At 50.3% G+C, this 57,671-nt stretch carries 39 protein-coding genes (2 of these 39 running past the window's edge); 20 read left to right on the plus strand and 19 right to left on the minus strand.

All coding sequences use genetic code 11. The features are described 5' to 3' along the window. The 3 genes from IC229_RS09405 to IC229_RS09415 form a co-directional block, all read left to right on the plus strand. Positions 1 to 551, plus strand: the 3' portion of a protein-coding gene (locus tag IC229_RS09405) for an NHL domain-containing protein (protein ID WP_190886714.1). 4,360 nt of this gene lie to the left of the window's left edge; the window shows 551 of its 4,911 coding nt (coding positions 4,361-4,911); its start codon lies off the left edge, out of view; the stop codon is at positions 549 to 551. A gap of 130 nt (positions 552 to 681) precedes the next feature. After that, on the plus strand, positions 682 to 3,006 hold the full coding sequence (locus tag IC229_RS09410; protein WP_223833931.1) for an NHL repeat-containing protein: 2,325 nt from the start codon (positions 682 to 684) through the stop codon (positions 3,004 to 3,006). A 227-nt stretch (positions 3,007 to 3,233) separates the two neighbouring features. Then, positions 3,234 to 4,274, plus strand: coding sequence for a bestrophin family protein (locus IC229_RS09415; RefSeq protein ID WP_190886715.1), 1,041 nt, complete (start codon positions 3,234 to 3,236; stop codon positions 4,272 to 4,274). A 44-nt stretch (positions 4,275 to 4,318) separates the two neighbouring features. Here the strand turns inward: IC229_RS09415 and argH are convergent, their stop codons facing one another. The 4 genes from argH to IC229_RS09435 all read right to left on the minus strand — a co-directional run bounded on the left by argH (position 4,319) and on the right by IC229_RS09435 (position 25,045). Then, the gene (gene argH / locus IC229_RS09420; RefSeq protein WP_190886863.1) at positions 4,319 to 5,653 is read right to left on the minus strand and encodes an argininosuccinate lyase; all 1,335 of its coding nucleotides are present in this window, start codon (positions 5,651 to 5,653) and stop codon (positions 4,319 to 4,321) included. Between the two features lie 86 nt (positions 5,654 to 5,739). Then, a complete protein-coding gene (locus IC229_RS09425) occupies positions 5,740 to 7,044 on the minus strand; it encodes an MFS transporter (RefSeq protein ID WP_190886716.1) in 1,305 nt (434 codons plus the stop codon). A 103-nt stretch (positions 7,045 to 7,147) separates the two neighbouring features. Next, complete coding sequence (locus tag IC229_RS09430; protein ID WP_190886717.1) at positions 7,148 to 7,774, minus strand: PD-(D/E)XK nuclease family protein; 627 nt, start codon at positions 7,772 to 7,774, stop codon at positions 7,148 to 7,150. A 351-nt stretch (positions 7,775 to 8,125) separates the two neighbouring features. Further along, positions 8,126 to 25,045 (minus strand): SdrD B-like domain-containing protein, encoded by a 16,920-nt coding sequence (locus IC229_RS09435; RefSeq protein WP_190886718.1) that lies wholly within the window; start codon positions 25,043 to 25,045, stop codon positions 8,126 to 8,128. A gap of 492 nt (positions 25,046 to 25,537) precedes the next feature. On the opposite strand from IC229_RS09435, the gene IC229_RS09440 reads away from it, so the two are divergent. After that, the gene (locus IC229_RS09440; RefSeq protein ID WP_190886719.1) at positions 25,538 to 27,583 is read left to right on the plus strand and encodes a S8 family peptidase; all 2,046 of its coding nucleotides are present in this window, start codon (positions 25,538 to 25,540) and stop codon (positions 27,581 to 27,583) included. A gap of 41 nt (positions 27,584 to 27,624) precedes the next feature. On the opposite strand, the gene IC229_RS09445 is transcribed toward IC229_RS09440, so the two are convergent. The 3 genes from IC229_RS09445 to IC229_RS09455 form a co-directional block, all read right to left on the minus strand. Continuing rightward, a complete protein-coding gene (locus IC229_RS09445; protein ID WP_190886720.1) occupies positions 27,625 to 27,972 on the minus strand; it encodes a T9SS type A sorting domain-containing protein in 348 nt (115 codons plus the stop codon). A 64-nt stretch (positions 27,973 to 28,036) separates the two neighbouring features. Next, entirely contained in the window at positions 28,037 to 28,207 is a 171-nt protein-coding gene (locus IC229_RS09450; protein ID WP_190886721.1) for a hypothetical protein, read from the minus strand. Positions 28,208 to 28,210: 3 nt separating this feature from the next. Then, positions 28,211 to 28,525 (minus strand): hypothetical protein, encoded by a 315-nt coding sequence (locus IC229_RS09455; protein ID WP_190886722.1) that lies wholly within the window; start codon positions 28,523 to 28,525, stop codon positions 28,211 to 28,213. A gap of 412 nt (positions 28,526 to 28,937) precedes the next feature. On the opposite strand from IC229_RS09455, the gene IC229_RS09460 reads away from it, so the two are divergent. Further along, positions 28,938 to 29,405 (plus strand): hypothetical protein, encoded by a 468-nt coding sequence (locus tag IC229_RS09460; protein WP_190886723.1) that lies wholly within the window; start codon positions 28,938 to 28,940, stop codon positions 29,403 to 29,405. A 60-nt stretch (positions 29,406 to 29,465) separates the two neighbouring features. Here the strand turns inward: IC229_RS09460 and IC229_RS09465 are convergent, their stop codons facing one another. The 3 genes from IC229_RS09465 to IC229_RS09475 form a co-directional block, all read right to left on the minus strand. Beyond that, a complete protein-coding gene (locus IC229_RS09465; RefSeq protein WP_190886724.1) occupies positions 29,466 to 30,299 on the minus strand; it encodes a sugar phosphate isomerase/epimerase family protein in 834 nt (277 codons plus the stop codon). Positions 30,300 to 30,384: 85 nt separating this feature from the next. Continuing rightward, positions 30,385 to 31,305 (minus strand): DUF1338 domain-containing protein, encoded by a 921-nt coding sequence (locus tag IC229_RS09470; protein ID WP_190886725.1) that lies wholly within the window; start codon positions 31,303 to 31,305, stop codon positions 30,385 to 30,387. 124 nt (positions 31,306 to 31,429) lie between these two features. After that, positions 31,430 to 32,014: a hypothetical protein gene (locus IC229_RS09475; protein WP_190886726.1), complete on the minus strand. Its 585-nt coding sequence runs from the start codon at positions 32,012 to 32,014 to the stop codon at positions 31,430 to 31,432. A 198-nt stretch (positions 32,015 to 32,212) separates the two neighbouring features. On the opposite strand from IC229_RS09475, the gene IC229_RS09480 reads away from it, so the two are divergent. The 7 genes from IC229_RS09480 to IC229_RS09510 all read left to right on the plus strand — a co-directional run bounded on the left by IC229_RS09480 (position 32,213) and on the right by IC229_RS09510 (position 38,969). After that, positions 32,213 to 33,493: an alpha/beta hydrolase family protein gene (locus tag IC229_RS09480; protein WP_190886727.1), complete on the plus strand. Its 1,281-nt coding sequence runs from the start codon at positions 32,213 to 32,215 to the stop codon at positions 33,491 to 33,493. Positions 33,494 to 33,608: 115 nt separating this feature from the next. Next, positions 33,609 to 34,526 carry a DUF5655 domain-containing protein gene (locus IC229_RS09485; RefSeq protein ID WP_190886728.1) on the plus strand — a complete coding sequence of 306 codons (918 nt, stop codon included), beginning with the start codon at positions 33,609 to 33,611 and terminating at the stop codon, positions 34,524 to 34,526. A gap of 82 nt (positions 34,527 to 34,608) precedes the next feature. Then, complete coding sequence (locus IC229_RS09490; protein ID WP_190886729.1) at positions 34,609 to 35,169, plus strand: NUDIX hydrolase; 561 nt, start codon at positions 34,609 to 34,611, stop codon at positions 35,167 to 35,169. Between the two features lie 181 nt (positions 35,170 to 35,350). Continuing rightward, complete coding sequence (locus IC229_RS09495; RefSeq protein ID WP_190886730.1) at positions 35,351 to 36,517, plus strand: pyridoxal phosphate-dependent aminotransferase; 1,167 nt, start codon at positions 35,351 to 35,353, stop codon at positions 36,515 to 36,517. Between the two features lie 92 nt (positions 36,518 to 36,609). After that, complete coding sequence (locus IC229_RS09500; protein WP_317171550.1) at positions 36,610 to 36,903, plus strand: GxxExxY protein; 294 nt, start codon at positions 36,610 to 36,612, stop codon at positions 36,901 to 36,903. Positions 36,904 to 37,089: 186 nt separating this feature from the next. Beyond that, entirely contained in the window at positions 37,090 to 37,947 is an 858-nt protein-coding gene (locus IC229_RS09505) for a prephenate dehydrogenase (RefSeq protein WP_190886731.1), read from the plus strand. 152 nt (positions 37,948 to 38,099) lie between these two features. After that, the gene (locus IC229_RS09510; protein ID WP_190886732.1) at positions 38,100 to 38,969 is read left to right on the plus strand and encodes an aldo/keto reductase; all 870 of its coding nucleotides are present in this window, start codon (positions 38,100 to 38,102) and stop codon (positions 38,967 to 38,969) included. A gap of 83 nt (positions 38,970 to 39,052) precedes the next feature. On the opposite strand, the gene IC229_RS09515 is transcribed toward IC229_RS09510, so the two are convergent. Beyond that, positions 39,053 to 39,508: a ferritin-like domain-containing protein gene (locus tag IC229_RS09515; RefSeq protein ID WP_190886733.1), complete on the minus strand. Its 456-nt coding sequence runs from the start codon at positions 39,506 to 39,508 to the stop codon at positions 39,053 to 39,055. Positions 39,509 to 39,931: 423 nt separating this feature from the next. On the opposite strand from IC229_RS09515, the gene IC229_RS09520 reads away from it, so the two are divergent. Further along, a complete protein-coding gene (locus tag IC229_RS09520) occupies positions 39,932 to 40,675 on the plus strand; it encodes a ferritin-like domain-containing protein (protein ID WP_190886734.1) in 744 nt (247 codons plus the stop codon). 14 nt (positions 40,676 to 40,689) lie between these two features. Then, positions 40,690 to 41,460 (plus strand): ferritin-like domain-containing protein, encoded by a 771-nt coding sequence (locus tag IC229_RS09525; RefSeq protein ID WP_190886735.1) that lies wholly within the window; start codon positions 40,690 to 40,692, stop codon positions 41,458 to 41,460. Positions 41,461 to 41,538: 78 nt separating this feature from the next. On the opposite strand, the gene IC229_RS09530 is transcribed toward IC229_RS09525, so the two are convergent. Beyond that, positions 41,539 to 42,969: a hypothetical protein gene (locus tag IC229_RS09530; RefSeq protein ID WP_190886736.1), complete on the minus strand. Its 1,431-nt coding sequence runs from the start codon at positions 42,967 to 42,969 to the stop codon at positions 41,539 to 41,541. A 290-nt stretch (positions 42,970 to 43,259) separates the two neighbouring features. Between IC229_RS09530 and carB the strand changes: the two genes are divergently transcribed. Beyond that, positions 43,260 to 46,136, plus strand: coding sequence for a carbamoyl-phosphate synthase large subunit (carB, locus tag IC229_RS09535; protein ID WP_190886737.1), 2,877 nt, complete (start codon positions 43,260 to 43,262; stop codon positions 46,134 to 46,136). A gap of 229 nt (positions 46,137 to 46,365) precedes the next feature. On the opposite strand, the gene IC229_RS09540 is transcribed toward carB, so the two are convergent. After that, entirely contained in the window at positions 46,366 to 47,304 is a 939-nt protein-coding gene (locus tag IC229_RS09540; protein WP_190886738.1) for a nucleoside hydrolase, read from the minus strand. 143 nt (positions 47,305 to 47,447) lie between these two features. On the opposite strand from IC229_RS09540, the gene IC229_RS09545 reads away from it, so the two are divergent. Continuing rightward, the gene (locus IC229_RS09545) at positions 47,448 to 49,115 is read left to right on the plus strand and encodes a M28 family metallopeptidase (RefSeq protein WP_190886739.1); all 1,668 of its coding nucleotides are present in this window, start codon (positions 47,448 to 47,450) and stop codon (positions 49,113 to 49,115) included. Between the two features lie 143 nt (positions 49,116 to 49,258). Here IC229_RS09545 and IC229_RS09550 read toward each other — a convergent pair whose 3' ends face one another. The 3 genes from IC229_RS09550 to IC229_RS09560 form a co-directional block, all read right to left on the minus strand. Then, positions 49,259 to 49,879 carry a thioredoxin family protein gene (locus tag IC229_RS09550; RefSeq protein WP_190886740.1) on the minus strand — a complete coding sequence of 207 codons (621 nt, stop codon included), beginning with the start codon at positions 49,877 to 49,879 and terminating at the stop codon, positions 49,259 to 49,261. A 5-nt stretch (positions 49,880 to 49,884) separates the two neighbouring features. After that, complete coding sequence (locus tag IC229_RS09555; protein ID WP_223833932.1) at positions 49,885 to 50,370, minus strand: TlpA disulfide reductase family protein; 486 nt, start codon at positions 50,368 to 50,370, stop codon at positions 49,885 to 49,887. Positions 50,371 to 50,629: 259 nt separating this feature from the next. Then, positions 50,630 to 50,893: a hypothetical protein gene (locus IC229_RS09560; RefSeq protein WP_190886742.1), complete on the minus strand. Its 264-nt coding sequence runs from the start codon at positions 50,891 to 50,893 to the stop codon at positions 50,630 to 50,632. A gap of 230 nt (positions 50,894 to 51,123) precedes the next feature. On the opposite strand from IC229_RS09560, the gene IC229_RS09565 reads away from it, so the two are divergent. Together IC229_RS09565 and IC229_RS09570 are read left to right on the plus strand one after the other, a co-directional pair. Beyond that, on the plus strand, positions 51,124 to 51,993 hold the full coding sequence (locus IC229_RS09565) for a hypothetical protein (RefSeq protein WP_190886743.1): 870 nt from the start codon (positions 51,124 to 51,126) through the stop codon (positions 51,991 to 51,993). Positions 51,994 to 52,170: 177 nt separating this feature from the next. Then, positions 52,171 to 54,147, plus strand: a complete 1,977-nt coding sequence (locus IC229_RS09570; protein WP_190886744.1) for a sialate O-acetylesterase — start codon at positions 52,171 to 52,173, stop codon at positions 54,145 to 54,147. A gap of 71 nt (positions 54,148 to 54,218) precedes the next feature. On the opposite strand, the gene IC229_RS09575 is transcribed toward IC229_RS09570, so the two are convergent. The 3 genes from IC229_RS09575 to yidD form a co-directional block, all read right to left on the minus strand. Next, a complete protein-coding gene (locus tag IC229_RS09575) occupies positions 54,219 to 54,656 on the minus strand; it encodes a DUF4174 domain-containing protein (RefSeq protein WP_190886745.1) in 438 nt (145 codons plus the stop codon). A 69-nt stretch (positions 54,657 to 54,725) separates the two neighbouring features. Beyond that, positions 54,726 to 55,100: a co-chaperone GroES gene (locus tag IC229_RS09580; RefSeq protein ID WP_190886746.1), complete on the minus strand. Its 375-nt coding sequence runs from the start codon at positions 55,098 to 55,100 to the stop codon at positions 54,726 to 54,728. Positions 55,101 to 55,237: 137 nt separating this feature from the next. Beyond that, positions 55,238 to 55,447: a membrane protein insertion efficiency factor YidD gene (yidD, locus tag IC229_RS09585; RefSeq protein ID WP_190886864.1), complete on the minus strand. Its 210-nt coding sequence runs from the start codon at positions 55,445 to 55,447 to the stop codon at positions 55,238 to 55,240. 173 nt (positions 55,448 to 55,620) lie between these two features. On the opposite strand from yidD, the gene lgt reads away from it, so the two are divergent. Together lgt and IC229_RS09595 are read left to right on the plus strand one after the other, a co-directional pair. Further along, complete coding sequence (gene lgt, locus IC229_RS09590; protein ID WP_190886747.1) at positions 55,621 to 56,466, plus strand: prolipoprotein diacylglyceryl transferase; 846 nt, start codon at positions 55,621 to 55,623, stop codon at positions 56,464 to 56,466. A 270-nt stretch (positions 56,467 to 56,736) separates the two neighbouring features. Then, positions 56,737 to 57,671 carry the start of a S9 family peptidase gene (locus tag IC229_RS09595; RefSeq protein ID WP_190886865.1) on the plus strand. It continues 1,147 nt past the right edge of the window, so the window shows 935 of its 2,082 coding nt (coding positions 1-935); the start codon lies at positions 56,737 to 56,739; its stop codon lies off the right edge, out of view.

The following is a 57,671-nucleotide window of genomic DNA, read 5'->3' on the forward strand; positions in this document are numbered from 1 at the left end:
CGGGAGGATTAACGGTTCGTACCAGTTTTAACCTGACCGTGAATCCGGCTCCCACTACGCCCATCAACTTTACTATCACCAGCGTCAATCTACTGAGTTGTTCGGCCGTTACGGCCACGCAACGGACGGTTGTGTTTAATCCAATTTATGGTGGATTAACGGGGCAGCCCATCAGTTTTTCCGTGGTGAATGAACAGTTAGTGACCAGCAATCCAGGTCCCTATCAGATCACCTTATATACTGACAATCCGGTCATTCAACTGCGAGCTATCCAGCAGGGCAGTCCTCAACCGGCCAGCTACAGCTTTAACTGGCTGGCGGCCTGTAGCAACAATAGCTGTACCCAGATGGTGAGTGTAAAAGCGGGCAATTGGAATGACCAAACGGTATGGTCGTGTGGCCGCGTGCCAGTTGTAACGGACGTAGTGACGCTGAATCACGCGGTCAGTTTGCCAGCCAGCTACGTCGGTCAGGCGCAGAAGGTGATTTATGGCGGGGCGGGGCGACTGTTACCGAATACTGGCAGTCGGCTCAGGCTGGCCGTTAACTGATGGTACGTTTTGATGAATCTTCTATTTTTTTTGTCTATTTACCGGATAGACATTGTCTTTGAAAGGGTCGGATGAGATATTTGTAGGTTAGAGTTCCTGATTTACCTGCAAATATCTCCTTGTACTACGTATGCCTACACTACTACCCCTACGGCCCCTCACGGCCTTCCTATGCATTTTTCTTACTATTTTACTGCTGCCTGGTCTGGCCACTTCCGGATTGGCGCAGTTAATTACGACGGTGGCGGGCAACAACAGCGAAAAAGTACCTGCTACTACCGTCCAAATGTCTGGCCCTTCAAGTGTAGCAGTCGATGGTGCTGGCAATCTCTACATTACTGATCAGTATAACTACCGTGTCCGTAAGGTGAATGCGTCGGGAATTATTACTACTATAGCAGGCGATCTCACTGCCGGCTATAACGGGGATGGACGATTAGCTACCTCTGCCTGGTTGAATTTCCCGTCGGGCGTAGCGGTGGATGCGAGTGGCGACGTTTACATTGCTGACTGGTATAACAACCGCGTCCGTAAAGTGAGTGCGGCTACTGGTATCATTACCACGGTGGCTGGTAATGGGTATGGTGGTATCAGCGTAGATGGAGGTCCTGCCACCGCAGCCGTATTGGATATGCCTGTGGGGGTAACAATCGATGGGCTTGGTAATCTCTACATCGTTGAGCGGGGGAACAACCGAATCCGTAAGGTAAATACCTCTGGCATCATTTCTACTGTGGCGGGTAATGGATTTTATGGCTACAGTGGCGATGGCGGACCAGCTACTTCTGCTCACCTGTATGAGCCAATTGCTGTGGCAGTGGATGGTGCTGGCAATCTCTATATTGCTGATCGAAGTAATCACCGCATCCGCAAGGTGACCGCGGCTACCGGTATCATCACTACGTTGGCTGGTACGGGCACGGCTGGTTATAATGGCGATGGTGGAGCGGCTATTTCCACTCAGTTGTCTAACCCTTCGGGCGTGGCGGTGGATGGCAGCGGTAATGTCTATATTTCGGATAAGGGTAATCGTCTGATCCGCAAGGTGAATACGTCGGGTGTGATTAGCATTGTGGCGGGGGCTGGCTACGATGGCGACGGAGGCCCTGCTTTGTCTGCTCAGTTGTTTGACCCTGCGGGTTTGGCATTGGATGGGATTGGTAATCTCTACATCGCCGATCAGAACGGTTACCGGGTCCGCAAAGTCAATACGTCGGGCATTATTTCCACCGCAGCCGGTACGGGCGTTAATGGAAACGGTGGCTATAGTGGCGATGGCGGATCGGGTATCTCCGCTCAACTTAATACTCCCGGTAGTATGGTGGTAGCTGGGGATGGCAATCTCTACATTGCAGACTCACGTAACAACCGTATCCGTAAGCTGAATAAGTCGGGGGTGATTACTACCGTGGCCGGTACGGGTAGTGGTGGCTATAGTGGTGATGGAGGGCTGGCTATCGCTGCCCAATTGTATTCTCCTACTGGTTTAGCAGTGGATGGCACTGGCAATCTCTATTTCTCCGATGTGTTTAATAGCCGCGTCCGTAAGGTGAATACCGCTGGCATCATTACAACGGTGGCTGGAGGGAGCGGTTCGGGACCCGGCGGAGATGGAGGGCTAGCTACCGCTGCCCAATTGTATTATCCCGCTGGTTTAGCGGTGGATGGAGCTGGCAATCTCTACATTGCCGATCAGGGGAACTACCGCATTCGGAAAGTAGATGCCGCCACAGGTATCATCACCACCGTGGCTGGTACGGGCACTGCTGGCTTCGGTGGTGATGGCGGAGCGGCCACTTCTGCTCAGTTGAATGACCCTGCAGATATAGCATTTGATGCGAATGGTAATCTCTACATTGCTGATCAGAGTAACCAGCGCGTCCGCAAAATCAATACATCGGGCGTCATTACCACGGTGGCGGGTAATGGCAATTATGGCTACAGTGGTGATGGCGGCTTGGCCACCTCCGCTCAACTATGGAGCCCTGTTGGTGTGGCGGTGGACGTTACTGGTAATCTTTACATTGCTGAACGGTTAAACCATCGTGTCCGCAAGGTCAATACGTCGAATGTAATCACTACTGCGGCTGGTACTACCATGGGTGGTTTTAAGGGCCAAGGGGATGGAGGCCTAGCTACCCTGGCTAATCTGGCGTATCCTTCCGATGTGGCTGTGGATAGTTCTGGTAATTTCTACATTGCCGATCAGATCGCCCATCGTATCCGACAGGTAATAGTTAATTGTCCTTCGATGTATACCGTAAAGGCGGGTAGTTGGTCAGATGCCAGTGTATGGTCGTGCGGTCGTTTACCTTCGTTTGGTGATGTGGTAACGCTCCACCATGCCGTCAATTTGCCGACTAGTTACGAAGGCCATGCACAACGGGTAATTTATAGTACTGAGGGCAGTCTGCTGTTTAATGCGGGCAGTTTGCTCGGAATGACCCTTAACTGATAGCAAGCTGCTGATACGTAGCGCTTTTTGGGTACGTCTTCATCCCCAAAGATGGTGATCGAAAACCCCGGCAACTGACAGTACTGATACGTGCTGGGATTTGTCTATTTTTCGGCAGATACGATTTGGGCAATTGTTGAATTGCTACGTATTGAAACCAACAAACGTTCTATTGCTGAGTGGGCAAATCCTGAATATCTTGTCCCGAAGTTTAACGATTCTTCAACATGTTGATAGAAAAGGATCTTTCGTTTCGGGGATTAATGAAATTCTCGGGGCACCATTTAATATGGCTCACCGCCTGGATGACCTTTGTGGCTGTTTTGTATTATTTCACCCGTTGGAAATGGTTATCGATTCCCTGGCTGCCAGTATCGTTGATTGGTACGGCGGTGGCCTTCTACGTCGGTTTTAAAAGTAATCAGAGTTACGACCGCCTTTGGGAAGGCCGAAAAATATGGGGCGCTATTGTCAACGGAAGCCGTATCTGGGCTAGCCTAGTACGTTCGTTTATCCAAAATGAAAATGGTCAAAACGCCATTTCAGAAGCTGAACTTCTGGCTGTCAAAAAGCAGCTTATCTATCGCCATCTTGGCTGGATTTATACGCTACGTCACCAGCTCCTTCTGCCCGTTTCCTGGGAACACATGAGCCTGAAAATCATTGGCATTGGGAGCTATAACGTACAACGTAGCAAAACGATGGGCATCGGGCTGTATGCCGACGAAACCTATGAGAAATTTCAGCAGAAATACATCCCGGCGGAGGAATACGAACGTATCAAAACCAAAGCTAACCCCGCTGCGCATCTGATCGACACACAGTCACAAAAATTGGCCGAATTGAAAAATCAATCCCTCATCGATAGTTTCAAACTGGCTGATATGCAACGGTTACTTAACGATTTCTATGACCAGCAGGGCAGAGCCGAACGTATCAAGCGGACGCCCTTTCCCCGTCAGTATGCAAACCTGAGTTTCATCTTTGTCTGCATTTTTATCTTCCTGTTACCGTTGGGAATTGTGGGTGAATTTGCCAAAATCGGCGATGCCGGAATTGGACTTTCGATCCCTTTTGGGATCATTGTCGGGTGGGTATTTGTGAATATGGAACTGGTCGGTGATTATTCCGAGAATCCGTTCGAAGGCTTATTCAACGACGTACCAATGCTGACCATCTGTCGAAACATTGAAATCGATTTACTCCAGATGCTGGACGAAACCGACGTGCCACCCGCCATCCAGGCTAAGAATGGGGTGTTGATGTAGTAATAGTCCCCGACAGGCTCCGGCTGCCGGGGACTATTAAAAAATTATGCCAGCAATTTCGCTACAGCTTCCTGCGCCCTATTTGCCTTAAAACCATCCATCGCCTGTTGCATATGTTGCACAATCAGATCATTGTCCAAATTGCCGATGCTACCTTCGTGCGTATGACGTAGCGTACGGGGCGGTACGTAGGTGTGTTCGGCAATATCTTTGCCCACCGTTCGATACGCTTCGCGGAAAGGAACACCCTGCAACACCAGTTCATTCACCCGCTCCACACTAAACAGCAAATCGTATTTGGAGTCGTCCAGTAGATTCGATTTCACCTGAAGGTGTTCGAGCATGAACGTAGTGATGTCAAGGCAATCCAGCAGATCATCGAAAGCGGGCATCAGAATTTCCTTCAAAATCTGCATATCGCGGTGATAGCCCGACGGTAAATTGCTCAGTACCATCGTTACTTCCATCGGCAGCGCTTTCATCCGGTTCGTTTTGGCACGTAGCAACTCCGCTACGTCCGGATTTTTCTTGTGGGGCATGATGCTCGAACCCGTCGTGAGCGCATCCGGCAAAACCAGAAACCCAAAATTTTGACTGTTGTACAGGCAAATATCCATCGCCATTCGCGATAACGTAGCAGCCACGGCGGCCAGCGCTGTGAGGGCCGTCTGCTCGGTTTTTCCACGGCTCATCTGGGCATACACTACGTTAACGTGCATTCCTTCGAAGCCCAGCAATTCCGTTGTGAGCGTCCGGTTGAGCGGAAACGACGAACCGTAGCCCGCTCCCGAACCCAGCGGATTGCGGTTTGCCAATCGGTAAGCCGTTTGCAGCGTTAGCATATCGTCGGCCAACGCTTCGGCATAAGCGCCGAACCAGAGCCCGAACGACGACGGCATGGCAATCTGCAAATGTGTATAACCCGGCAAAAGATCATCTTTATGCTGCTCCGACCGACTAATAAGCTGGTCAAAAACCTCCCTAACAGCTTCCGATACCTGCCACAGCCGGTCGCGGGTGAACAACTTCAAATCAACCAGAACCTGGTCGTTACGCGACCGGCCCGAATGAATTTTCTTACCCACATCCCCCAATTTCTGGGTCAATAGCAATTCAACCTGCGAGTGTACGTCTTCGATTCCTTCTTCAATAACAAACTGCCCATCCTGAATTTGCTGATAAATGATTCTTAATTCATCAGTCAACAAGCTTAATTCCTCACCAGAAAGCAGCCCAATCGTTTCGAGCATTTGCGCATGAGCAAGGTTGCCCAGTACGTCGAATGGAGCGAGGTAAAGGTCCATTTCACGGTCGCGCCCGACGGTGAATCGTTCAATTTGATCGGCTGTAGTAACGCCTTCTTTTTGCCAGAGTTTCAAAATGGTGAAAGAGCGAAAGAGTGAATGAGCGAAAGACCGGGCCGCCGGAGCGGTGAAAGAGCGAAAGCCATCCGCTAAGCACTCATTCACTCATTCACTCTTTCGCTCTTTAACAAAGGTATAACGTTCTGGAATCGTTTTCCAAATTGCCAGAATCCAAAAGCTGACAACAGACTTATACCCGCAATCGCTAGCCAGTGCGCCGAAAAACCGACCTGCGCCACCATCAGCGAGCCAAAAGCGGGCGCGGTTGTCTGAGCGAGAGCGCCACTCATGGAATAGAGCGCCAGATATTGACCACGTGTTTTTTGATTGGAACGTTCAACCGTGAGCGATTGCAGAAAAGGCATGACCAGCATTTCGCTGAACGTAGCAAACAAAACGTATCCCAGCGGAATGAACGTAGTGAGAATCAAGTCATTTCCGAACGTAACACCGAAACGGGTGAGCCAGCCGGGCAGGGCGAGAATGAGGAACGAAAAACTAGTCAGCAGAGCACCCCGCACGATCAACGGTATTTTTGCTACTTGTCGCTGTTCAAGTTCGTAGACCAGCGCCATCTCTATGGTCACTATGAGCACGCCATTCAGCGCCATCAGCAGACCAATGGTACGTTCGGTCAGGTGAATAATTTGTTTGAAAAAGAGCGGTACGATGGTGAAAAACTGAAAAAACGCCATCAGAAACAACGTATTACAGAGCACAAATCCAATAAATATCCGGTCGCGATACGGCGATAACATTTCGGAGATTTCCGGTTCCGACGTAGTACTCACGCGCGTATTCGTTCGATTTGTAACTTCAACTGGCACGGGCAGAAACACCCAAAGTACAATGCCCGCCAGCAGACAGGTTAAGCCGTCAGTCCAGAAAAGGAGGCCATAGTTAATACTGGCCAGCCAGCCGCCTAATCCACCACCGACTGCCCAGCCGAGGTTGATAGCCAGTCGATTAAACGAAAAAGCACGAGTACGTGTTTCCGGCTCCGAGTAGTGAGCGATGGCCGCCTGGTTGGCCGGTCGGAACGCATCGCCCAACAGCGTAAACAGAAAAACGCTGGCGCAGAGCAGGTAAAAGTTGGTGATAAACTGAAGCGTGAGCAGGGCCGCTCCACTAAACAGCAGACTCAGCAACTGAACGTAGTAAAATCCGTAGCGGTCGGTCAGGCGGCCGCCGATGAACGTACCGACGAAAGCACCTGACCCGTAAACGGCCATCACTATACCCGCATCCGTAACTGAATAATGCAGATGTTGAGTCAGGTAAAGTGACATATACGGCAACACCATCGTGCCGCATCGATTGATCAGCATGACGCCCGCCAGCAGCCACACCGAGGGCGAAAGCCCCTGATACGCCCGTCGATAAAGATGAAGTGTCCGCTGAATCATGCCCGCAAGTTACACCGAATCCTGACCAGCCGGAATTTGTTATTGAGGGACTGGTCTATTTTGGAGAACCTGTTTACGATTTTTCCGGGGCTATTTTTGTCATTCAGGATGATTGACTCCTTCGGGCATCGGCATCTTCTCCGGGAGCCACAAATATTTTCTTATCGACAATCAGAGGTCGGTGTTCTTCCAGGAATGATTTAAACAATCGAATTTCTTCGATCTGCCTATCGATGGGGTGGGTAAGCGCGTAACTCTCTACAAACACCTCCGACTGGCCATCGGCTGAAAAAGCGGTAATGACGTATTCCATCAGCTTGATACCTTTCCGTTTGAGGGCGTGCAGGTACAGATTCTGGTGATTATGTACGTAGCGTCCGGGCTGATAGGAACCCGTTGTTTTGATATCAACTGCCTTGAATTTGCCGATCAAATCGACGTAACCGTAAAACAGTACATCGTCAATTTCCAATTGACAGTATACCTGCGTATCGACGATAGGGCGGGGGAGTAGCTTGCGAACTTTCCTGATAATCTCCGCATCGAACCGATCCTCGCCAGTACCTTTTACAACGGCCTCCTCAAACGAGACGCCCCGTTCCTGCGCTGCCGTGGTTGGTGTAGGAACCCGGTTGATGGTGTCGATCAATTCCTGCACCGACAGATTTCCGCCGTGCAGATACCGGGAAAATACGTTCAGAAGCGTAGGGTAAAAGCGGTACTGAATCATCGACGTAGCAAAAGGCGTTCGGTATTATTCACCAAACTACGAACACAGCCCATAGTTTTCGGCCACCAGAAATTTACGCATTTTCACTACGTAGTGTATGCCCCTAAATAATATGAATTCTAGCTAACTGAACGTAATGCTGGCGCACAGGGCTTCGACACGCTCAGCCTGACAAACCAGATCAATTCAATGACTTTAAGTGGCCTGTCAGGCTGAGCGTGTCGAAGCCCTGTGCGCCAGCATTACGTTCAAGATCATGAGATTATCATGTGAATTGTCCATAACTCACGTTAAAACAAAAACAAGTCCCATCATAGCGACGGGACTTGTTTGCTTACGCGTCCATTACCGTTAGCGTCCTGAGCGTGTTTTTGTGATCACGAACGGTACGCATTTGGCTGGTGGACAGTCGGTTTCCAGACCAGCGTCGATAGCCAGTACTTCTGGATTAACCGGATTAGCTGGATCAAGCGTAATCGGTGCCGAGCGACCCGTTGTTGGGTTCGCATCGCTGTTTTCTGTATTTGGTACACCTGGGCGGTTGTTATTCGGGCTGATAATGAAGCCCGCAGGCAACGTAGTCAGATCGAACTCAACGATGTACGTACCGGCTGGCAGATTTGTGAACAGATAATGTCCTCCGCCTGTCGTCACCGTTGTGGAAACGACCGTGTAATTGCCCGGCGTCGTTTCCACAAGCAGACGTACCGTCACACCATCCACACCTGGCTCACCTGGGTCACGCTGACCGTCGCGGTCAAGGTCGTTCCAGACTGTAGACCCAATGCTGGCGGTTGGTACGTAGTAACCGGCATCCACCGTTGTCAAGCTCTGCCCTGAAGCTAGCGTGAACGATACCAGTCCACCGATCGGATCGGAGTCAAGCTCGTCATTGCCACCCTGATCAGCCAACGTAGCCGTATAACCCACTGGTGTGCTGAAGCTTAGTGAGTAGGGCACACCCGGCGTCAGTCCGGTGAAGGAGTAGAGACCTGTGCTGGTGGTGGTCACCGAAGCGATCAGCGTGTTGGTTCCATCCAGCAAGGTCACCACCACACCGGCTAGACCCGGTTCACCCGAATCCTGGATACCATTGTGATTAATGTCGAGGAAGACGAAGTCGCCCACGCTGGCGGGTCGGTAGTAGCCCATGTCGATGCTGTTGTTCACCTCATTGGCTGTCAGGCTGTAGGTGCCTGTCAAGCCAGTCACTACGTTACCGTCGGAATCAGCATCATCGTCACCACCTTGGTCAGCTAACGTAGCAGTATAACCCGTTGGCGCCGAGAAGCTGAGCGAGTAGGGTGTACCTGGCGTTAATCCGGTGAAGGAGTACAAGCCGTTGGCATCGGTCGTGGTGGTTGCTACCAGTATGACGCCATTCTCGATCAGGTTGACCGTCACACCCTGAATACCGGGTTCGCCCGAATCCTGAATACCGTTGTGGTTGAGATCCTCGAAGACGAAGTTGCCCAACGCGGCTGTGAGCGGATAGTAACCCGCATCCTGGGTAACACTCTGCCCTGAGGTCAGGGTCACCGATGGTGTCAGGCCGCCAATTGGGTCGGAGTCGATCGCATCGTTGCCCCCCTGATCCGCAGCCGTAGCCGTGAAGTTGGTTGGGGTGGTGAAGCTCAGCGAGTACGGCGTGCCTGGGGTCAGACCCGTGAAGGAGTACAAGCCGTTGGCATCAGTGAGCGTGGTCGCTACCACCGTGCCATTTTGGATGAGCGTCACAATCACTCCCTGTAGCGGAGACTCACCGGCATCCTGGATACCATCGTGGTCGGAGTCGATCCAGACGTAGCCATTGAGCGACGCTGGACGATAGTAACCCATGTCGACGGTGTCGTTGAGCTCATTAGCTGTCAGGCTGTAGGTGCCCGTCAGGCCTGTCAGTTCGTTTCCATCCGAGTCTACTACATCATCCCCACCCTGGTTCTGTAACGTAGCACTGTAGCCCGTCGGTGCCGAGAAGCTCAGCGAGTAGGGTGTACCTGGTGTTAATCCGGTGAAGCTATAGAATCCGCCCACATCGGTGGTGGTCGAGGCTACCACAGCTGTTCCATTGCTGATTAGCGTTACTACTACACCCTGGATACCGGGTTCGCCCGAATCCTGGATACCGTTGTGGTTGAGATCCTCGAAGACAAAGTTACCCAACGCGGCATTTACAGGGTAGAAGCCTGCGTCAACCAATACGTTGCTCTGGCCTGAAGCTAACGTGAACGAACCTACCAGGCCACCAATTGGATCAGAATCGACGTTGTCATTGCCTCCCTGGTCAGCCAACGTAGCGGTATAGCCTGCTGGCGTGGTAAAGCTCAGTGAGTAGGGTAGGCCTGGTGTCAGTCCTGTGAAGCTGTACAGACCGCTGGCGTCGGTGGTGGTCGTAGCTACCACCGTACCGTTCTGGATCAGCGTTACGATTACCCCTGGCAGCGCAGGCTCACCGCTATCCTGGATGCCATTGTGGTCGGAGTCGATCCAGACATAACCATTGAGCGAAGCTGGACGATAGTAACCCATGTCGATGGTGTTGTTGAACTCGTTAGCTGTCAAACTGTACGTACCAGTCAGACCAGCCACTACATCTCCATCCGAATCAAACATATCATCGGTTCCCTGGTCAGTCAACGTAGCACTATAGCCCGTCGGCGCGGTGAAGCTCAGCGAGTACGGCGTCCCCGGTGTCAGGCCAGTGAAGCTATAGAATCCGCTCACATCGGTGGTGGTCGAGGCTACCACAGCCGTGCCGCTGCTGATCAAGGTCACTGTCACACCCTGGATACCGGGTTCACCCGAATCCTGAATACCGTTGTGGTTGAGATCCTCGAAGACAAAGTTGCCCAGACCTGCCGTCACTGGATAGAAACCGGCATCAATCGACGTTTGATTTTCGCCTGCGGTCAGCGTGACGGGGCCTGTAATGCCACCAATCGGATCGGAGTCGACAGTATCGTCACCGCCCTGATCCGCTTCCGTAGCGGTGTAGCCCGCTGGAGTCGTGAAGCTCAGCGAATACGGGATACCTGCTGTTAATCCGGTGAAGGAGTACAGACCGCCGGCATCGGTGAGCGTGGTCGCTACGACCGTACCATTTTGGATGAGCGTGACGATTACCCCTTGTAGTGGAGATTCAGTATTGTCCCGGATGCCATCGTGGTCGGAATCGATCCATACGTAGCCATTGAGCGACGCCGGACGATAGTAACCCATATCAATGGTTTCGTTCAATTCATTAGCCGTCAAACTGTACGTACCGGTCAGACCCGTGATTGGATCACCATCGGAGTCAATGGTATCGTCGGTTCCCTGGTCAGTCAACGTAGCCGTGTAGCCCGTCGGCGCGGTGAAGCTCAGCGAGTACGGCGTCCCCGGTGTCAGGCCAGTGAAGCTATAGAATCCGCTCACATCGGTGGTGGTCGAGGCTACCACAGCCGTGCCGCTGCTGATCAAGGTCACTGTCACACCCTGGATACCGGGTTCACCCGAATCCTGGATACCGTTGTGGTTGAGATCCTCGAAGACGAAGTTGCCCAACGCGGCTGTGAGCGGATAGTAACCCGCATCCTGGGTAACACTCTGCCCTGAGGTCAGGGTCACCGATGGTGTCAGGCCGCCAATTGGGTCGGAGTCGATCGCATCGTTGCCCCCCTGATCCGCAGCCGTAGCCGTGAAGTTGGTTGGGGTGGTGAAGCTCAGCGAGTACGGCGTGCCTGGGGTCAGACCCGTGAAGCTATACAAGCCGCTGGCATCGGTCGTCGTGCTCGCTACCACCGTACCGTTCTGGATCAGCGTGACGATCACCCCTGGCAGCGGAGGCTCAGTACCACCTTGTTGGCCATTGTGATCGGTGTCGATCCATACGTAGCCATTGAGCGACGCTGGACGATAATAGCCTATATCAATGGTGTTATTCACCTCGTTAGCTGTCAGGCTGTAGGTGCCGGTAAGTCCCGTCACTTCGTTCCCATCGGAGTCAATAGTGTCATCAGGCCCCTGGTTCTGTAACGTAGCACTGTAGCCCGTCGGCGCTGCGAAGCTTAGCGAGTACGGCGTCCCCGGTGTTAATCCGGTGAAGGAGTAGAATCCGCCCACATCGGTGGTGGTTGAGGCCACCACAGCCGTGCCGTTGCTGATTAGCGTTACTACTACACCCTGAATACCGGGTTCGCCCGTATCCTGAATACCGTTGTGGTTGAGATCTTCAAAGACGAAGTTGCCCAACGCGGCCGTCACTGGATAGTAACCAGCGTCCACCGACGTATTGCTCTGGCCCGAGGTCAGGGTGAACGATACCAGCCCACCGATCGGATCGGCGTCTAGATCATCATTGCCTCCCTGATCAGCCAACGTAGCCGTATAACCCACTGGTGTGCTGAAGCTTAGTGAGTAGGGCACACCCGGCGTCAGTCCGGTGAAGGAGTAGAGACCTGTGCTGGTGGTGGTCACCGAAGCGATTGGGGTGTTGTTGCCATCGAGTAGGGTCACCACCACATCGGCCAGACCTGGCTCAGCCGAATCCTGGATACCATTGTGATTAATGTCGAGGAAGACGAAGTCGCCCACGCTGGCGGGTCGGTAGTAGCCCATGTCGATGGTGAAATTGACTTCATTAGCTGTCAAACTGTACGTACCGGTCAATCCCGTTACTACGTTTCCATCCGAATCAAACGCATCATCGGTTCCCTGATCGGCCAACGTAGCAGTATAACCCGTCGGCGCTGCGAAGCTCACTGAGTATGGTATACCTGGCGTTAATCCGGTGAAGCTGTAGAAGCCGCCCACATCGGTGGTGGTCGAGGCTACCAGAGCCGTGCCGTTGCTGATCAAGGTCACCACCACACCCTGGATACCGGGTTCACCCGAATCCTGGATACCGTTGTGGTTAAGATCCTCGAAGACAAAGTTACCCAACGCTGCTGTCAGCAGGTAGAAGCCTGCGTCAATCGACGTATTGTTCTCGCCAGCCGTCAGCGTGATTGGTCCCGTTACTCCACCAATCGGATCGGAATCAAGATCATCATTGCCACCCTGGTCAGCCAACGTAGCCGAGTAGTTGAGCGGAGTCGTGAAGCTCAGCGAATACGGGATGCCTGGTGTTAATCCGGTGAAGGAATACAGTCCATTCGCGTCGGTTGTAGTCGAAACGAGGGCCGTGCCGTTCTGGATCAGCGTCACAACTACACCTGGGATTCCGGGTTCGCCCGTATCGAAGATGCCATTGTGATTCAGGTCGTTCCAGACAAAATTGCCCAGACTAGCTCTTGGTATGTAGAAGCCAGCATCCAGCGATAGGTTGGATTCGCCAGCCGCCAGCGTAACCGACGGAGTCAGGCCCGTAATTGGATCAGCGTCTGAATCCAGTTCGTCATTACCATCTATATGCTGATGTACTAACGTAGCCGTGAATCCAGCTGGTGTCGTGAAACTCACCGAGTAAGGAATACCTGGTGTCAGACCGTTAAACCGATAATGACCATCTGCATCGGTGAAGGTAGTCGCTACTGCGACTCCGTTTTGCAGGAGCACCACGACTACGTCTTCGATACCTGGTTCACCGTCATCCTGAATGCCATCCTGATCAAGATCATTCCAGACATAGTTACCCAATGTAGCTGCATTCGATTCGCAGTTTTGCGATACAGTTTCTGTAATGCTGCAACCGTTCAGCGTTACGGTAATCTCAACGGCTTGCCCGCTTGGTACACCCGTAACCTGATTGCCGACTATCGTTCCTGCACTGGCTGTTACCGTAGCACCGGGTGTAGCCGTAAAGCTTACGTCGTACGTAGCAATACCATTACAAGAGGCAAGTGTGTTAATCGTTGGCAGCGGATTTACGGTAACTGTCGCGGTCGAAGTACTGATACAGCCACTGGCGTTAGCGACCGTTACCGAATAGGCAGTAGTGCTGGATGGGCCTGCAACCAGTAAGCCTGTAAGGTTTTCCGTGCCATCAGAGAAGGTGTACGACGTACCGCCGGTAGCAACCAAGGTAGCCGATTCGTACAGACAGATAGTAGCCGAAGTCAGCGTTGCAACTGGCAATTCATTAACGGTTACAGTGGCCGTCGTGTTGCTTACGCAGCCGCTGGTCGTTACAATCGTTACGGAGTAAGCCGTCGTGGATATCGGGCTAACAATCAGTTCGCCGGTTGCATTATTGATACCATTGGAGAATAAGTAAGTCGCACCGCCCGTTGCCGTCAACGTAGCCGACTGACCGATGCAAATCGTTGCCGAAGACAATTCTGCCACTGGCAACGGATTCACGGTCACCGAACCGATAGTGGTGCTGGCGCAACCTGCCGCATTGGCAACCGTCACCGAATACGTAGTGGTAATGGCTGGCGTTACGTCCAGCAATCCGGTTGTGTTGATCGTGCCGTTGGAGAAGGTGTAGGACGTGCCACCCGTTGCAACCAACGTAGCAGATTGCCCTGCGCAGATGGTAGCCGAGGTCAGTTCGGCGGTTGGATATGGCTCAATGGTGATGCTACCTGAACCAACACCGCTACAACCCGTCGAGATAGCCGTTACACTATACGTACCAGCAAGGGTACCAACTGCTACGTTCGAATTACCTACCTGCGCCAGATTATTGGAGAAAATATAGGTATCGTAACCGGATGTAGCGATCAGCGTTGCCGATTGACCCGTGCAAATGGTAGCCGAACTCAGCTGCACAACTGGGTTTGAATTGATAAGAATAGAACCCGTTGCCGTTGCCGAACAACCCTGCGCCGTAATGGCCGTTACCGAATACGTACCATCAACTGATCCAGACGCTTCGTTCGATACACCAATCTGCGACAGACCAGCCGAGAAGATGTACGTAGTAAAACCTGGCGTCGCTCTGAGCGTAGTCGTCAGATTGGCACAGATGGTTTCCGAGGTCAGCGTCAGCACCGGAATCTCATTCACCGTTACGGCTGCACTGGTTGTGCTCACGCAGCCACTGCTGTTACTAACCGTTACTGAATACGTAGTGGTGGTGGCTGGACTGACGGCCAGACTACCCGTCGTATTGACTTCGCCCGTCGAGAACGTATAAGACGTACCGCCAGTTGCTGTCAACGTAGCCGATTGGCCTTCGCAAATCGTGGCTGATGTCAGGGTCGCTGCTGGCAGCGAGTTCACCGTTACGGTTACCGAAGCTGTGCTGGCACAACCATCGCCGTTGGACACCGTTACCGAGTAAGCTGTCGATGAAACCGGGCTTACGATGGCAATGCCCGTTGTAGTAGACGTACCAGTCGAGAAGCTGTATGACGTACCACCCGAAGCCGTCAACGTTACGGATTGGCCTTCGCAGATGGTGGCCGAAGCTGGCGTCAGGCTTGCCACTGGTACCGTATTTACCGTTACCGAACCCGTTGTTGAACTCACGCAACCACTGGCGTTGGCCATCGTCACCGAATACGTAGCGGTGGCCGTTGGACTAACGATCAGGATACCCGACGTATTGACTTCGCCGGTGGAGAAGCTGTACGACGTACCGCCGGTTGCTATTAACGTAGCAGATTGACCTTCGCAGATCGTGGCCGACGTAATAGCTGCCGTTGGTAGCGGATTCACCGTAACTGTGATGGACGTAGTGCTTTCGCAACCATTATCATTCCCCACGACGGCAACATACGTAGTAGTCAGTGTTGGGGTCACAACTAAGATACCTGACGTATTGATGTCGCCGGTCGAGAAGTCATAGGACGTACCGCCCGTTGCCGTCAGGGTTACCGATTGACCTTCGCAGATCGTTGTTGAGGTAGCGGTAATGCCTGCAACTGGCACTGGATCTACATATACGGTGCCTGTTGCCGCCGATGGAGACGTATCACTGACGCACCCGCTGGCATTCACAGCCGTCACCGAATACGTAGTGGTGGTCGTCGGACTTACTTGCAGTCGACCCGTCGTGTTTATTTCACCCGTCGAGAAGGTATACGACGTACCACCATCTGCGATCAATTCTGTCGTTTCGCCAGCGCAGATCGTAGTCGAATTGAGTATAGCTGTCGCAGACGGGCTCACGGTTACTATAGCGCTGGTGGTGCTGATACAGCCGCTGGCGTTGGCCACCGTTACCGAATACGTAGTGGTCGTCGTTGGTGTGACGGGCAGAATGCCTGTGTTGTTGGTTTCGCCCGTCGAGAACGTATAGGACGTACCACCCGATGCCGTCAACGTGGTTGATAGGCCAGCACAGATCGTAGCCGAACTTGCGCTCACGGTTGCGGTCGGCAATTGATTGACCGTCACCGTACCCGTTGTTGTGCTGATACAGCCGGTCGCGTTGGCCACTGTTACGGTATACGTAGTGGTCGTCGTTGGGCTGACGGCCAGACTACCCGTCGTATTGGTTTCGCCCGTCGAGAACGTATAGGACGTACCGCCCGAAGCTATTAACGTAGCGGATTGACCTTCGCAGATCGTGGCCGACGTAATAGCCGGTGTTGGTGGCGTATTGACGGTTACCGTCACGCTGGTGGTGCTGATACAGTTGCTGCCGTTGGCTACCGTCACCGAATAAGCGGTGGTGGAAGTCGGCGTTGCGGTTATGCTACCCGTCGTGTTGGTTTCGCCCGTGGAGAAGGTGTAGGAGCTACCACCCGTGGCGGTCAATACGACCGACTGGCCTTCGCAGATGCTGGTCGAGGAAGGTGTCAGACCGGCTACGGCCAGTTGATTCACCGTCACCGTACCGGTTGTGGTGCTGGTACAGCCGCTGGCATTGGCCACCGTTACCGAATAGGTAGTGGTGGCGCCCGGGGTTATCTCCAGCACTCCATCGGTGTTGGTCGCTCCCGTGGAGAAACTGTAGGAACTACCGCCCGAAGCCGTCAAGGTAGCAGATTGGCCCACACAGATGGTAGCATTGGTCAGGGCTGGGGTTGGCAGATCGTTGACGGGCACGGTCGTGGTAGCCGTATTGTAACAACCGCTGGCGCTCACCCCAATCACCGAATAGCTCGCGGTGGCAGTTGGGCTGACCAGTACGCGGCCACCGATGTTAATGGTGCCCGTCGAGAAGGTGTAGGAAATAGCACCCGTAGCCACCAGACTGGTCGACTGCCCTACGCAGATGGTGCCTGGCACAGGCGACAGCGTCACCGTGGGCAGCTGGTTAACCGCCACCGTTACGTTGGTGGTGCTGATACAGCCGCTACCATTGGCTACCGTCACCGAATAAGCGGTGGTGGAAGTCGGCGTTGCGGTTATGCTACCCGTCGTGTTGGTTTCGCCCGTGGAGAAGGTGTAGGAGCTACCGCCCGAAGCCGTCAGCACGACCGCCTGACCGATACAGATGCTGGCTGAGGAAGGTGTCAGACCAGCAACCGGCAGCTGATTTACCATTACCGTACCTGAAGCAAAGCTAATGCAGTTGGTACCGCCGGATGCCGTCACCGAGTACGTAGTGGTCGCGCCTGGCGCAACTACCAATAGCCCGTCCGTACTAGTTGTGCCATTCGAGAAGGTGTACGATGCCCCGCCACTCGCCGTCAACGTAGCGGATTGGCCCGCGCAAATCGTTGCTGAACTTAATGAAGATGAGGGATTCTGATTTACCGTTACCGTTGCTGTAGTGGTACTGACACAGCCACTGGCGTTGGCCACCGTCACGGCGTAGGTCGTACTGGCGGCAGGACTTACAATCAGAATTCCTGTGTTATTGATCGTGCCATTCGAGAAGGTGTAGGACGTACCGCCCGAAGCCGTTAGGGTAGCCGAATTTCCTGCGCAAATTATCGCTGAGCTAAGACCAGCCGTCGGCAGCGAATTCACGGTGACCGTACCCGTAGTGGTGCTGATACAGCCGTTAGCGTTGGCCACCGTCACCGTATACGTAGTGGAGGCTCCTGGAGTGACTGTGAAGTTGCCAGACGTGCTGGTAGCGCCGGTCGATAGGGTGTAGGACGTACCACCGGTAGCGACCAGGTTAGCCGACTGACCGATACAGATCGACGTTGAGGTAAGCGTTGCCGTGGGGAGTGCATTTACCGTTACGTTGGTGCTGGCAACTGCCGTACAATTGTTCGCATCGGTTACGCGAACCTGATACGTGCCGCTCTGCGATGGCGTTGCATTCGCGATAACCAGCGGATTGGTAGTGCCTACGCTACCACCCGGCCCTGTCCAGGCGTAGGTTAAGCTGGATGGGCTGGCCGTCAGGCTAATGGACTGACCCGCACAGATGTTAGTCGTTCCAGAGATCGATGCAACTGGCGGAGTTGGTGCCGGGTTGATAGTGACGTTGACAGCTCCTGATCGGCAACCTGTTACGAGATCCCTTACGCGCAATCGATAGATCGCTGGCGTTAAGCCCGAACGCGTTGGCGATGCCTGATACGTAGCCCCATTGTCGAAGCTGTATTCAACACCACTCGCCGGATTTGTAACCGAAATGGTGCCCGTTATTGTCGCACAGCTTGGCTGCGTGAGGGCAAACCCTGGGATGCTTGGAGTTGGATACGTTGGTACGGTTACGGTACCGGTTGTCGAGCATCCATTGGCATCGGTGATCACCACCGTATAGCTGGCCCCTGCTACGTTGCTCAGATTTGGCGTCGTGGCTCCGTTGCTCCATGAATACGAGTAGGGAGACGTACCACCACTAACCGAACTGGTTACGCTACCCGTCGACTGATCCGCACAAATCGTACTGCCAGGGGTTAACGTAACGGTAAGCGGGGCAGGTTGTGAGATGGCTGCCGTTTGTGTTACCGAACAACCATTGGCATCCGTGACCGTAATGGTATAGCTACCCGCTACAGCGGCTATCGAGCTAAAACCGGTTGTGTTTGCCGTTGAAAGCACGCCACCAGCATTCGCATAGGTGACCGAGTAAGGACCTGTACCTCCGCTGATATTCACCGTAATGGTGCCCTGTCCATTGTAGCACAATGCATTGGTCGACTGGGCGTTTACGGCAATTGGATTTGATTGAGTAACATTTATGGTAGCTGTATTACTGACGCAGCCACTGGCATCGGTTACAACAAGGCTATACGAATCGGCAACCGTGAAACTTGGATTTGGTGATGTAGAAATCACGCCCGGTGCCCCTGAGCGGTACCAGGCATACGTAACAGGTGGTGTTCCGCCGGTAACTTCTGTGCTGATGATAACCCCTGGCGTATTGCCGTTACACGTAACATTCGATGTCAGAATTTGTACCTGTGGTGCTGATTTAACAGTTACGTTGTACGTGGATGTTGCTGTGCAGCCATTCGCATTCGTCACCAATACCTGATACGTACCAGACTGTGCAGTCGTGCTGTTGGGAATGGTCAGCGGATTGCTGCTGCCTAAACTGCCTCCCGGACCACTCCAGGCATAGGTCAGGCCGGTAGTTGGGTTGGCTGTCAGACTGATAGTCTGGCCTGCGCAGAGGGTCGTACTGCCCGAAATCGTTGGTGAAGTCGGCGTATTCACGGTTACCGTGCCCGAAGTAACATCACTACATCCCTGAGCAGACGTTACCGTGACCGAATATACCGTCGTGGTGGTAACTGGAGTAATCAATATGCCCGACGTATTGGTAATACCGCCGAGGAAACTGAATCGATAGGAACTGCCACCTGTGGCTACCAACGTAGCGCTGGTACCACTACAAACCGTAGCGCTGGTCAACGTAGCAGTTACCGCTGGGTTGACTGTGACGATGGCACTGGCTACGGCACTACAGCTGCTGCCGCTGGTCACCGTTACCGAATACGTAGTGGTGTTCGCGGGAGCAACTACAAGTATACCTGTCGTGTTTATCGTACCGTTGCTGAATCGATAATTTGTTCCACCCGAAGCCGTTAACGTAGTGCTTGCACCCGCACAGATGGTCGTTGGGCTTGGGGTTAACGTGGCCGTTGGAATCGTATTTACAGTAACGTTACCAGATGCTACCGCCCGACAGCCACTCGCGTTGGCGACCGTTACGGAGTATGGCGTGGAGGTGGTTGGGTTGACGGCGATCAGGCCCGAGGTGTTCGTGGTGCCGTTCGAGAACGTATACGACACACCACCCGTTGCGGTTAAATTAACGGACTGACCAGCGCAGATGGTAGCTGAGCTCAGCGTCGGCGTGGGTAGCTGGTTCACCGTCACCGTACCTGATGCTGAACCGGTACAAGTACCATTAGACGTCATCACTGTCACCGAATACGTATTGGTCGCTGCTGGACTTACACCCAGCGTACCTGTATTGTTAATGGTGCCATTCGAGAAGGTGAACGAATTACCACCCGTAGCAATTAAGTTAGCCGTCTGGCCCAGACAGATCGTAACAGAACTGAGTGTAGCTGTCACCGCTGCATTGACCGTTACGGTACCGGATGCCGTACCGATACAGTTGCCGTTAGATACCGTTACCGAATACGTAGCGGTGGCGCCTGGGGTTAGCGTGAGGCTACCGGTATTGTTGACTGTGCCATTGGAGAAGGTATAGGACGTACCGCCGGTGGCCGTCAACGTAACGGATTGGCCCGCGCAAATCGTCGCTGAACTGAGGGTGGCCGCTACGGCTGGGTTGACCGTCACGGTACCAGTTGCTGTACCGATACAGTTGCCGTTAGATACTGTTACCGAATACGTAGTGGTGCCTCCTGGGATGACCGCTAACAGCCCTGAATTGTTGGTGGTGCCATCCGAGAAAGTGTACGAGTTACCTCCGGTGGCCGTTAACGTAGCGGTTTGGCCTGCACAGATGGTGGTTGAGCCCAACGTAGCCGTTACCGCCGGGTTGACCGTGACCGTCGAGTTGGCTGTGCTGCGGCAACCGCTGGCGTTGGCCACCGTCACCGAATAGGTAGTAGTGATGCCGGGTGCTGTGACAAATCGGCCGTTGGTATTATTAACACCGTTGGAGAAGGTGTAGGAGGTGCCACCCGTTGCGATCAAGGTAGCCGACTGACCCGCGCAGATGGTGGCCGATGGGAACACCGCCGTCACCGATGGGTTGACCGTCACCGTAGCGGATGTCGTACCGGTGCAGCTGCCGCTGGATACCGTCACCGAATATACAGTGGTAGCGGTTGGCGTAACTACGAAGCTACCTGTTGTATTGCTGGCACCCGTCGATAGGAGGTAGGACGTACCACCCGATGCCGTTAACGTAGCAGATTGACCGGCGCAGATCGAGACGGAGCCGAGCGTGGCCGTTATAGCTGGATTGACCGTCACCGTAGCCGTGGCCGTGCCGATACAGTTGCCGTTAGACACCGTTACCGAATACGTAGCGGTGGCCCCCGGATTGACTGCTAACAGCCCCGAGGTGTTGATGGTGCCATCCGAGAAAGTATATGAGTTACCGCCGGTAGCCGTTAACGTAGCGGTTTGGCCCGCGCAGATGGTGGTTGAACCCAACGTAGCCGTTACCGCCGGGTTGACCGTGACCGTCGAGTTGGCTGTGCTGCGGCAACCGCTGGCGTTGGCCACCGTCACCGAATAGGTAGTAGTGATGCCGGGTGCTGTGACAAATCGGCCGTTGGTATTATTAACACCGTTGGAGAAGGTGTAGGAGGTGCCACCCGTTGCGATCAAGGTAGCCGACTGACCCGCACAGATGGTGGCCGATGGGAACACCGCCGTCACTGATGGACTGATCGTTACTGTAGCGGATGCCGTAGCGGCACAGACGCCGTTGGAGACCGTCACTGAATACGCAGTGGTAGCTCCTGGGGTTACTGTGAGGCTACCTGTCGTGTTGGTCGTGCCATTCGAGAAAGTATAAGACGTACCACCACTCGCCGTCAACGTAGCCGTTTGGCCCGCGCAGATCGAGACGGAGCCGAACGTAGCCGTTACGGCAGGAACGACAGTTACCGTACCAGTTGCCGTACCGATACAGTTACCATTAGATACCGTTACCGAATACGTAGCGGTGGCCCCCGGTGTGACGCTGAAGCTACCCGTGTTATTGATGGTGCCGTTGGAGAAGGTATAGGAGTTACCGCCGGTTGCCGACAACGTAGCGGTCTGGCCCGCACAGATGGTGGTTGAACCCAGCGTAGCCGTTACCGCCGGATTGACCGTGACCGTCGAGTTGGCTGTGCTGCGGCAACCGCTGGCGTTGGCCACCGTCACCGAGTAGGTAGTGGTAGTGGCGGGGGCTACGATCAATTGCCCATTGGTATTGTTGGTACCATTGGAGAAGGTGTAGGAGGTGCCACCCGTTGCGATCAAGGTAGCCGACTGTCCGGCGCAGATAGTGGCCGATGGGAACACCGCCGTCACTGATGGACTCAGTGTCACCGTAGCTGTGGTAGTACTGCGGCAGCCGCTGGCGTTGGCTACCGTTACGGAGTACGGAGTGGTGGCCCCTGGCGTGACTGTAAAGCTGCCTGACGTATTGGTAGCCCCTGTCGAGAGGGTGTAGGACGTACCACCGGTGGCCGTTAAAACTACCGATTGTCCCGCACAAATTGCGGCTGAGCTGGGTGTTAAACCGGCCGTCGGCAGAGGATTTACCGTTACTGCACCTGTTGTGGTGCTTCGACAGCCGCTGGTGTTGGCCACCGTTACTGAATACGTAGTGCTGGTGGCTGGTGTGAGCGTAAAGCTACCTGACGTACTGGTGGCCCCCGTCGAGAGGGTGTAGGACGTACCACCGGTGGCCGTTAAAACTACCGATTGTCCCACACAAATCGTCGCCGAACTAAGGGTTGCTGTAGGCAGTGCATTCACCGTAACGGTTACCGTTGCGGTGGTAAAGCAGACGGGGCTTGAACTAACCGTTACCGTAAATGTACGTGTACCTGTAGCCGTTAAACTCGATGCCACGGCTGTAGCCGTGTTTGCTCCAGACAACGTAATGCCTGAGGGAGCGCTCCAGACGTACGTATAGCTACCGGTTGGGCTTACCTGAGCCGTTAAGGTTACTGAGCCTCCCGCACAAACACTGGCGCTGCTGGCAAGAGCCGTTAGCGTTGGTAGTACGCAAGGTGCATAAGCAGCATCGTAGGAAAAGTTATTTTGCCCTGCTGTCCCTAACGTGAAGACGATCTTGCCAGCGGAATTGACATCTGTATCAATATTATCGCCATTAGTGCCCGTAACTGAGTTAGGGTTGCTGCTGAGATAGGCGGTACCAGACGCCGTAGTCGGGAATGTCAGCGAGTATGAGCTACCATATGTAAGACCTGTTAAACCGAAAACAGAGCTTGTGCTACTGCTGCCCGTTACATTTGAGAAATAATACTCACCGTTCGCATTGGTGGTTACAGAGGCAGTGCCGGTTATGCCTGGGCCTGTCAACGTAACAACTACACCTGCCAATGGGCTTTCGCCGGGGTCCTGGCGTCCATTATTGTTGGAGTCGAGCCAGACCCGGTTTCCTATTTGGATAGGAGCTGGATCACAAAGGGCTTTGATACCCCCCAGACCATTCGCTTTCCCGGCGGTTTCTCCTCCATTATCCAGGGTACTGTACAGCTCGGCTGATTGCGTTCTGACTCCGTTACGGTTGTTGAACCAGCCTAACCCCCCGGTGAAGACATCGGTCGGGTCCATAATCGTGTTTACAACAACGTTATAGCCCGGAACAGAAAAGCCCGCTCCCATCGATGTTTCCCCGTGTACCGTATTACCATTGTCGTTTAAAAAATAATCCTGGCCGTAGAACTCTCCGGAAGGCGCGTTGTAGCCTGAACCCGTAGGTGTGCCGGGGCCCTCCGTGTTGCCACTACCGCTACCGGTTAATGGGCCAACAATGCCATTGTTTTCCAGAACCCACTGCGTACCAGTATAGGTTGCCCGGAGCAGATCGCCACCAATGTATCCGCCGTACAGCGTAGGATTGCTGCTGACATCGGTCGTATTACGTTGTCTAAAGCCTGTCTGGAAACCCGTACGGTCAGCGAAATCAAGAATCATGTCGCCGTTATCGGCAAAGGTAATGTCGGTCAACATAGGCTGAGGACGTCCTACCCGGAATCCACCTAAAGCCGTAGACGAGCTAATGCCCAACTGGTCAAAACCCGTAATCCAGGGCTGCCATTCCGAGCCAACAGCCACATCGCCATTACGTACATCTCCTTTCGTATAATTCAGACGAAACGAGAGAATAGGTGTAGTGGGAATTGTCGAGGCTCCCTCAGCCATGGAGAATACGTGCGCATAAAGGTTACTTGCTGTTCCGGTTGTAGCTGTACCCGATTGCCCGGAGCAGATCACACCCACATAAACCCGATTATTCTTAACCGAAACAGCAAAAGGGCGATAGTCGCCATTGGTGCAGCCGGGGCTGGGAATCGAAATGGTTGTTAACGAGCTAGCCGAGGTAATTGCCGTTACGGCAGGATTACCAACATTGAGCGCTAATAAATTTCGGTTGAATAAATCAACTACATATAAGGTTTTACCTTCGGTAGAGATGGCCATGCCACCCAGACCCACCTTACCAACCAGGCTAAAAGCTGTAGGATCTGTACTTGACGCTGTCGCGCTATTGGGCAACGATGCACGGGCGCCTAATTGGGAATCTCCCAGGTTGATACCGAAAGTGGTTTCTAAATCAACAAGTAAGGTACTGGTTCCAGTTGTTGTTGTAGTATAAATACCGCCCAGACCTGCGGCTCCAAGACCTACGTGGCGTTTCAGAAAAGCTGCCGAGAATATCTTTTTGGTTTCCCGTTGATAAGCCACCCCCCATACACTACCAATGTCTTCTCCGTCCGCTATAGAGGTTGGGGTAACAGCCGTGCCTGACGATGTATACGGCACGGTTACCAGTACGTGTTCACTGCCAACAGTGCCACTTGTTAAGGGATTGCCATTTATGTAGCAGGGCACTACCAGCGTAGGAGAAGGCTGACAGTAATCCAATGGGTAATTAACCGCAAAATTTATGTTGGCTGTAGCGCCAGAAACGGCAACGAACTGCACAGACGTAGCATTAATGCCAGTAGCTGTAGCAGCACCTCTAAACGACTCATAATCACCGGTTCCCAGGCCCGTAAATTCTACCCGGTAGGTCCCATTGCTGCCCACCGAAAGTGAATACGAACCTAGGGTTGAAAGAACCGTACTACTGGTTGTCGTAGCCACAACTGTACCAGCAGCATTGTAGGCGGTAACTGTAACCCCACCAACTCCAGGCTCCCCATAGGAATAGCTGGAAGCAAGTGTAGTTATCGGGCTATAGACGCCGTTGCTGTTGAAGTCGCGGAAAACAGTTCCCGAAATAGTCTGTCCGAAGCTTGGTAGTACGCTTAAAAGCATCACTACTGTAAGCATTACCGACGATGTGAAGAAAAGTTTCGTAGAAGTGCGCATATGGTATTCTTTAGAGTATTCGGAGGAGGCAATTCAATTCCCGAATACACAAATAGTATGCCGCTTCCCAGAAGAGTTAATTAAAATGGGTAAATTGACTATTCTGACTAATTTGTAAGTAACATATAATTAGCATGACCGTTTACTAAAAGGCTTTTGGCACACCTATGTCAAATCCTATGCCAAATTAATGTTACGTTGTAGTTACTTATATTAATTAGGAATTAACTTGATATTAACTCGTATTTGGATAGCACGAGTTTGTAATTGTCATTTTTTATATCGACTTGACGGAATTTTGGTAGTGTCACAACTTGAAACCAGGCTAATGACACAGTGATTTCAAAGGAATCCAGGTTAAGAAAATATACCCTCTACAGGGTATTAAGATCAATTAGTTTTATTAACTAATTTTAAGTCAACGTCTTAGCTCAGTTACCGGTGCGCCTATATCCACTCAGATCAGCCGTCTGTAACATAAAATAACCCTCTATGAAACTTCTCTTCTACCTGATCATACCACTGATAATCTGCCTGCATGTAAACGCACAGATGCCGACGGCTAAAAAACCTGGCTCAAAACTGAGTGGCGGTTTGCAGGAAATCTCAGATACTTACCAGCGAAATAATCGCATCGATACCACACTGCTTAAATCGCAACAGTTTCAAATGGACAAAACCGGTCAGAAAATCGTGGTTGACGCCGTGGCTGAAACCGATGGCGAAACCCTCGAAAAGGCGCTGCGTAAAGCCGGTTTTGCAATCATTGCCCGGTATGGACGAGTCGTAACGTGTCAGATTGAAATTTCTCGTTTACCGGAACTAGAAACGCTGGCGGATTGCCGGTTTGCTAACCCGGCTGAGCGACCTCAAACAAACACAGGGCCGGTCAACACTCAGGGAGACGCGTCGCAGCGGTCTGACCTGATCCGCCAGCAATACGGGTTAACGGGGCAAGGTGTAAAAGTGGGCGTAATGTCTGACAGCTACAATGCCTTGCTGGGTGCGCCCGCCAGTGTGACAGCCGGGGAACTGCCCGGTGTTGGTAATCCCAATGGCTTCACGACCGCCGTAACTGTGGTTCAGGATTATACGCTCGCAGGAGCGACTGATGAAGGCCGGGCCATGCTTGAAATTGTGCATGATATAGCCCCGGCAGCTCAACTTTATTATCGGACGGCCAGCGTTTCTCAGGCCGATTTTGCTGCGGGCATTGAGCAACTTGCCAACGTAGGCTGCAGGGTGATTATTGACGATATTAAGTGGTTGGCTGAGCCTTTTTTTCAGGATGGACTCATTGCCCAAAGCGTTGATAAAGTCAATTCGCTTAGTGGGGTGAGTTATTTTTCAGCGGCTGGTAACTATGCAGACGTGTCTTATGAGAACAATTATGTTGCCTCAACGTTTAAGCCACTTACCTATACAGCCGCTACGGCACATAACTTTGGTACGGCGGCTAATCCGGTCTATTTTTTCCCAATTCAATTAGCGGCTGGCAGGAGACTGCTTCTCAGTTTTCAATGGGACGACCCGTTCTTTTCCGTCACCGGTGGGAGTGGAGCTACCGGGGATTTGGACATTTATTTATTCAAACAGATTCCTACTACGTTTCCGGTTAATCCAACAAGCAGTACCTTAATTGCACAGCTGAACGAACAGGAGAACTTAGGGCGAGATCCGTATGAATTTCTGAATTACACGAACAATACGGGTACCACTCAAACCTATTATATATTGCTTACCAAATACAGCGGTACTGCACCAAACCGGCTTAAATTCGTTGACATACGAAATAATCCGTTTCCACCTTCAGCTCTGACGATTGCGGGAGTAGGCGCCAGCACCTGCTATGGCCACTACAATTCGGCCGGGGCGATCGTTACCGGAGCCGCACCATTTTATAACACACCAGCCTATGGCGTGAGTCCACCACAGATAGAATCTTTTTCCTCAAAAGGTGGAACACCTATTTTATTCTCAACCACAGGTGTTCGCCTGACTACCCCCATCATTCGTCAGAAACCCGATGTAACTGGCCCCGACGGGGGCAACAACTCCTTTTTTAACATTGATTCGCCGAATGATGCCGATACGTTTCCTAACTTTTTTGGTACATCCGCGTCTGCCCCGCATATCGGTGCAATAGCCGCACTGATGCTACAGGCTAAACCCGCCCTTACGCCAACAAACATAAAAACAGCCTTAATTGCTTCCTGCGTTGACATGGATGATCCGACAACGGCAGGATTCGATGCGGGCTTTGATTTTAGAACGGGCTACGGTCTTGTCCAGGGCGACGTAGCCATTAAATCAATCTTGCCGCCAGGTGCTCCCTGTGCTTCTGTCGCATCGGGCAATTGGAACAGCCTGGCTACGTGGTCGTGTGGCTTTCTGCCGTTGGCCATAACGCCTGTTACCATCGGTGCGGGGCATATCGTCACGATTGACGGGGTCACGGCCAAAGCTCAACTGGTAAAGTACAGCGGTTCCGGCAAGGTACGTACGCTCAATAGTGGTAAACTTAGTTTTTTGCCATAACGTACTAGAAAGCAATTGCTTATCCGATTGTTGACGACAGATTACTGCTTCCGAATCGAAATTACTTTCCGCTGGTTACCTCGTACAACTTCAATCAGATAAGCCCCAGACGGCAAACTAGTAAAGGATAAAACTTTGTCTGATACGTTCGCGGGCATCAGTGCCTGCTGACGGATCAGCAAACGTAATTGTGTTTCCTGCCCGGCTGGATTGACACGTACCGTAATAGCATGATCAGCAGGATTTGGAAAAGCTATTGCCAGTAATACGTTGCCGGATTCGATTTCTGCTACGTCTTTGCCGACCTCCCGCGAGAAAGGCGTATTACATACACTGCTTACCACTGGTCCAATAGCCGTTGGTGTATACGTAGCGCTAGTTGTCATCAAAATTTTGTCAATTCTGACGCCATCCCCGCGCATCCAGATGTTCAGCGATGTGTCTCCGTCGTGTTTACATTGACTCGGAATGCCGTACTCCAGCGGCTTTCAGCCAGGTCCACGTAGTGCTGCCGTTGTTGTAATTCGGGCTGTTCGGACTGAGAGTAACAGCTGTGCCATCCAGACCGATGTGGAATGAATCGTCATAAATACCGTCGGCTCCGGCCGCCATCCAAACCCACACGTACTACGTACCGGCGGTGGTGAAATTCAGCGAATAATCTAATCGTGGTCCCACCAGATTGTTCTGGACGTTAATGGTCATGGCTGTATTGCCCGATGCATTGCTGACGGACAGCGATGTCCAGCTACGGTTGGCAGCCGCTCCCATACCATTGGTTCGGGTGGTATATCCTTCGGCTTCAAACGCGGCCATCCCGCCTGTTTCGCGATAGCAGTTGTGGTGGGAGTGGCCACCGTTTTCACACTGGACGTAGCATACGTAGTACCAAAGCTCACTTTCACGCGCCAGTCGGGGGCAGCTCCGGTCATAAAACGACAACTTCTAAGTCTGTCAGCGCCAAGAGTTTTCACAGGTTATCATAGAAAATCAATCAGGCAACGTCGACGGCCCGATTATTTGATTGATTTGAAGAAAATAACCGCCGAAATGACTGACGCTGGTTTAGGACATTTTGACCAACCCAACTCTCACCTGTTTTAGGAAAGGTTGGGGGTGGTAAACCTATTCAGTGCTTATTTACTGCAAATTAATCAGTTTGACAGGCCGTCGATGTAGTGCAGATCTTCAATAGATCGTATTGATCAATACGTCCGTGTATGAAGATTGATAAATTTGTATGGGCTTAAAATTCAGATATTTACCTATAAATAAATTTATTATGCAATTACAGATTGTTCGTCAGATATTGACCAAGGTTGTTTCTAAACTCTCATCATAACCATCACTACACATGAAAAAGATTTTACTGGGTTGCCTGCTTGCCCTGACTATTGTCGCCTGTAAAAAATCAGCAGATGCCGAACCCGAAGCGGGCGCTACCGTAGCCGGTAGTTACCAGATGACCTTATTTGGCCTTGACAACGGTGATGGTAAGGGATACAGTGAATCCCCTTTGCCAATTACGACGGGTCCTATAACGGGGTCGGGGACAATAACGACAGTACGGAAAGATGCCAGTAGTATTGACCTATCGGCCAAACTGGCCATAACTCAGAATGGTAGCACGAGTTTAATTATCTACCCGGCTACATCTACTTCGGTTCCGGTGACCCTACAGAAAAGCGGTAGTAGTTATGATATGATGAGTAATGGAACTAAAATTGGCACGGCTGATGGCTCCACTATTTCAATCGATATAACCAGCCCGGCCAGCGGCACGCTGAAATCACAGAGGGTCGTTTTTAAAGGGAAGAAATGAAGTAGGATGTATGATGTATAAATTTCTGGCAGTCAATACATCATACACCTACTTCATACATCACTTCAGTCCTTCCAGAAAAACCAGGCTTTGCGGCACCTGCTCCATCGATCGCGACGATTCGTCTTCGATGAAAAAATGCTTCACGCCTGATTTTTTGGCTTGTTTCATAATCTCAGCAATCCCTACATCGCCCTGACCGAGCGTTACGTTCGATTCTACGTCGGCGTGGCCGTTCTGGCTGTCGGGTGTGCCGGGTTTACGGTCTTTCAGGTGTAGGAGCAGGAATCGTTTCGGATACTTTTGCAACAGGGCAACCGGGTTATAACCAGGCGATTTGACCCAGTATACGTCCATCTCGAAGTTGATCGCTTTGGGGTCGAAGTTTTCCGCCAGATAATCGAAGAACGTACCGTCTTTATAGGTTTGGAATTCGTAGCCGTGTGTATGGTAGCATAACGTAATACCATTGTCGGCCAGAAGCTTGCCGGCTGTATTGAATACGTCGATGGCGCGTTCGGCATGGTTTATCGTGAACGTATCGCCTTCGTGAGGAATCCAGAAACATGCTACGTATTTAACTCCCAAGGCTTTAGCCTCACGTAGTACTTTTGGTACGTTCGTATCCAGGTCTTCAAAACTAGCGCCAACACTGATCGCTTTAAGTCCATATTTGTCCAGTGCCTTCCGGAAATCTGCGGGGCTCATTCCATACGTACCAGCAATTTCAACCTCCCGAAATCCCATCTGTTTTACTTTCGCCAGCGTACCGGGAACGTCTTTCGCAAACTGATCCCGAAAACTGTAGAGGCCCAGCCCAACGGGTGCCGATTTCTGCGCCAGCGCAGCCACCCCGGATAAAAGCAGGCCGATAAGTAGTAGAAAGGGTTTCATGATAGTCAAAGGGTTAATGTATAGTGATGAACGATAAGTGATAAGTAAATGTAAAATACTTTGTTCATCGCTTATCGCTCATCATTTATTTCCCGGTTTGGGTAGTAAACGTACTTTCAAAAATCTTGTCGGCGTTACCCGTTTCAAAGCCTTCGCGTCGATGTTGACGACCTACCTGATTGGCAGGTAGGTTTTTGAATGCGGGCAATATACGCCGTTCGGCAAATTCGACGTAGGAACCGGCAATTCTAAAGCTGTCTCCACCCGAAAATTCGGCATCAATCATCTGTGCTACTGTAGAAGCCTGTCGTAAATCTCCATCAGGGCTGATTTTGATGGTGCCACCTGCTGAATTGAGTTTTAACCCGTGCTGTTGCAGGAAAGCCACAAATTCATCAATCGTGTTATAGCCCGGTTTCAGGTTATGCACACTGATCGTGAAATGATTCAGATAATATCGGTTATAAATGACCCAGGCTGCGTATTCACTTTCCTTAAGTAAAGCCTGATAATCAGCCAGTGTTGGCGTTTGCCAGAGGGGCTGGTGAAGAAACTGGTCAACAGCTTCGGCATCATCCAGATTCAGGGCGTCGACGGGATCACTTTTTACGGTGTCGGTGTAGCGATGAATGATACGTTGCACTTCGTCCGACAGCTCATGCACACGCAGTTCGCTGGCGAAAATCCGGGGATAATGCGGCTCGGGCGGACTATACCAATACGCCGTTAATTTCTTTTCGATGAAGTTATATTCGTCACGTTTTTCGTAGCCGTAGTGCAGGAAAATTTTCTCGAACGATGCAATGCCCAGGTTAGGAACGCCCATCGTACGAAAGGCAATGTGGTCATTCTCAATTTCATCACCCGATTCAATGACCTCCTCCTCAATCATGGCGGTGACGACCTTCTTCACGTCGGGCACGCGCTCACTGTAGCGTCGCATTAGCCCACTCAGAACGGCGTCGAGGGTTTGGTGGGCTGTTTCCTGGTTGGACGTAGTAATCATGGTAGTTATCCGAATATGAGCAAATATCGGAATACATCCCACAGTTTACTATACAACCACAAGGTTTTCGGTTCGCAGAATATTACTTCCATTTTGGGCGAGCGTAAAACCCAATCCTGCTACGTCAGAACCACGGTCTTTTCACTTTAAATGATCGTTTTAAGCCACTAATCATCAGGAAGGCGCCAATGATGCCGAAAATAATAGCCAACGTAGTGATGTGCAGAATGGCAAATACGACCGCTACCAGAATAATGATCACTGACGCTTTCAGTTTCCAGCTGATACGTTGCCACCAGTTCAGTTCTTTACGTAGCGGCATGCCGAGGCTCTGCCGGATGCGGTTGCCCAGCTTAAGCTTTTTCTTGTTTTTGGGTTCAGGTTGTTTGTCGTCGGCGGTTTTCTCGGGTGCTGGCAACATCGACTGAACTCGCTGCATCCGCTGTACAAGCCGGTGTTGCGTCGATTGATGCAGTACTTTCGAAACGCTCGCCACTACAGGCACTACGTCCGCTTCAAGAGCTGCTATAGGTTCTTCGACTTCCTCGGCAGTGGTATCTGGTGCTACGTCTTTACTGACAATCTCGCGTTCAACAGGTAGGCGGGTGGCTGCGGGATGGGGCGTCCGCTGGAAATACGCGACAGGTCTATGGCAGGCGGAAAGAAAGAGAATGAACGTAGCAGCCAACAGGATAAGAAAGTTTTTCATCAGGTTGCAGGTTGTCGGCGCAAATGGAAATTACGCAACAGAAAAGTTCTCTTTACAACGAATCTGCGTTGTCGGTTAATATCAATACGTTAAAAAAGTGGTAATTATTGACCAATTTTTTTGCTCGGCTTGCCACCCAGACAGTAGGCAAAACCGGTTTTTCGACTTTTCGAGACAAATCTTTTCTGAAGCTGTTTTATGGACGAATTTATATTCTGGCTGGCGTTGTTACTGTTGGCCGCACCTCTGGCATCGGCTCAGAAGGTCGAGGAATTTAACTACGACGAAGCCAAAGTTGGTACGTACACCCTTCCCGACCCGTTGACCAGCAAGGACGGCAAAGCAGTGAAAACAAAATCGGCCTGGACCAGCCGCCGGGCTGAACTCATGGAGCTTTTTGCCGCAAATGTATACGGACATACGCCCAAACAGCCCATAAAACTTCGGTTTCAGACAACGGCGGTAAATGAATCTGCCCTGAATGGATTGGCCGTTCGCAAAATGGTATCGATTTTCTTTGTCGATTACCCACAAATTCCTTCCATCGACGTAGCGCTCTATCTGCCTAAAAATAAAAAGTTGGTGCCCATTTTTCTGGGACTAAATTTCAGCGGAAATCATAGCGCTACTACCGAAACAGACGTACCGATCACGACGCGGTGGGTGTATAACGCCATTGGTGACGTATCGGTCAATAACAAGGCTACTGAAAAATCGCGGGGGATGCAGGTTTCTAGCTGGCAAATCGAAACCGTGCTGAAACGAGGCTATGGTCTGGCAACGGTCTACTACGGCGATATTGAACCCGACCATCCGCAGGGCTGGCAGGGCCACATTCGTTCGGTGCTGGATAGCCCATCAGAAACCGTTCCGAGCGCGAGTAACAACTGGGGCGCCATTGGTGCCTGGGCCTGGGGCCTCAGCCGAATCATGGATTACCTCCAGACTGAACCCGATATCGACCCCAAACGAGTTGTTTTAATCGGCCACTCGCGACTGGGTAAAGCGGCTTTGTGGGCCGGTGCTCAGGATGACCGTTTTGCGGCTGTTATCTCCAACGAATCGGGTGAAGGCGGTGCGGCTTTATCGCGTCGATGGTATGGCGAAACCGTCGAACGTATCAATACGAGTTTCCCGCACTGGTTCAATGCCCAGTTTAAAACCTACAACAAACGTGTTGCCGACCTCCCCATCGACCAGCACGAGTTACTGGCGCTCATTGCCCCTCGACCGCTCTACGTTGCCAGCGCCGAAGAAGACCGTTGGTCCGACCCCAAAGGTGAGTTTCTGGGTGCTGCTCATACAGAACCAGTTTATAAACTTTTCGGCAAAACAGGGCTGGGTACCGATACGTTTCCGGCGGTCAATCAACCCATCGGCCAAACGGTACGTTACCACATCCGAACCGGCAAACACGACGTAACGGCCTACGATTGGGAGCAATATCTGAAGTTTGCGGATGAGTTGGTTGGGAAGTGATGGGTATTGATCTACACTCTGCGGATGGATATCATAAAAGACAATATGGAAATTATGCTAAAAAATATTTTGCTAATAATTTTGAAAGTATTCTAATGCATTAAATTGAAAAAAAATGGCTATATATAAAATAGGAAAGCAGTTAGATTTTGTCAAAGAAATACCATTTAAATTTGAGAAGGATATTCAAACTTTAGTTGAGAAGAATTTAAATTCTCTATTGCATCTTGCCTTTATTCGCTCCGAATTTTCACTAAATAATTTTAGAATTGATACTTTAGCTTTTGACACAGAAACAAAATCTTTTGTAGTTGTTGAATATAAGCGAGACAAAAACTTTAGCGTAATTGACCAAGGTTATGCTTACTTATCGCTTATGCTGAATAATAAGGCTGATTTTGTCCTAGAATTTAACGAAAGCCAACAAATAACACTTAAAAGGACGGATGTTGACTGGACCCAATCCAAAGTAATATTCATTGCCCCTCAATTCACAAATTACCAAAGGGAAGCTATTAATTTTAAGGATCTACCAATTGAGCTTTGGGAGATCAAACGTTTTGAAAATGACACAGTTTCTTTCGATCAAATTCAAAAGGCGTCAGCTAAAGAAAGTATTAAGACAATCTCAAGAAATGACGAGACTGTTGGAACCGTAAGTAAGGAAGTGAAAGTTTTTACCGAGCAAGATCATTTACAAAAAGTTGATTTTGAAACAAGAGAACTTTATGAACAGTTAAAAGAGCGCCTAATCTCACTTGACGATAATGTGACAACTCAGCCTAAAAAGCAAACAATAGGCTTTAAAGTCGAAAATAATATTTTTTGCGATATAGTTTTACAAGGTAAAGGTTTGAAAATTTACCTAAATTTAAAAATTGGAAATTTACAAGACCAAAAACAAATCGCAAGAGATGTTTCAAATGTTGGACATTGGGGTAATGGTTCTTATGAAATTAAGATGAGCGATACAGATGATATCGATTATATAGTTAGTTTGTTGAAGCAATCATTAAGAAAAAACAAAAAATGACTGTTATAAAATCATATTGATAATAAGTGTACTGAGGATATTGCCAATTAATAATCTCCTAGAGGTACCTACCTTTGCGGGCATGAATACTGACAATGACCCGCGCCCCTGGCACATCGAAAATTCCGAATACATTCACAAGTTACCGTGGTTCACTGTTCGCAAGGAAGCCATTCGCATGGAGAGTGGCGGCACGATTCCCAACTATTTCATTTTTGAATATCCCGACTGGATTAACGTAGTAGCCGTTACAACCGACAATGAACTGGTTTTGATACGTCAGTATCGGCACGGCATTGGTGGCGTTCATTACGAACTTTGCGCCGGCGTTGTCGATCCGGGCGAAGAACCGTTGCATGCCGCCCAGCGTGAACTGCTTGAAGAAACGGGTTACGGTGGCGGTACATGGCAACCCATTATGACGCTATCGGCCAATCCGGGTACGCACAACAACCTCACGTATGCGTTTCTGGCAACGGGCGTTACGTTGCAACAATCTCAGCATCTGGAAATTACCGAAGAAATCAGCGTACACGTAGTAAGTCGGGAACGTGCATGGGAAATCATCAATCAGGGTGAAATGATGCAGGCGTTGCATTTGGCGCCGTTGCTGAAATATCTGTCTGAACCGGGATTGAGCTGATTGATGGATTTCCTGGATTTTGTTAATTGGTTAAACGCTTCAAAGAAGCGAAAATAAAATCCTGAAAATCCTCAAATCTGCTAAATCCCGGTTCTGACATTATCTTTGCCCCCCAAAATGACTGCACTAGCCCGATTAAACACAAAATCCAGCTAATCCTTAAATCTGTGTAATCCCGGTCATGATTATCCCTCTTGCCCTCCGCGCTGACCAAACGCAGGAGTATTATTTTTCGGTGAAACTGGTCGAAGTCCGTCGTCTTCAGGCGGCTGGCCATGATGTGATTAATCTCGGTATTGGTAATCCTGATCTGATGCCCTCGGCCAATACGATTGATGCGCTCATAAACTCGGCTCAGCAGCCTAATGCGCATGGGTATCAGCCTTACAAAGGCACGCCCGGTCTGCGGCAGGGAATCGCCAATTTTTATCAGCATACCTACGGCGTCACGCTCAATCCGGAGACGGAAATCCTTCCGCTGATTGGCTCGAAAGAAGGGATAACGCATATTTCGATGACGTTTCTGAATGATGGCGACGGCGTTCTCGTGCCTGAACTGGGTTATCCGGCGTATCGAGCCGTGAGCCGTATGGTGAGCGCCAACGTAGTGGATTATCCGCTGCTGGAACACGCGGGCTGGCAACCCGATTGGGAAGCGATGGCCGAGCTGGTAGCCGCTTCTCCTGCCAGTAACCCGACCAAAATTATCTGGCTGAATTACCCACATATGCCGACCGGTGCGCCTGCTACGTCGGCCTTGTTTGAGCGAGCGGTGAAATTTGCGCATGACAACCACGTATTACTTTGCCACGATAATCCGTACAGTCTGATTCTGAATAAGAAAGCGCCAATTAGCCTGTTGTCATTAGACGGCGCGAAGGACGTAGCAATCGAATTGAATTCGCTGAGTAAATCGCACAACATGGCAGGCTGGCGTATTGGCTGGATGGCAGGTAGCAAACCCTACGTCGACGCGGTGCTGACCATAAAAAGTAATGTCGACTCAGGGCAGTTCAGGCCGTTGATGGATGCGGCCGCCGAAGCGCTGACCAACTCCGACGACTGGCATCGTGAACGTAACGAAGTCTATAAAGGTCGGATGGATGCGCTGCACGCGTTTCTGGACGCGCTCGGCTGTACGTACTCGCTCGATCAGGAAGGGCTTTTTATCTGGGCCAAATTGCCTGATTCTGTGTCATCTGCCGAAGCTCTCGTCGATGATCTGCTTTATAACAAACACGTTTTCATTGCTCCCGGCTTCATCTTCGGCCCCAAAGGCGACCGCTACGTTCGAGTATCGCTGTGTGTACCGGAGGAGCGCGTGCTAGAAGCTGTTAAAAGAATCTGAACCGTACGGGCGGCCCGTGCGGTTCAGATTATAGTTCCTCTTTAACTCTTTCAATAATTATAAAATGGATGAATCTTTATTGATGGAGCTAAATGCAGCAGGAATACAAATACGGCGAATTGACGCATCGTATTATTGGTTGTTCGATGGAAGTACACCGCGTTTTGGGGAGTGGATTCCAGGAAGTAATTTATCAACGTTCGCTGGCTTATGAACTTGAGCAGTTCAATATCGGTTTCGCCAGTGAGGTCGATATGCCTATTTTTTATAAAGGCGTATCGGTAGGCGCACGGCGAGCCGATTTTCTGATCGAGGAGAACGTGTTGGTTGAATTAAAAGCGATCATCAAACTGGAGGAAGTACATTTAGCGCAGGCCATCAATTAACTGGAAGCCTACAATCTGGAAATTAGTCTGCTCATAAATTTCGGCGCGTCCAGTCTCGAATTCAAGCGCTTATTCAACCCAAACTTCCGCCATTCCCACATCAAATCATGAGAGCTTTATCAGCAGGCACTTCGAAGAAGCGAAAACAAAATCCAGTAAATCCCTAAATCTGCTAAATCCCGGTTCATGAATGTTTCCATCATAGGCATTGGTTTACTGGGCGGTTCATTCGCCCTGGTTCTCCGCGAGAAATACCCAAAAATGCATTTCATTGGCGTCGACACGTCGCCCGTAAATGGGCAGCTGGCGCTGGCAAAAGGAATCGTCGATGACGTAATGCCTCTGGCAGAAGCAGTGTCGAAAAGTGACTTAGTGGTTATGGCGACGCCTGTCAACGTCATTATCGACCTGCTGCCAGCGGTACTTGATCATCTGCCAAGCAGTGCCACCGTCATTGACCTTGGTTCGACCAAAGGGTCTATTTGCGACGTAGCCGATATCCACCCCAAACGCGCCCAGTTCGTAGCGGCCCACCCGATGGCGGGTACCGAAAACTCAGGACCAGGTGCCGCGTTTCGGGAATTATTACCAGGTAAAAACCTGATTATCTGCGATTCAGATAAAAGCAATACCGAAAGTCTGACACTGGCTGAAAGTTTGTTTCGGGATGCGGGTATGAAGTTGTTTTACATGACACCCAAAGAGCACGACCTGCATCTCGCCTACGTATCACATCTGAGCCACATCAGCGCTTTTGCCCTTGGACTGACCGTTCTCGAAAAAGAGAAAGACGAACAGGCCATTTTCGATATGGCCAGTACGGGGTTCAGCTCAACGGTACGTCTGGCCAAAAGCTCCCCGCAGATGTGGGCCCCCATTTTCGACCAAAACCGGACGAACGTATCGAACGCGCTGGCGGCCTATATTGAGTTTCTGCAACAATTCAAGCAAGTTATTGATGATCAGGACGTAGCAACATCACTGGATTTTATGAAGCGTGCCAACGTAATCCGCCGGGTGCTGGACGGTATCGAGAAGCGTTAGATCAAAAAAATCATCGTCGGGAACCCATACAAAAAGCATTTTCGTTGGTTTATAAGAGATTATGAATAATTCGTAATGAAGAATGTATAATGCATTACTAAACAAGCTGCTGACTAGCATTATCCATTAATTTATGTAACCCAAAAAACGTTATGGAAGCGACGCATGCGCCAGCAACTGAGGCTGGCACAATTACCATTGGCGGTGACCTGACAGTGAACCGAATGGCTTACGGTGCCATGCGCCTGACGGGCAAAGGCATCTGGGGGCCACCCAAAGACCACGATGAATCCATTCGTGTGCTCAAACGCTGCCTCGAATTAGGGATTAATTTCATTGATACGGCCGATAGTTATGGCCCCTACGTATCGGAAGAGCTGATTGCCGAAGCATTACACCCTTATCCCGATGGCCTGATTATCGCTACCAAGGGTGGGTTGTTACGTACTGGCCCGAACCAGTGGCCGGTCGATGGGAGTCGTAAACATCTGGAAGAAGCCCTGAACGGAAGTCTGAAACGGCTGAAACTGGAACGTATCGACCTGTATCAACTGCACCGTTTCGATACTAAAGTACCATCCGACGAATACCTGAGTTTTTTGCAGGAATCCCAGCAGCAAGGTAAAATCCGTCACATTGGCTTGTCGGAGGTGAGTATTGAGCAGATTGAAGAAGCGAGTCAGTATTTCGACGTAGTGTCGGTGCAGAACATGTATAATTTTGGTGAGCAACGCTGGAACGACGTACTGCATTACTGCCAACAGAAAAATATCGCCTTTATTCCCTGGTATCCGCTGAATGCGGGTAATATGAATCCGGATCGCCACAACGCTATTCGGAAGGTAGCCGCGCGTCACAACACTACCGAGTTCCAGATCGCGCTGGCCTGGCTACTGGCGGCTTCGCCTGTTATGCTGCCCATTGCCGGTACGTCGTCGGTAAAACACCTCGAAGAGAACGTAATGGCAGCAACCATAAAACTGACCGACGAAGATTTACGTGATATGCCATTGCCGAAATGATACCGGTTTTGCACAAAACAAAAAGGGTTGCTACGTAGCAACCCTTTTTTATGAACCTGGTTTTGCCAGAATTATAGTACGTACTACGCCGACTTTTCCAGGGATTTTACCCGATCATAGGCTCCGCGCAATTCAGTTAGCTGCTTCTGCAGGTCTTCTTTAATATAAGAAGGCAGATGGTCTTTCTCCACCGCATCTTCGTAGGCTTCAACAGCGGCATTCTCGCCAAATTCTACCGAGCTTAAAATAGATTCCCGGTCCTTACCCGTAATCGCTGCTTTTATATCAATCCAAGCGCGGTGTAATTGGCTCGAAATATCTGTCGAATCAAAATCGGCCACGCCTGTTCCGTCGATACGAACAATATGGTCGGCCAGTTGACTGCGGAACTGTTCGCTTTGGATGACCATGTGCCGGAACAATTCGTTCAGTTCGGCGTCTTTGCTTTCTTTGATGGCTTCTTCGTAGCCATGAATCCGGTCGTTGTTGATCTTAACCAGATCGTTCAGATCATCAACAATTTCCTTATTGTTAATCATAACAGTTGCTAAAAGATGGTTATAAACAGTAAGTACAACCCACCGTCAGACGTAGATGTTTAATAAAATGGGCAAAATTTTCTGAATACAGACCTTATTCCGTCTATTTCAAACGTACCTGTCAAAGCGCGGACGGAATGCTACGTTTGCCAGTGACAGCTACCGTATAATAAACATCGTTAGTTACTATGGTTACCGCTTAATAAACTTCTCTTTTTCTATGAATGAGAATATTTCGACTGATATAAACCATATTTCTAATAAAAATTTTCGTAAGCGGTGGTTTTTGTTCCATTCACTCAAAATTGCACGCAATAGCCGAAAAAAAAAGCAAAAGAACAAAACCAAGCAGCCCTCCAGGCCGTAGTTATGTCGATTCTTCCGATGAACGGAGGAAAACTCAACTTCTACTTTTTTGGGTCAATGGAAAAACTACCGAAAGACACTACTGACATCAGTCAGTTGCTGACGGGCAAGGAGTCGGCGGCTTTGGGGCGCCGGGTCTTTTTGCGTTATCTGGGCGCAACCGCAGCAGCAGGCGTAGCATTAAGCGCTTGCCATAATGAAATTGACGATACCGTAGCACGGGGCGCTGGCCGGGCTGGTGATGTAATTGACCTCGGCGACATTGGTTACAGCGATGTGGGCGTTCTGAACTACGCGTATGCGCTGGAACAACTGGAAGCCGCTTTTTATACCCAGGTTATGATGACCCCTTACTCGGGTATCAATGGATATGAACTGGCGCAACTACGCGACATTCGTGACCATGAAATCAGCCACCGCGAACTGTTTAAAGCCGCTTTAGGAAGTGCCGCTATCCCAGGGCTGACCCCTAATTTCAGCAGCATCAATTTCGGTAGCCGGGCATCGGTTCTGGGAACTGCCCGCGTGTTCGAAGCGATTGGTGTATCGGCCTATAATGGCGCAGGTAACCTCATTAAAAACGGTGATTATCTCCTGCTGGCCGGCAAAATCGTATCGGTTGAAGCTCGTCACACGGCGATCATCAGTGAAATGCTGAACCCCATGACTTCTTCATTTGCCGGTAACGACATCGTCGCTCCTTCGACCGGACTAGGCGAAGCACGTACGCCAGAAGAAGTATTAACGCTGGTAAGACCATTTGTACAGGAAACCATCAACGGCAAAAACGCCCGTCGTTAAACATTCGAGCAACCATGAATCTACAAAACATACTTAGTGAAATTGAGAAGGTGGACGCCGACGTTTACGAGCGGATTGACCACGTATCACGTCGCCATGTGTTCCATAACTTCCTGAAAAAAGCGGCAGCGGGTATTGCGCCCGTCGCTTTTGGAGCTGTGCTGAACAAGGCTTACGGACAGGGAATGGCCACGGTGGTTGACGTATTGAATTTTGCGTTGACGCTGGAATACCTGGAAGCAGAGTTCTACAATCGGGCTCTTTCGAGCTCGCTGGTGATGGGTAACGAAGGTCAGATGACGTTTCAGCAAATTGCCTTACACGAAAATGCACACGTAGCATTGCTACGTTCGGCACTGGGTGGTGCGGCCATTTCAAAACCTAATTTCGACTTTACGGCGAAGGGCTCTTTCCCAGATGTCTTCTCGAACTATCGCACCTTCCTGGCTGTATCACAGGCACTTGAAGATACGGGTGTTCGGGCTTATAAAGGTCAGGCTGGCCGTCTGATTCCGTTCCCAGACGTACTGAAAACAGCGTTGCAGATTCACTCAGTAGAAGCCCTGCACGCAGCGAAGGTACGTTACCTAAACGGTAACAAAGGCTGGATCACGGGCAATACGGGCTTCCCAGGCGCTGTGTATGCTGGTGAAGACAATACGTCGCAAGGCGGTGCCAGCGTCAATGGTTTGGGTGGTATCGGGTTTGGCCCCGCTTCCGAAGCTTACGACGAACCGCTTTCGAAAGAAGCCGTTCTGGCGATTGCGACGCCATTCTTAGCATAAGAAAAAAAGTCGAAAGTCGTGAGTCAATAGTCATTAGGTATAGGCCTGACAACTATTGACTCACGACTTTCGACTTTTTTATGGTTTCGACGTAATGCTACGTATCTGAACGGTTGAACCTTTCTCAAAACTGTATTGGTCTGGAGGGCTATTCAATGAAATCTGATTGATTACCCCGTCCCATCCGGACTGACCGCTCAAGTTGATTTCATACGTTCTGAGCTGCCCATCGCCGATAATTGGGAATTCAACGTAACGGCTTGGCCCATCGACGAAATTATCCTCCTCAGGTTTTTTCCAGGCAAAACGCGCCCTGTTTCCCTGAGTACGGAAAGCCGCCTGGATGTAAATTTTTGGTACGTCGGTAGCACGCCAGAAAACCAGCGGGCTCATCACTCGAAAATTATTTTGTTTATCATCGTGGCGTGCCCACTGAATCGCCAGCGCATTCTGAATAGGCCAGCCCCGATCCTGCGTGTTAAAATAGTACCATCCTTGGCGGTCGTTTACAAACTGATAGTTGGGCGCCGAAGCCGGCCGGGGCTGACTATAGGCAAACTTCCGAATATCATCGATTGAGCCAACCACCAGCGTATACTCGTATTCATACTGCCCGTTGTGGTCAATCTGGAGATAATCGCAGTTGTTGATATAGGAACTTGAGCCATCATATTCGTTTCCTTCCCGCAATTGACCAAAGCTGGCCGTATTCGAGCGGAAGGCATTCGACCGATAAAGTCCAACACCGCGCCCCTTGGTATTGAGCAGAGCAATCCAGTTTTCGGTTGCGTAACGGGTGCGCATATCGTGGTCGGTATATTCGGAAACGGCGTCGTTTGTGAAGGGCTTCAGACCGTTATAGATAACCTGACGGTAGTAGGGCGCATTCAGATACACACAAGGCGTTTCCTGCGTGCGACCTTCGTAATGTGTAGTATCGAATCGACTAACTTCGATGCGGCAACGAACGTGTATCGTATTGTCTTTCAGTTCAATCCAATGCTGCATAGTGCAGTCGGCGGGTTCATCGAAGAGGGGCCAGATTTTTGGTATCGTTTTCACATACAATGTATTCTGCCCCTGCTGATAACTGACAACCTGCGCCGGATGGTTGTAGTAATCGCCCGTCTGAACCGGATTCCAGCCAAGATTGCGCCACTCATAAACGGGTTGTTTGCCGTTTACGCTATACGGGTAAGGACCGCCATAAATTGAGGTCTGCAACTGCCGCCCCAGGTCATTGTTATTGACCATGTTTTCGTTGCTGCCCGCTTCGGCCAGGTAGTTGATAGCCCCGCCCATATTTAGGTCAATGGCCACCTTAACCTTGTCATTCGATAAAAAAAGTCGCTTGTTCGGTGAAGATTGCTCTTTACCGGGCAAGCCACCCCCCGGCGGATTCGGTACGACGGGCGGTGTATACGGAGCTGTGGCTGGGTAGTCGTTCACACACGTAACAGCCAGACAGCCAACGAGTATACAGACGAGAACAGGATAAAACCGGAACATAAACGTAGAGTAATACGAGATTAAAAACGGATTAAAACAAAATTAGCATCTACCGAGCCTTTTTGCAATAATACTTTCTGATTGGCCTATTAAGGGATGTTTCAGATTAAATCTAAGGTGTTACGTAATTTTTCGAAGATACGGCTTATTCCTTTGCGTTAGATACACTAATTTTGCAGGATTTTTTGGCCCACTGCTTCAGGTTACCAGGCACGATACGTTACGTTACGTGTATCATCAATCTGGTAGCCTGTCAGGGTCATCCAAACGGTTCATTGCTCCACAGAAAAATGCCCAAAAACACCAACATTCGCTCTGTTCTTATCATTGGCTCTGGCCCGATTGTTATCGGCCAGGCGTGCGAGTTCGACTATGCGGGTTCGCAGGCCGCCCGTTCCATTCGGGAGGAAGGCATCGAAGTAGCGCTGATTAACTCCAATCCGGCTACGATCATGACTGACCCAATCAACGCTGATCATGTGTATCTGCTGCCATTGGAAAAGAAGTCGATTGTCGATATTCTGGAAAAACACATAGCGATGGGTAGGCCCATCGACGCCGTTTTGCCCACGATGGGTGGCCAGACAGCCCTGAACCTGGCTATCGACTGTGATAAAGCAGGTGTCTGGGAAAAATATAACGTCAAGATTATTGGTGTCGATATACGCGCCATCGAAACCACGGAAGACCGGGAGAAATTCCGGTTGCTGATGCTCCAGCTAGGAGCTGGTGTTTGTAAAGGTCGTACGGCCCGCTCGTTTCTGGAAGGTAAAGAAATCGCGCAGGAAATTGGTTTTCCGCTCGTTATCCGTCCTTCATTTACGCTGGGCGGTACAGGCGGTGGCTTCGTAAACGTACCCGAAGATTTCGACAAAGCGCTGACACATGGTCTGCACGCATCACCCGTGCATGAGGTGCTGGTGGAACAGAGCGTCATGGGCTGGAAAGAATACGAATTGGAGTTGCTACGTGACAACAATGGCAATTTCATTATCATCTGCTCCATTGAGAATTTCGACCCGATGGGCGTTCATACCGGCGATAGCATTACGGTAGCTCCAGCCATGACCCTGCCCGATACGTTGTATCAGCAGATGCGCGACCTGGCGATTCGGGTAATGGGCGGCATCGGGCAATTTGCGGGCGGATGTAATATCCAGTTCTCGGTGAATCCGCAAACCGACGAAATTATTGTCATTGAGGTTAATCCACGGGTGAGCCGGTCATCGGCGCTGGCGTCTAAAGCCACGGGGTATCCGATTGCCAAAATAGCCGCCAAAATGGCTGTTGGCTATAACCTTGATGAGCTGATTAACCCGATTACAGGAACTACGTCGGCTTTCTTCGAGCCAGCCATCGACTATGTTATCGTGAAAGTGCCGCGCTGGAATTTCGATAAGTTTCCGGGTGCCGACCGTTCACTAGGGCTACAGATGAAATCGGTGGGTGAAGCGATGGGTATTGGCCGGAACTTCCAGGAAGCCCTGCAAAAAGCCTGTCAGTCGCTCGAAATCCGACGTAACGGTCTTGGTGCCGACGGTCACGAACTGAGCGACCGCGATGCCCTGACCGAAAGTCTTCAGCACCCAAGCTGGAACCGAATCTTTCACATTTACGATGCTTTCAAGGCAGGGATGTCGTTCCGTACCATCCAGCAACTCACCAAAATCGATCCCTGGTTTCTGCATCAGATTGAAGAATTGATCGAACTGGAACGGGAAATCGAGCCGTACGATCTGGAAGACCTGCCGCCCGAATTGCTACGTACCGCCAAGCAAAAAGGCTATGCTGACCGGCAACTGGCGCATTTGTTAGGCGTAAAGGAAAGTAAAATATACGAGTATCGTCAGGCACATAACATACGTCGAGTATATAAATGCGTGGATACGTGTGCGGCTGAGTTTGAAGCCAAAACGCCTTATTACTACTCAACTTTCAACAACCAGGTGCCCATCACCACCGACCACGCCGAACCTGTTTCAGACTTGCCGGGCAACGAGTCGATACGTAGTAACCGTAAAAAAGTAGTCGTATTAGGCTCAGGACCGAACCGGATTGGTCAGGGGATTGAGTTTGACTACTCCTGCGTACATGGTGTGTTAGCCGCTAAAGAAGCTGGCTACGAAACCATTATGATTAACTGCAACCCGGAAACTGTCTCGACCGACCCCGATATTGCCGACAAACTCTATTTTGAACCGGTATTCTGGGAGCACGTTCACGCCATTATCCAGCACGAACAACCCGAAGGCGTTATCGTACAGTTGGGCGGACAGACTGCCCTGAAAATGGCCGAGAAACTGACGCGCTACGGCATCAAAATTATCGGAACAAGCTGGGAAGCACTCGATTTAGCCGAAGACCGGGGACACTTCTCCGACATGCTACGTCAGCTCGATATTCCGTATCCAAAATTTGGCACAGTGCGCGAGTCGGAAGCTGCGATTGAACTGTCGCGGGAGTTAGGTTTCCCGCTGCTGGTACGTCCTAGCTACGTATTAGGTGGTCAAAGCATGAAAATCGTCATCAACGAGAACGAACTGGAGCAACACGTGATGAAGATTTTACAGGACATTCCTGACAATAACATCCTGCTCGATCACTTCCTCGAAAACGCTATTGAAGCGGAATCTGATGCTATTTGTGACGGTGAAGATGTGTACATCATCGGTATCATGGAGCACATCGAACCGGCGGGAATTCACTCCGGCGATTCCTACGCGCTGCTACCGACGTTCGATTTGAGTGAAAACGTTGTCCGGCAAATTGAAGAATACACCAGGAAAATTGCCGTAGCGCTCAAAACCGTCGGACTGATCAACATACAGTTCGCGATTAAGGATGAAAAAGTGTATGTTATCGAGGCTAACCCACGCGCCAGTCGTACCGTACCGTTCATCTGCAAAGCCTATCAGGAGCCGTATGTGAACTACGCGACGAAGGTGATGCTGGGCGACAAAAAAGTGAAGGATTTCAAATTTAATCCGGTCAAAAAAGGGTACGCCATTAAAATTCCGGTGTTCTCGTTCAGCAAATTCCCGAACGTCAACAAAGAGCTTGGCCCCGAAATGAAATCGACCGGTGAAGGTATTTACTTCATCGATGATTTGAAGGATGATTTCTTCCAGAAAATCTATTCCGAGCGGAATCTGTATTTGAGTCGATAGGTTATAGTAACTGTAAAAAAGGGGCATCTCAACGTTCGAGATGCCCCTTTTTTAGTTGATGTCCCTATTTAAACTTTTGATACGTAGCGATTTTTGTCATGCTGAGGCACGAACTGGACCGCCGAAGTCGCATCTTAAGGTGTCCAAGCTTTGACGTCAGGAAAATTTAAGATTCTTCGTTGCTCAGAATGTCAAAAATAAAGTTGTATAATCTGATGAGGGACAGCTGTTAAGGTAACTTCTGTACGGCTTCGTAAATAAGGTTGATGTACTTCGTCCGGTCAATGTCATAGACGAAATTAACATTTGGCTTTTGCTTTAGTACGTCGAAGAAATCAACAACAGTAGTTCCAGTGGTTAATTTGCCATTAACCTCAACATCGACGTAGCATTTTTTCGCGCTAAATATTGAAGGATCAATCAGATACGCAATAGCGCAGGGATCGTGGAGAGCAGCTCCACCTTCCAGTTCGGGGCGTTCCCGACGGTAGAAAATGGAGAAAAAATCCATCAACTCAGCCACCACTTTTCCCGATTGATTCCCGATTTTCCGAAATCGCTCAATGTCTTCCTGAAACACCAGCGCTTTATGCGTTACGTCTAATCCACACATCGTAATCGGAACCCCCGAATTGAAAACGACCGCAGCGGCTTCGGGATCGACGTAGATGTTGAATTCAGCCGTCGGTGTCATATTACCCCGGAAAGCACCTCCGCCCATGAGCGAAATTTGCTCAATTTTGGGTTTCAAGTGCGGATACGCCAGCAGGAACGTAGCAATATTGGTTAGTGGGCCGGTTGGCACAATCGTGATTTTTTCAGAACGCTCTGTCAGAATCAGCGCCATCGCTTCCACCGCCGACAAAGTTTCAGGACGTAGTGTGGGCTCGGGTAGGGTAGGGCCATCCATTCCCATTTCGCCGTGCACGTAATCGGCAATGATCAGTTCCCGGAATAGGGGTTTCTCGCAGCCTTTGTATACCGGAATATCGACTTCCAGCAACGTAACGAGTTTCAGGGCATTTTTCAGCGTTTTAGCCTGCGTCTGATTGCCCGCCGACGTAGTAATGGCCTTTATGTCGAATAAACCACTGCCAACGGCCAGCATGAGCATAACGGCATCATCATGGCCAGGATCACAATCAATAATTATGGGTAGTTTTTTCATCTGCTACGTCAGTTTGGGGCGACGAATATACCAAAGTTGAACTGGCTTTGGCGAAAATGACCGTTGCCGCTTGATAAAGTGGGAAAGATTAACGGATAAATTCAGCCCATCGCGTATTTTAGCTATTTATTAACCTAACTGAAATGCGGCATCTATACACTTCATTTTTACTTGCATTCGTTGCGCTGCTCGGCCCGAACGTAGCGAAATCACAGTCGGACGCTATACCGGCCCAAGTTCAGCAAGTGGCAAAAACGGTACGTCCCGAAGCGATTAAGAACCACATGCGTATCCTGGCAAATGACTCGCTGAAAGGTCGTAAACCCGGTTCGCGTGGGTTTGATATGGCCGCCGAATACGTAGTGAATCAGTTCAAAACCCTTGGTTTACAGCCTGCTGGCGAAAATAAAACGTATCGGCAGAATGTACCGTTGGGTCGCTGGCAGGTGAAGGAAGAAAACAGCACTGTAACCTTGATTACCAAGGGAGAAGAACGGCCACTCACGATTGGTCGGCAGTGTATACTTAACCCAAACCCCGATCTCCCAACCAGCGAAGTCAATGCGCCGGTGGTGTTTGTCGGTTTCGGCGTTACGGCCCCTGAACTAGATTACGATGACTATAAAGGCATCGATGTAAAGGGTAAAATTGTGGCGTATTTTAATGGTGCACCTGCTACGTTCCCCTCCAATCAGCGTGCTTTCTATTCCTCGTCTAAAGCCGAAAATGCCGTCGCGCACGGAGCTGTTGGTACGTTAGCGTTCAGTATGCCCACCGACCTCCGTAACCGTGTTGAAACAGCGGCTCCACGTGCGCGGCTGGGCGTCTATAAATGGCGTGATAAACAGGGGAAACCGCAACGTACGTTCCCTGCTATTAAAGGGGCTGCTTCGTTGAGCGACTCAACGGCTCGGCTGTTGTTCGCGCAGGCTGGTACGCCGTTCCGGGATGCGCTTGAAAACGCCCGAAAAAACCATCCGCAGGCGTTCCCGCTGAACGTAGCGATACGCATGAAAACCCAGACGGATGCTGTGGAAGATGTGGCTGGATATAATCTTGTGTCGCTATTGCCCGGCACCGACCCGGTTCTGAAAAATGAATACGTAGTGATCGTCGCGCACCTTGACCACCTGGGCATTACCCGCCCGGTAAAAGGAGATTCCATCAACAACGGTGCGCACGACAATGCATCGGGCGTAGCGATTAACCTGGAAACGGCACGGCTGTTTTCGTCACTACCAAAAGCGCCCCGTCGGTCGATTCTGTTTGTGTGTGTAACGGGCGAAGAATTGGGCCTGCTCGGTTCGGATTATTTCGCGAGCAATCCGACGGTTCCCAAAGAAAAAATTGTGTCGAATCAGACGCTGGATATGCCGTTTTTCTTCCATCCGCTGCTCGACATTGTGCCCTATGGTGCGCAACATTCGAGTCTGGATAAGGAAGTTAGTCAGGCCGCTTCATTTTTGGGTGTACAGATTAGCCCCGATCCTATTCCTGAGCAAACCGTATTCATGCGTAGTGATCACTTCAGTTTTGTACGGCAGGGAATTCCCGCCCTGTTCATTAAAAGTGGCTCACAAACGGGCAATCCGAACCTCGATGGTACCAAACTGAATCTGAACTGGCGGGCTACCATTTATCATTCGCCCCATGACGATATGAATCAGCCGTTCGATTTCAACGCAGCCGCCAAACACGCGCAACTGCAATTTCTGGTCGGCTACCTTACCGCCCAGGCCGACGGACGCCCGACCTGGAACAAAGGGGACTTTTTCGGGACGAAGTTTGGGAAAGGCGAGCTTGTGAAGTAAGTAAAAAATGAGCGTTTTTGTCATGCTGACGAAGCCGTGCCGCCGGAGCGGAAGCATCTTAAAGCTTCTATACAAGCTAGTAAGGATACTTTAAGATGCTTCCGCTCCGGCGGCACGGCTTCGTCAGCATGACAAAAAATCACTCACGCGTTCTTCCACTTAATCCCGCAGCCAATAGCTCTTGCAGATGGCGTGGTTACGGGTTTTCCGGCCAGCAGTTCGTTGACGGCTTCTTCTACGTACTTTTTGCTGGCTGATGAACCGTCATCCTGGTTATTATCGATGGCACCGATGTATGCCACGCGATACTGATTTCCCTCTTTTTTCACCACGAACATATGGGGCGTATTGGATGCCCCAAACGCGCTGGCCACTGTTTGACTGTCATCGTGTAAGTAAGGAAACGCGTATTTTCTGGATTTGGAACGCTGTTGCATGGATTCGTAGGAATCGCCGGGAGAACGCTGCGAATCGTTGGATTGAATGGCAACAACCGGGTAACCTTTTGGCGCAAACTGCTCATTGAGAGCAATGATGCGGCTTTCGTAGGCTTGCGCGACCGGGCAGGTGTTACAGGTGAAGGCAATGATATAGCCTTTTACGTCTTTATGATCGGCCAGCGATACATCCTTGCCATCTACGTTTTTCAGTTTGAAATCCTGAATCACATCGCCCACTTTGTATCCGGTCGGCGTAGGGTTCATACTCATGAGCACTACCGCTATCAGTGCCTCAATAGCAAACAACAAATTGGCTTTTTTCATGGTATTCAGTGTTTAAGTTTATTGATAATTGATTCAAGTTCACCGTCTTTCACGGGCTTCCCGATAAACTGACGAACGTTACGTTTCTCATTCAGCACCAAGGTCATGGGCAGTGCGCCTGACCATTCGGGAGCAAGTTTATCAATCCAGGTATTCAAATCCGGTTCATCGAGCAGCACTACGTTCGAGCCGATTTTTCGGTTGCGCACAAACGGAATGACTTTAGATGTCAGTGTTTTTCGTGCATCCATCGAAACCAATAATACGCTTACTTTCTGGCTTGCGTACGTTTTCCGAGCCGATTCAAAAAGTGGTAGTTCTTTTACGCAGGGCGCACACCAGGTTGCCCAGAAATTGACGACGTACAACGTATCATTGGGGCGTTTGATACGTTGCTCCAGATCATCAAATTTCAATACAGGTACCGATTGAGCCCTACCTGCTACGTTTCCTAGCAGCAACGTAATGAACAGAGCAATGCCAGCTTTCATGGACATACGCAGGAGATATAAAGTTAAGTCAGGGTAATCTAAAACGCCACTCTTTTGGGTAAAAATCAGGTACTTATGTATTGGGGTCAATATAACGAACGTACTGAGGTTATGAATAGTACCTATAATTTATCACCTGGCGAAAATTCAGTTGTCGGGTAACCGCCTGGTCAGAAGGCAACAAAACCTTTCAGGAAAGTAGAACATTAGCAGTGTCAGGCATATCGTTTGATTCAATTTCAGGCGTTGGGCTGACACTTTACACTTTTACGTACAAATCATAGGGCCGCTTAGTACCAGTTATTACCGCGTAATCATTCATTTGTGCTACGTTATGGTGGGTTACGTAGTTGAGCTGGTCAATGTCGGTACTGATGGGCATTACATTATAAGCCCACATGCTGGGGGCATTCCAGGGCCCTGCTCGAAAGCGCTCCTGCCGATACATTCCTGGATAAATTGAGGAGTATTGGTCAGGTCGGTGGCACCGATGGTGGCCGTGGACTTTGCGTCCTGTCAGCATGCCAAAAACCAAAAACGTCTCATCAAACAAATTTTAAAGGCGACTAAACGCTGGTATTCCAACGGTAAAAGTCGTCTTGGGGTCTACATCAGAAGAGCAAATAAGTTAATGGAGTATACCTTACGGTAATATTTCTTTAGGAAATGGGTCATTTAGAAATAAAATTCTTGTAAGTAGTTAACAAACAAACGTTTATCGCGTTATTTGCACAAACGCCCAACTCGTTCAATATGATGAAACATTACTTACTGTATATACTGTTCGGCTTAGTCGTATTGCCAGCCTGTGGGCAGGGTCTTACCGACTATTACCGACTGCCCGACCAAAGCCCTCAGAACAATCGATTGGTGGCGCGTTATGGTGGGCCTTCCATCCGAAATCGCTGGTACGTTGCCCTCGACGGATTCATGCGAACCGACCGGGCGCAAATCGACAATGCAGAAAATGGACTCATTACCAGCGACCTTGTCGGAAAACCCGGATTGGGCGTAACGCTGGGCTGGGTTTATCGCGAGCGGTGGGCGCTCGAAGCAGGCTACGCCCGGATGCCTATCCATACGCAGGTATCTATCAATAACACAACTCCTCCTTTAGGATTTCGGAATACAGACAGCCGTAGCTCTTTCGTAGTGCGCGGAAAACGCCTTCTTCTATCGACCAGTAAGCCCTGGCTACGTTCTGGATTTTGGGTAAGCGGAGGTATGTGGGTTGTTCCGGGTAAAGATCAGCCGGATAATCATTACAACGTACAGGGATATCGTTATCAGGGTCGTTGGGAAGCGATGGAGTCGTTCAGAATGGTAACGCTGACGAAAACGAACCCCGAAATGATTACCATGGCTGAATTGGGAGCCGAGTATAATGTTCGTCTAAGTAACGCCCTGGATTTAGGCATAAACGTCCGTAAATTCTGGGGGTTAGGCAACACGTCTTCCACCGACGTAGTGTATCTGGCAAACCGGACTGTAACGCAACAGGCGCAGTTCCAGGCTAGTGGCACAGGCATGAGCTATGGTGTAACGCTACGTTATAATTTCTCCATAAAACGTAGTATAACCAACGTACTGGATGTGCAGGGTAAGAAACAACGCATTTTATAAACCGGATAAATTAATCTATTTGATACAACAATTTACATTTTGTGAAAAGTAGGCGGTCGAAGAGACCGCCTTTTTTATGGGCTTTGATGGTTGATAGTCGTCAGTCAATAATCGGTAGTGACCACTGATGGCTATTGGCTGACGACTATCAACTATTATTCAACCACTTGCATATTTATGAAACGGCTGCCTTTTTTATTCGCTTTTGCTGGATTATTGACCTTACAAACGGTATTCGCCGAGGTACGTTTGCCAAATGTGTTTGGTTCACACATGGTTCTGCAACGTCGGAAACCGGTACCAATCTGGGGTTGGGCTGATGCGGGGGAGAACGTAACGGTTTCGCTAAATAATCAGACTAAGAAGGTCAAGGCTGGTAAAGATGGAAAATGGCAGGTAATTCTGAATCCGATGGAAGCGGGCGGGCCGTACCAGTTAGTCGTAAAAGGAAAGGCTAACGACGTTACGTTCGAGGACGTGTTGATGGGTGAAGTATGGGTTTGCTCAGGACAGTCGAATATGGAATGGCCGCTCAGTGCTGCCTCGAATGGCAAAACAGAAATTCCGGCGGCCAACTTCCCAAATATCCGACAACTGCTGGTGAAAAAAGCGATTAGTCTGACTCCTAAAGATAATATCGACGGAAACTGGAGCGTGTGCAGCCCGACTACTGCGCCAGCGTTTACCGCCGTTGGTTATTTTTTCGCCAAACAGTTGCAGCAGGAACTGAACGTACCGATTGGCCTCATTAATACGTCGTGGGGCGGTACGCATTCCGAAACCTGGACCAGCCGCGAAGCTATGCTACGTGATCCCGAACTGAATAGAACGGTAGCCGATTTGCCGTCCAGTTTTTCGGCGACGGAACAAAAGTTAACTGGGCGACTGAAACAATTGGTGGAGGAAAAACAGGGAGGTTTACTGCCAACGGCTACCGAAGAAAAAACCTGGGCTGGACTAAACATAAACGACAGCCAGTGGCAAACGATGAACCTCCCGAAAAACTGGGAATTTGAAGGAGGGCTGCCCAATTTCGATGGTGTCGTGTGGTTTCGGCGAGAAATAAACATCCCCAACGACGCTGATCTAAAAAATGCTACGTTATCGCTCGGCGCCATCGACGATGGAGACTCAACCTTTGTGAACGGTGAGCTTGTTGGGACTATAAACCAATATAATTCAGCACGTTCCTATAAGTTGGGCGATGGGATACTGAAACCGGGCTGCAATGTGATAGCCGTGCGAGTAAAAGATACCGGTGGACTGGGCGGCTTTACGGGTGAGGCTGGTGCGATGCTGTTGTCGGCTAATAAACTGAATATACCACTAGCCGGCAATTGGCATTACCGAATTGCGCAGGTACAACAATCGGCGGGAGGTGGCCCAAATGCCTATGGTACGTTGCTGTTTAATGCCATGCTGAACCCCTTGGTTCCGTATGGTATTGCAGGTACCATCTGGTATCAGGGCGAATCGAATGCGGGTCGGGCGTTTCAGTATCGTAAATCATTTCCGCTTATGATTCAGGATTGGCGGCAGCGATGGGGCTACGATTTCCCATTTTTGTTTGTACAACTGGCCAGCTTCAACGCGGCCAACGGCGATAGTCGGCATGGGAGCACCTGGGCAGAGTTGCGGGAGGCCCAAACCATGACACTTAACTTACCCAATACAGGTATGGCCGTTACGTCGGATATTGGTGAACGAACTGATATTCACCCGCGAAACAAATTGGACGTAGGAAAGCGACTGGCTGCCGAAGCCATGCGGGTGGCCTACCCAACAAACGGTGGTGCTCAGAGCAACGTATCACAAGGACCGATGTTCGAGAACATGACTGTTTCGGGAAATCGGGCCACCGTTACGTTCAAAAATGCAGGCAATGGTTTATGGGTAAAAGATAAGTACGGCTATTTGAAGGGATTTGAAGTGGCCGGTTCAGATCAGAAATTTTACTACGCAAAGGCTGAAATTCAAGGAAATAGTGTTATGATTCATGCCGATTCAGTAGCTGCGCCAGTAGCTGTTCGGTACGGGTGGGCTGACGACAATGGCGATGTGAATCTGTATAATCAGCAGGGCTTTCCAGCGGTACCATTTCGCACGGATACGTGGAAGGGCGTTACCGAAGCGGCTAAATTTGGCGATCAGTAAGGTTGGGCCAATTTCTGTTTGGCCCATGTAGCAAACCTTTAACAAAGGCTAAACAGAGCCTGGCCAAATCTTTAGTTTTTCATTTCTAGTTTTCGCATGGGCATACTGTCAATCAGGCGGAATAGCTCGGCTGGAGGAATAGGTTTTTGGTATGTCTGCTTCACGCCACCGTCCTTGCCAATGAGCCATCCCACAAACGTAGCAGTCGGCTTCATCTTGAATTTGATACGTAGAAATTGCTGATCGTCTTCCGATACGTTCGGTGCCGTCACAACCACTACGTCTAAATCCCGCTCCGACAGATCATTTTTAACCTTACTGAGCATTTCCTGCTGAGCTACCAGCGAAGGCTCCGACGTAGCGGAACCGAAAAACAACAGGATACGTCGTTTATCTTTCTTCTCCGCCAGCGTTGTCTCCAGCGGTTTTGGCTGAGAAGCCGGGCTTTGCATCATTGATAGCAGCCCGAACGAAAGCATAAGCAACGTAATAAGCCAATGATTTCCCATTTGCTACGTAGTACCGCCAGAAATACAACGGTACTCAAATGAAAAACGACTGTTTAACAAGATTGTTCGTTACAGATCTTCCAGGCGCTCCAGCATAAGAATGGAGGCTTGCGGCACTATGACAAATTGTTCGCCTTCGTATTGAATGTCAATGGCGTTACGTTGCAGATAAAGTGCTACGTCGCCTTCCTGCGCCTGAAGCGGCATGTATTTCACTTTTTCTTCGGTTTCCTTCCAGGGTTCATCGTCAACAGGTGCCGGAATCGGATAGCCGGGACCAACTTTGATGACGTAACCCGCCTGTACCTGCTCTTTTTCCTGCACAGTTGGGGGCAAATAGAGTCCGCTGGCCGTGCGGTCGGTGGAATCTTTGGGTTTGATGAGTACCCTGTCGCCTACTACAATCAGGCGTTTCAATTTATTATCAGCCGTAATTCCAATCATAATAGTCTATGGTTTTGAAGTAGCGTGGGTGGTCCACCGCAACGGCGGACCACCCACGCTACTGGGTCGCGTCAAAAATCGGGCGAAACGTATCGATGCGTCAAAATGTCATAACGCAGCCAACTTCCAACTAAAATTCACGGTACCGGGTCGTAACCATGATCACCCCACGGATGACAGCGGCCGATACGTTTCAGGCCGAGCCAACCGCCCCGAAGCGCACCATATTTGCGAATCGCTTCGATGGTATATTGCGAACAGGTGGGCGTATAGCGACAGGCATTCGGGAAGTAAGGCGACACCATCGCCTGATAGCCTTTTACCAGTCCAATCAAAATTGATTTCATCATAAAAATGTAAACACGAAATCGGTCAAAAACTTTCCCGCAATCTATCTGTATCTTTGCCTGTTATCGTTAATAAGGTCAAGGTTCAGGTTTATTCTGATTGAGTATTCATTAATTGAAGTCCTAGCCTCGACGCATACCGGCGGCCCGGCTGAAACCTACTTTATCATTCTATGCTGCAATACATTATCTGGGAAGTCAATCCCGAAATCTTTCACATTGGTTCCTTTTCAGTACGTTGGTATGGTTTGCTTTTTGCCCTGGGTTTCCTCATTGGGATGCAGATCATGACGTATATCTTCAAACAGGAAGGCAAACCCGCTGCCGATACCGATACGTTGCTGATTTACATGGTCGTATCTACGATTCTGGGCGCGCGAATAGGCCATTTTCTGTTCTACGAACCTGAAGTCTTACTCCATAATCCGTTGGTTGTCGTGACGCCCCCGTTTGCCGGTCTGGCCAGTCACGGCGCAACTATCGGTATTCTGACGAGCTTATGGCTGTATTCGCGCCGGAAACAAAGTCAGCTCACAGGTCAGACTTTTCTCTGGGTGACCGACCGGATTGTGATCGTCGTGGCGCTGGCAGGTGCCTGTATTCGTTTCGGAAACCTGATGAATTCGGAGATTGTGGGTCGCCCGACGGATGTGCCCTGGGCGTTTATTTTTATGAAAAACGACGAGTACGCGAAAATTCCGCGTCATCCGGCTCAGCTTTATGAATCGCTGTCGTGTCTGGTTCTCTTTTTTATTTTGCTCTGGTTCTGGAATCGGTACCGCGAACGGACGCCACGTGGCAGTATGCTGGGCATTTTCCTGATCTGGGTATTTGGCCTTCGTTTCTTTTACGAATACCTGAAAGAAAATCAGGTGGCATTTGAGAACAATCTGCCCCTGAACATGGGCCAGTGGCTGAGTATTCCGGCGGTGCTGATGGGCATTTATTTCATCGTACGCAGCAATAAAACGCCAATACCCGTTGCTGATCCTGAGAAGTCACCAACGGTTGAGACGTAGCACGTTACGTGTCTGTCTATTATCAAAAATTGAAGAACAAAGATTTTATATTTTTGAGGAGGCTGTTTAATGCAACCCCAAAATTGAGTGATTTTGTCATGCTGACGAAGCCGGGCCGCCGGAGCGGAAGCATGACAAAAATATCTTAACCTAAACTTCATGCAAACTAATTTTATAAATCGGCCTTCCCGGTTTACTAAACTGCTGCTACCTGCTGTAGTGATGAGCCTAATGGCTGGTTCGGCAATGGCGCAGGGACCCGGTCGGCAGATGCGTTGGTCGGCCGATGGTAATTCGTACGCGTCGGTTGAACAGGGCGAAGTGGTGCAAACCGACGTTCAGACTAAACGCAAAACTATGTTGCTGCCGAAATCGAAACTCCAGTCTTCCGGCACCAGCCAACCGCTAACGATTGCGGATTTTGCGTTTTCTGCCGATAGTGCCAACGTATTGATTTTCACCAATACAGCCCGCGTCTGGCGGCAGAACACACGTGGCGATTATTACCTCGTAAATCGTGCTTCCGGTCAGCCTCGCCAGCTTGGCAAAGGCCGCCCCTCTCAATCGCTGATGTTCGCGAAACTGTCGCCCGATGGACGTAGTGTTGCTTATGTTAGTGAGCGAAATCTGTTTGTAGAAGACGTAGCGTCGGGCCAGATTCGCCAATTGACAACCGACGGAACTCGCAAACGTATCAACGGTACGTTCGACTGGGTATATGAAGAGGAATTTGGTTGCCGTGACGGTTTTCGCTGGAGTCCGAATAGTAAGCAGATTGCGTACTGGCAGGTCGATGCCACGAAGATTCGGGATTATCTGATGCTGAATACTACCGATTCAGCCTATTCGCACGTAGTACCGGTCGAATACCCAAAAGTGGGTGAAAACCCATCACCGACACGTATCGGTTTAGTGAACGTAGCGAGTGCCGCAACTACGTGGTTACCTATTTCGGGTGATCCGCAACAAAATTACTTGCCAAGAATGGCCTGGTTTCCAGATGGTAGCTCGCTGATTATCCAGCAACTGAACCGGAAGCAGAACGAGTGTAAGTTGCTGGTATACAACGTAGCGAATAAGTCAGTTTCGCCGATCTATACCGAAACCAGCAAAGCATGGATCAGCGCCAAAACCGACCCGATGAACTGGGAGTGGGTTAGTGGTGGAAAATCATTTGTGTGGATGTCGGAAAAAGATGGCTGGCA

Origin of the sequence: Spirosoma profusum (assembly GCF_014699005.1) — a bacterium.
GTDB classification, from domain to species: Bacteria; Bacteroidota; Bacteroidia; order Cytophagales; family Spirosomataceae; genus Spirosoma; species Spirosoma profusum.

What these genes read in the sequence shown, in the direction of transcription:
- IC229_RS09460 (WP_190886723.1), top strand. Translation starts at nt 28,938, where the DNA reads ATGAAAAAGATTTTACTGGGTTGCCTGCTTGCCCTGACTATTGTCGCC.
- IC229_RS09470 (WP_190886725.1), bottom strand. Translation starts at nt 31,305, where the DNA reads ATGATTACTACGTCCAACCAGGAAACAGCCCACCAAACCCTCGACGCC.
- IC229_RS09570 (WP_190886744.1), top strand. Translation starts at nt 52,171, where the DNA reads ATGAAACGGCTGCCTTTTTTATTCGCTTTTGCTGGATTATTGACCTTA.
- IC229_RS09525 (WP_190886735.1), top strand. Translation starts at nt 40,690, where the DNA reads ATGAATCTACAAAACATACTTAGTGAAATTGAGAAGGTGGACGCCGAC.
- IC229_RS09515 (WP_190886733.1), bottom strand. Translation starts at nt 39,508, where the DNA reads ATGATTAACAATAAGGAAATTGTTGATGATCTGAACGATCTGGTTAAG.
- lgt (WP_190886747.1), top strand. Translation starts at nt 55,621, where the DNA reads ATGCTGCAATACATTATCTGGGAAGTCAATCCCGAAATCTTTCACATT.
- yidD (WP_190886864.1), bottom strand. Translation starts at nt 55,447, where the DNA reads ATGAAATCAATTTTGATTGGACTGGTAAAAGGCTATCAGGCGATGGTG.
- IC229_RS09490 (WP_190886729.1), top strand. Translation starts at nt 34,609, where the DNA reads ATGAATACTGACAATGACCCGCGCCCCTGGCACATCGAAAATTCCGAA.
- IC229_RS09505 (WP_190886731.1), top strand. Translation starts at nt 37,090, where the DNA reads ATGAATGTTTCCATCATAGGCATTGGTTTACTGGGCGGTTCATTCGCC.
- IC229_RS09410 (WP_223833931.1), top strand. Translation starts at nt 682, where the DNA reads ATGCCTACACTACTACCCCTACGGCCCCTCACGGCCTTCCTATGCATT.
- IC229_RS09580 (WP_190886746.1), bottom strand. Translation starts at nt 55,100, where the DNA reads ATGATTGGAATTACGGCTGATAATAAATTGAAACGCCTGATTGTAGTA.
- IC229_RS09560 (WP_190886742.1), bottom strand. Translation starts at nt 50,893, where the DNA reads ATGCTGACAGGACGCAAAGTCCACGGCCACCATCGGTGCCACCGACCT.
- IC229_RS09550 (WP_190886740.1), bottom strand. Translation starts at nt 49,879, where the DNA reads ATGAAAAAAGCCAATTTGTTGTTTGCTATTGAGGCACTGATAGCGGTA.
- IC229_RS09465 (WP_190886724.1), bottom strand. Translation starts at nt 30,299, where the DNA reads ATGAAACCCTTTCTACTACTTATCGGCCTGCTTTTATCCGGGGTGGCT.
- IC229_RS09575 (WP_190886745.1), bottom strand. Translation starts at nt 54,656, where the DNA reads ATGGGAAATCATTGGCTTATTACGTTGCTTATGCTTTCGTTCGGGCTG.
- IC229_RS09555 (WP_223833932.1), bottom strand. Translation starts at nt 50,370, where the DNA reads ATGAAAGCTGGCATTGCTCTGTTCATTACGTTGCTGCTAGGAAACGTA.
- IC229_RS09520 (WP_190886734.1), top strand. Translation starts at nt 39,932, where the DNA reads ATGGAAAAACTACCGAAAGACACTACTGACATCAGTCAGTTGCTGACG.
- IC229_RS09425 (WP_190886716.1), bottom strand. Translation starts at nt 7,044, where the DNA reads ATGATTCAGCGGACACTTCATCTTTATCGACGGGCGTATCAGGGGCTT.
- IC229_RS09495 (WP_190886730.1), top strand. Translation starts at nt 35,351, where the DNA reads ATGATTATCCCTCTTGCCCTCCGCGCTGACCAAACGCAGGAGTATTAT.
- IC229_RS09475 (WP_190886726.1), bottom strand. Translation starts at nt 32,014, where the DNA reads ATGAAAAACTTTCTTATCCTGTTGGCTGCTACGTTCATTCTCTTTCTT.
- IC229_RS09565 (WP_190886743.1), top strand. Translation starts at nt 51,124, where the DNA reads ATGATGAAACATTACTTACTGTATATACTGTTCGGCTTAGTCGTATTG.
- IC229_RS09540 (WP_190886738.1), bottom strand. Translation starts at nt 47,304, where the DNA reads ATGAAAAAACTACCCATAATTATTGATTGTGATCCTGGCCATGATGAT.
- IC229_RS09510 (WP_190886732.1), top strand. Translation starts at nt 38,100, where the DNA reads ATGGAAGCGACGCATGCGCCAGCAACTGAGGCTGGCACAATTACCATT.
- IC229_RS09480 (WP_190886727.1), top strand. Translation starts at nt 32,213, where the DNA reads ATGGACGAATTTATATTCTGGCTGGCGTTGTTACTGTTGGCCGCACCT.
- IC229_RS09485 (WP_190886728.1), top strand. Translation starts at nt 33,609, where the DNA reads ATGGCTATATATAAAATAGGAAAGCAGTTAGATTTTGTCAAAGAAATA.
- IC229_RS09435 (WP_190886718.1), bottom strand. Translation starts at nt 25,045, where the DNA reads ATGCGCACTTCTACGAAACTTTTCTTCACATCGTCGGTAATGCTTACA.
- IC229_RS09530 (WP_190886736.1), bottom strand. Translation starts at nt 42,969, where the DNA reads ATGTTCCGGTTTTATCCTGTTCTCGTCTGTATACTCGTTGGCTGTCTG.
- IC229_RS09545 (WP_190886739.1), top strand. Translation starts at nt 47,448, where the DNA reads ATGCGGCATCTATACACTTCATTTTTACTTGCATTCGTTGCGCTGCTC.
- IC229_RS09430 (WP_190886717.1), bottom strand. Translation starts at nt 7,774, where the DNA reads ATGATTCAGTACCGCTTTTACCCTACGCTTCTGAACGTATTTTCCCGG.
- IC229_RS09440 (WP_190886719.1), top strand. Translation starts at nt 25,538, where the DNA reads ATGAAACTTCTCTTCTACCTGATCATACCACTGATAATCTGCCTGCAT.
- IC229_RS09500 (WP_317171550.1), top strand. Translation starts at nt 36,610, where the DNA reads ATGCAGCAGGAATACAAATACGGCGAATTGACGCATCGTATTATTGGT.
- carB (WP_190886737.1), top strand. Translation starts at nt 43,260, where the DNA reads ATGCCCAAAAACACCAACATTCGCTCTGTTCTTATCATTGGCTCTGGC.
- IC229_RS09415 (WP_190886715.1), top strand. Translation starts at nt 3,234, where the DNA reads ATGTTGATAGAAAAGGATCTTTCGTTTCGGGGATTAATGAAATTCTCG.